The 57,671-nt window shown below is 44.7% G+C and carries 35 protein-coding genes (1 of these 35 running past the window's edge); 10 read left to right on the top strand and 25 right to left on the bottom strand.

Annotation, left to right across the window (positions count from 1 at the left end):
* The 25 genes from BUC01_RS19090 to BUC01_RS18970 all read right to left on the bottom strand — a co-directional run.
* Positions 1 to 1,441: the 5' portion of a glycoside hydrolase family 2 protein gene (locus BUC01_RS19090; protein ID WP_025832157.1), read on the bottom strand. 1,508 nt of this gene lie to the left of the window's left edge; only the first 1,441 of its 2,949 coding nucleotides appear in the window; its start codon is at positions 1,439 to 1,441; the stop codon falls past the left edge of the window.
* A 714-nt stretch (positions 1,442 to 2,155) separates the two neighbouring features.
* On the bottom strand, positions 2,156 to 3,322 hold the full coding sequence (locus tag BUC01_RS19085; protein ID WP_073314532.1) for a PepSY-associated TM helix domain-containing protein: 1,167 nt from the start codon (positions 3,320 to 3,322) through the stop codon (positions 2,156 to 2,158).
* Positions 3,319 to 4,737 (bottom strand): DUF4374 domain-containing protein, encoded by a 1,419-nt coding sequence (locus BUC01_RS19080; RefSeq protein WP_025832161.1) that lies wholly within the window; start codon positions 4,735 to 4,737, stop codon positions 3,319 to 3,321. The genes BUC01_RS19085 and BUC01_RS19080 overlap by 4 nt, the downstream gene beginning before the upstream one ends.
* Positions 4,738 to 4,783: 46 nt before the next feature.
* Positions 4,784 to 7,081, bottom strand: a complete 2,298-nt coding sequence (locus BUC01_RS19075) for a TonB-dependent receptor (protein ID WP_051568785.1) — start codon at positions 7,079 to 7,081, stop codon at positions 4,784 to 4,786.
* Positions 7,082 to 7,389: 308 nt separating this feature from the next.
* Positions 7,390 to 9,339: a RagB/SusD family nutrient uptake outer membrane protein gene (locus BUC01_RS19070; RefSeq protein ID WP_083595476.1), complete on the bottom strand. Its 1,950-nt coding sequence runs from the start codon at positions 9,337 to 9,339 to the stop codon at positions 7,390 to 7,392.
* Between the two features lie 23 nt (positions 9,340 to 9,362).
* Positions 9,363 to 12,452: a SusC/RagA family TonB-linked outer membrane protein gene (locus tag BUC01_RS19065; protein ID WP_244895770.1), complete on the bottom strand. Its 3,090-nt coding sequence runs from the start codon at positions 12,450 to 12,452 to the stop codon at positions 9,363 to 9,365.
* Between the two features lie 330 nt (positions 12,453 to 12,782).
* A complete protein-coding gene (locus BUC01_RS19060) occupies positions 12,783 to 14,180 on the bottom strand; it encodes a sulfatase-like hydrolase/transferase (protein WP_025832164.1) in 1,398 nt (465 codons plus the stop codon).
* A 56-nt stretch (positions 14,181 to 14,236) separates the two neighbouring features.
* Complete coding sequence (locus BUC01_RS19055) at positions 14,237 to 15,658, bottom strand: glycoside hydrolase family 28 protein (RefSeq protein WP_083595475.1); 1,422 nt, start codon at positions 15,656 to 15,658, stop codon at positions 14,237 to 14,239.
* An 86-nt stretch (positions 15,659 to 15,744) separates the two neighbouring features.
* A complete protein-coding gene (locus tag BUC01_RS19050) occupies positions 15,745 to 17,121 on the bottom strand; it encodes a hypothetical protein (protein WP_025832165.1) in 1,377 nt (458 codons plus the stop codon).
* Between the two features lie 136 nt (positions 17,122 to 17,257).
* Positions 17,258 to 19,255, bottom strand: coding sequence for a RagB/SusD family nutrient uptake outer membrane protein (locus tag BUC01_RS19045; protein WP_073314542.1), 1,998 nt, complete (start codon positions 19,253 to 19,255; stop codon positions 17,258 to 17,260).
* 14 nt (positions 19,256 to 19,269) lie between these two features.
* Positions 19,270 to 22,464, bottom strand: coding sequence for a SusC/RagA family TonB-linked outer membrane protein (locus BUC01_RS19040; RefSeq protein WP_394363926.1), 3,195 nt, complete (start codon positions 22,462 to 22,464; stop codon positions 19,270 to 19,272).
* Between the two features lie 499 nt (positions 22,465 to 22,963).
* Positions 22,964 to 24,835: a fibrobacter succinogenes major paralogous domain-containing protein gene (locus BUC01_RS19035; RefSeq protein WP_025832169.1), complete on the bottom strand. Its 1,872-nt coding sequence runs from the start codon at positions 24,833 to 24,835 to the stop codon at positions 22,964 to 22,966.
* A 27-nt stretch (positions 24,836 to 24,862) separates the two neighbouring features.
* The gene (locus BUC01_RS19030) at positions 24,863 to 26,260 is read right to left on the bottom strand and encodes a pectate lyase family protein (RefSeq protein WP_369862682.1); all 1,398 of its coding nucleotides are present in this window, start codon (positions 26,258 to 26,260) and stop codon (positions 24,863 to 24,865) included.
* A gap of 286 nt (positions 26,261 to 26,546) precedes the next feature.
* Positions 26,547 to 28,637 (bottom strand): RagB/SusD family nutrient uptake outer membrane protein, encoded by a 2,091-nt coding sequence (locus BUC01_RS19025; protein WP_244895769.1) that lies wholly within the window; start codon positions 28,635 to 28,637, stop codon positions 26,547 to 26,549.
* Between the two features lie 19 nt (positions 28,638 to 28,656).
* Entirely contained in the window at positions 28,657 to 31,920 is a 3,264-nt protein-coding gene (locus tag BUC01_RS19020; RefSeq protein ID WP_025832171.1) for a SusC/RagA family TonB-linked outer membrane protein, read from the bottom strand.
* Between the two features lie 240 nt (positions 31,921 to 32,160).
* Entirely contained in the window at positions 32,161 to 33,087 is a 927-nt protein-coding gene (locus BUC01_RS19015) for an AraC family transcriptional regulator (RefSeq protein ID WP_025832173.1), read from the bottom strand.
* A gap of 128 nt (positions 33,088 to 33,215) precedes the next feature.
* Positions 33,216 to 34,514: a glycoside hydrolase family 88/105 protein gene (locus tag BUC01_RS19010; protein ID WP_025832175.1), complete on the bottom strand. Its 1,299-nt coding sequence runs from the start codon at positions 34,512 to 34,514 to the stop codon at positions 33,216 to 33,218.
* 70 nt (positions 34,515 to 34,584) lie between these two features.
* Positions 34,585 to 35,394, bottom strand: coding sequence for a rhamnulose-1-phosphate aldolase (gene rhaD / locus BUC01_RS19005; protein ID WP_025832177.1), 810 nt, complete (start codon positions 35,392 to 35,394; stop codon positions 34,585 to 34,587).
* Positions 35,395 to 35,568: 174 nt separating this feature from the next.
* A complete protein-coding gene (rhaT, locus tag BUC01_RS19000) occupies positions 35,569 to 36,600 on the bottom strand; it encodes an L-rhamnose/proton symporter RhaT (RefSeq protein WP_025832179.1) in 1,032 nt (343 codons plus the stop codon).
* A 222-nt stretch (positions 36,601 to 36,822) separates the two neighbouring features.
* Positions 36,823 to 38,073 (bottom strand): L-rhamnose isomerase, encoded by a 1,251-nt coding sequence (locus BUC01_RS18995; protein WP_073314538.1) that lies wholly within the window; start codon positions 38,071 to 38,073, stop codon positions 36,823 to 36,825.
* 64 nt (positions 38,074 to 38,137) lie between these two features.
* Complete coding sequence (locus tag BUC01_RS18990) at positions 38,138 to 39,595, bottom strand: rhamnulokinase (RefSeq protein WP_025832181.1); 1,458 nt, start codon at positions 39,593 to 39,595, stop codon at positions 38,138 to 38,140.
* Positions 39,596 to 39,720: 125 nt separating this feature from the next.
* Positions 39,721 to 41,259, bottom strand: coding sequence for a glycoside hydrolase family 28 protein (locus tag BUC01_RS18985; protein ID WP_025832183.1), 1,539 nt, complete (start codon positions 41,257 to 41,259; stop codon positions 39,721 to 39,723).
* A gap of 31 nt (positions 41,260 to 41,290) precedes the next feature.
* A complete protein-coding gene (locus tag BUC01_RS18980) occupies positions 41,291 to 43,126 on the bottom strand; it encodes a rhamnogalacturonan lyase family protein (RefSeq protein WP_073314524.1) in 1,836 nt (611 codons plus the stop codon).
* A gap of 15 nt (positions 43,127 to 43,141) precedes the next feature.
* Entirely contained in the window at positions 43,142 to 45,940 is a 2,799-nt protein-coding gene (locus tag BUC01_RS18975; protein ID WP_073314522.1) for an alpha-L-rhamnosidase, read from the bottom strand.
* A gap of 170 nt (positions 45,941 to 46,110) precedes the next feature.
* Positions 46,111 to 48,642, bottom strand: coding sequence for a glycoside hydrolase family 88 protein (locus tag BUC01_RS18970; protein WP_073314520.1), 2,532 nt, complete (start codon positions 48,640 to 48,642; stop codon positions 46,111 to 46,113).
* Positions 48,643 to 48,692: 50 nt separating this feature from the next.
* Between BUC01_RS18970 and BUC01_RS18965 the strand changes: the two genes are divergently transcribed.
* From BUC01_RS18965 to BUC01_RS18920, 10 genes are all read left to right on the top strand, one after another.
* Complete coding sequence (locus BUC01_RS18965; protein WP_025832185.1) at positions 48,693 to 48,881, top strand: hypothetical protein; 189 nt, start codon at positions 48,693 to 48,695, stop codon at positions 48,879 to 48,881.
* A gap of 621 nt (positions 48,882 to 49,502) precedes the next feature.
* Entirely contained in the window at positions 49,503 to 49,976 is a 474-nt protein-coding gene (argR, locus tag BUC01_RS18960) for an arginine repressor (protein WP_025832187.1), read from the top strand.
* Positions 49,977 to 50,119: 143 nt separating this feature from the next.
* On the top strand, positions 50,120 to 50,677 hold the full coding sequence (locus BUC01_RS18955) for a GNAT family N-acetyltransferase (protein WP_007660420.1): 558 nt from the start codon (positions 50,120 to 50,122) through the stop codon (positions 50,675 to 50,677).
* 11 nt (positions 50,678 to 50,688) lie between these two features.
* Positions 50,689 to 51,894: an argininosuccinate synthase gene (locus BUC01_RS18950; RefSeq protein WP_025832191.1), complete on the top strand. Its 1,206-nt coding sequence runs from the start codon at positions 50,689 to 50,691 to the stop codon at positions 51,892 to 51,894.
* A gap of 5 nt (positions 51,895 to 51,899) precedes the next feature.
* Positions 51,900 to 52,112, top strand: a complete 213-nt coding sequence (locus BUC01_RS18945; protein ID WP_025832193.1) for a PspC domain-containing protein — start codon at positions 51,900 to 51,902, stop codon at positions 52,110 to 52,112.
* A gap of 10 nt (positions 52,113 to 52,122) precedes the next feature.
* Positions 52,123 to 53,091 (top strand): N-acetyl-gamma-glutamyl-phosphate reductase, encoded by a 969-nt coding sequence (argC, locus tag BUC01_RS18940; RefSeq protein WP_025832195.1) that lies wholly within the window; start codon positions 52,123 to 52,125, stop codon positions 53,089 to 53,091.
* Positions 53,092 to 53,124: 33 nt separating this feature from the next.
* On the top strand, positions 53,125 to 54,246 hold the full coding sequence (locus BUC01_RS18935; protein WP_073314518.1) for an aspartate aminotransferase family protein: 1,122 nt from the start codon (positions 53,125 to 53,127) through the stop codon (positions 54,244 to 54,246).
* Positions 54,247 to 54,408: 162 nt separating this feature from the next.
* A complete protein-coding gene (proC, locus tag BUC01_RS18930; RefSeq protein ID WP_073314516.1) occupies positions 54,409 to 55,182 on the top strand; it encodes a pyrroline-5-carboxylate reductase in 774 nt (257 codons plus the stop codon).
* A 56-nt stretch (positions 55,183 to 55,238) separates the two neighbouring features.
* Positions 55,239 to 55,793, top strand: coding sequence for a helix-turn-helix domain-containing protein (locus tag BUC01_RS18925; RefSeq protein ID WP_025832197.1), 555 nt, complete (start codon positions 55,239 to 55,241; stop codon positions 55,791 to 55,793).
* A 2-nt stretch (positions 55,794 to 55,795) separates the two neighbouring features.
* A complete protein-coding gene (locus BUC01_RS18920; RefSeq protein WP_073314514.1) occupies positions 55,796 to 57,451 on the top strand; it encodes an AMP-binding protein in 1,656 nt (551 codons plus the stop codon).
* Positions 57,452 to 57,671 lie beyond the last annotated feature (220 nt).

Here is a 57,671-nt window from a genome sequence, read left to right as displayed (position 1 = left end):
CCAGTCCGGCACCATGCCCCTGGTCGTACTGGCCGTGCATGAATTCGGCAGGCATAAAGACTTTATAGCCATTGGTGAAGCGGGCTACTCCTGTCAGATAGGCGGGATAGTGGTGCGTGTCCAGTTCATCGAAGTCGGCCCAGGGATGGATGACGTGGCGTTTCTGGGGATCGTATGTACGGAAGAGGCTGTCGATGGCGGTATTCCATCCGCCTTCGTTGCCATTGCTCCAAAGCACGATGCAGGGATGGTTGACGTCACGTTCCAGCATTTCGCGGACAAGCCAGGTGCCCGTCGGAGTGTCGTAAGCATTCTGCCAGCCTGCCAGTTCGTCAATGTAGAGCAGGCCGAGGGAGTCGCAGGCATCCAGAAAGTGTGTATCGGGTGGATAATGGGAGCGGACGGCGTTCATATTCATCTCCTTGATAAGCTTCACGTCCTGTATGCTGAGTTCTTTATTTGTGGTTCGTCCGCCGTCAGGATGGAAAGAGTGGCGGTTGATACCTTTCATCACCAGTTTCGTACCATTCAGGTAAAGACCGTCGCGGGGACGGAAATCAATGGTACGGAAGCCGATACGGGTGTTCATGGAGTGAATGACATTTCCCGCTTTGCCGAGCAGGGAAACCGTGAGCCGGTAGAGCGTAGGCGATTCGGGAGTCCAGGGAGAGATGCCGTCAAAATGGGCGGTCAGCAGTTGGACGGAGTCGGCGGTGACCTTCACCGGTCGGTGTTCGGCGTCCTTTGCAGATACAGGTGACACTTCCATCGAAAGACTTTCTTCTCCGGTGACGCCTTGCAGATGTACCTCGACTTTCAATTCTCCATCCGCACGGGCATCCACCGCCAGGCGCTCAATGTGCACGGCAGGCTTTGCCTCCAGCCATACGGGGCGATAGATTCCACCGAACAGCCACCAGTCCGCCTTGCGTTCGGCAGCGTTCACGGTGCGGTTGTCGGAGTGCTTCTTCACCCGCACTTCTATCTGGTTGGAGCTTCCATATTTCAATAAATCCGTCACATCATAAGAGAAGCGGTAGAAACCGCCCTGGTGTACCGGTCCGGCCGACTGTCCGTTAACGAAAACCTCGGTATCGGTCATGACGCCATCCAGCCAGAGACGTATGTTCCGCCCCTGCCAGTTGCGGGGTATGCGGAAAGAGCGTTTGTATGTGCCTTCTTCCATCGAGGGATTCTTTACGCCCGGCTTCTTGTACCAGCGACCATAGGTATATTCGCCGAAGCCTTGCAGTTCCCATTGGGAGGGGACTTCTATTTTGCTCCAATGTCCGCTGTTACGGCCTTCGGAGACGCGGAATTGCCAGGTCACGGTATTGCCCAACCCGGTTCCGGAAAGATATTGGCGTTCTGTTTCCTGGGCTTGCAACAGGCAGGTTGTCAGCAGGAAGAGGACGGTTGTGAGAAAGTGCTTTCTACTCATAGTATTTGGCTTTATTATTCGATTTTACAAAGAAAGGCATTCCCGGGCAAAACATAAATAAACAGAATGATTTTCTGTCTGTACAAAATGACGGGGGGAAGATTAACCGCTTCTTCCCGCCGAGCTTTTCACAGTACAAGAAGTTATCAATCACGTCCCATAACGAACAAAAAGCCACTAAAAGTCTCCTTTTCCCAACAGAGCCTTCTCTGCAAACTGTTCAAAGAGAATTTAATCGCATAATCTTTAGAATATAAATGCATTGTTTCTGCATAAAGCAGACGATACATACAATACTTATGCAAGGAACTATAGTTCTTTCATACAAGAAGTATAGATGGGACGCGAACAATCTATAGATGGGACACCAAAGATCTATAGATGCAACACAAACCATCTATATATCGGAAACAAACGATCTATAGATGGGGAACAGACCATGTGTTCACAGCATACAGACCATGTGTTTTTCTTTTTTCAGAGTTGTATATATTTGTGGATTACACTTTCAATCAACGACATGCTGATTTTCGTTCGTTTCTTTTCGTCCTGTCCTGCCATCGGCCGGAAATATCGCATTCTCATTATGCATAAAATGCAAAGTGTCAGTCCGACATCATTTTGCCGGACTGACACTTTATCGTTTTTCACATATCCCCCCCTTTACCCTCCGAAAGCGAATTCGTAATCCGCTGATGAGAGCAGAACGGGGATTTAACAGACAGGTTTACGTTTCATCTTCTTACGAATCCACAGGTAATAGCCCGTTAACGGAAGACTTGCACCTATCAATGCTGCAATGAAAGCCAATATCCGCGTCAGCATACCGCCCCAGCTCCCTACGTGTATGGAATAAATCCAACCACGGATTTTACCGGTGTTCTCTAAGTCCTTGTATAGAGTCGTTTCGGTTATCTCACCGCTGCGGGGATTGAACTTGTAGCGGTCGGCACCCCGGGTGTTGCCGAAATGGTTATTGGTAACACTAGCGGAACCGTCGGAAACGGTGATTTGTTTGTAACCCGGATTTGACTGAGCCAGTTGTTCATACACCTGTTCCCACTTCGCATAAGGAGAATACCTATGTCCGCCACGGCCTTCGGGTCGTCCTTCCCTACCCTCCGGTTTGCCGTCCTGCCTTCCGCTTTGCGACGTAGCATTGGCGGCTGTGTTTCCATGTCCCGTGCCGGGTTGTATTTCCACACCGAATACTTTATAGAATCCCGTCCGATACCACTGGAAAGACCACGTCAATCCCGTAAGCGACATTGCCAGGAGGAAAACAAGCGTATACATACCGCCCGCCACATGCAAGTCGTACCAGAAACGGCGCCATCCTTTGCTTGCCGCTATCTTCAAGCTGTTCTTCAATGCCCTGCGTGTACGCGGCCACCAGATGACTACGCCCGATATCAGCACGAATACAAACATCAGTGTACTGGTTCCCACAATGATTTTACCCCAGAAGATACCTCCGTCCGGTTTCATCGAGTCCAGCATCCAGCGGTGCATCCTGAACATGACGTTGAAGAATGGCGCACGCTCATACTTCCCCGTAACTTCGCCCGTGTACTGGTCTACATACATAGACGCACGGCGGGGTTTGGAGAGCGTGACTTGATAGGCCCTTTCGGGATCGGAAGAGATGTTGACGCCCGTTACCGATATACTGTCCGGCAAGGTGGCAGCCACTTTCGTCATCAACTGATCCATGGGCAGAGGTGCGGCTTCAACCTTCTTCACAAAGTAGAGGTCGCGATGACATAACTCCATTACTTCCTTTTCAAAGACCAATGCGGCACCCGAAAAGCAAATCAGGGTGATAAGCACGCCAAAAGGAATGGAAAGCCACAAATGTATATTACGGAATATCTTTCTCATCGGGGACTCAATCTGCCAACACCACTAACTTGAGTAGCTTCTATAGTAAGTCCCTTGGTAGCGACCGCACTTGCCGGATCAATCTTGTAGATAGCAGGATGGCCATCGGTAGTCGTTACCGTCATATACACAACACCATTCTCGGCATAAGGAGCGTTTCCGAAACCGGAAATCAACTCACCGGAAGGCAGACCGGTCACATAAGTCAGCTTCTTGCTGTCCGCCTTGAAGATGGCCAGTTGATTGGCAGCAAAATCTTCTTCAGTCAAAGGACGGTCGTACATCAACATCAGGAAGTAATCGCCCGTAATGTGCCAGCAACGGAGGAATGATTTTCCACCCGACTGTGCTTCGAGGTCACAATAGTAATCGTCAAAGTCCTGTGTTCCGCCGGGGATGCGCACTACGCCGGCAGGCAAAGTGGTTTGCTGGCGTGCATCGTCCATGGTCTTGGCATAACTGGGAGAGAACACATAGACGTCGCCGTTGTCGGCAGCCCAGATGGTCTGGTAGTATTGAGACTTGTTACGCCCGCAGGCATAGCTGATCCGGTCTGTCTTGATGAGTGTCTTCGTGGTGAAACTCTCATTGTCAAAGATGGCTACCCAACATTCATTGGGATATTGTGTCCATTGCAATTCGCCTTTCTTGTAGCTGCTGCTGTTCGAACCGCCGTCTTCGGTCTTAACCAGGTCTTCGTTGCCCGGCAATATCCATTTGCCGCCTTCCGTTGCCGAACCGTACTGGCTCAATCCCATCGGGACGGCTGCACTGTAAATCTTGTTGTTGTGCTCCAGAACACCTGCCAACGTCACGAACTCACCATTCCCCAGGAAGTTCTCAGACAGGTATGCCTTTTCCTGCGTATTATTGGTTGTGTAAGTCTCGGCAGGTACATCCAGGTAAGAGAATAAGAATGTTTTCGGCAGATAACCGTTTTCGTCGGCATATCCGGTATAGCCGTCGCCGGTGGAAGCGGTAATGATGTACTTATCAAAGATACCGTAAGTAGTGAACCGCTTCACGGCATATTCGCCCGAACGTGCTACGATGTCATAGCTCGGACTCATATAGAACGAACGGGTGGTACCGGCATTTCCCTGATTATAAGTCAGGCCATACAGGTATTGGTTCTTATAAAACACCCATTGCGTGGCACCGTCATTCACCAAACCATTATTTATGGTAGAAACGGTTCCATCATCCAGTGTCTTGGAAGAAAGCAGGACGTTCGTTGTATTTCCCGAAGCTGTTACAGAGGAGGCGATAACATATTCGCCCTTTTCTACAGTGCCTCCACCGAGGCTCGGTTCGTCGTCTGTGCAGGACGTCAATGCCAGTCCGATCATTGCTGTGAATGTTAGTCCGGTCATTGCAGTCGCAAAGAGCCCGGTAAGAAAGTAATTCTTCTTCATGTTGTTTTTACCTTTCATATTAAACTGAATTATATTAAGTAGATACTCAATTCCCGAAGTACACACGCACCTTGCCATAGAACGCCCGCCCGGTCCGCTGAAGGCTGAAGTTGTCATACAGCTTCTCGTCCGTGAAGTTGCGGCACTCAAACGACAGGTTGTAGCGGCCGCCGCGGAGGCTGTAAGAAAGAGCCAGATTGTGTGAGAACTGGCTGGGGACTACGTAATCACCCTTATTCGACCCGATATTGGACGAATAGTAAGTAAAGCTATGCAAGTACTGGTTGTCGTAAGATACGGTCAGCGTGTTGCCTTTCTTCCAAAGGTTGCGCCAGTAGAACGTCACATCCGAGTCGGCAAACATATAGGGCAGGTTCGGCATACGTTCCTTATAAGCGAGGTTCGCCGCACTGCTGGAGATGGAAGTCTTCATATTATCACGTACATTCATCTGCGTAAAGTTTCCACCGATGCTCAGCCATCTTCCGAAGCCATAGCGGACAGAGATGTTATAGCCTTTGGTCAGTACCTTGCCATAGTTGATGTAAGTGGCGGCAGATTTGCCTCCGCTCAGGTCTGTAATGTTACGCTGGATATAATCTTTCGTATTGCGGTATATCAGACTGCCTTCCACGTATACGGAATGCCGGCCGAAAGTCTTGTTGTAGCTGAGGTTCAGATTTATGTTATCACTACTTTCGGGTTCGATGCCGATGTCGCCCATTTCCAAGTCTTCGTCACCAAACATTTCCTCGATAGTGGGCAGACGATAGGCTTTCTCATAAGAGAGTTTCACCTGCAGGCCGGGCAATATAAAATAGGTACCGGCCACACCGTAACCCAAAGAACTTACGTCACGGGTGGTACGCACATAGTCACTCTGATTGCTGTTTGTGGCAATCGGTCCCGCCACAAACTGGTGATAGTATTTTCCGAACACGGAGAAGTTCCAGTCTTCGGACGGCATCAGGCGATAGGACAAGCCGGAGATATTCTTGCGGGTTTCTTTATCAATGGCATCCGACTGTGCCTCTTTGGCAAGCAGCGAAGTGTTGGAACGCGTGAAAGCATTCAGTACATGGTTGAAAGTCAGCATTTGTGCCTTATCAATGCGGTAGTTCACGGTCAGCGTACCGTTCCAGTTATCATTATCCGCTCGTGAATGCTGGTAGGACTGTTCGCCGGGTGAGTTCAGGCGGGCTTTGTCTCCATACCAATTGTATTTATAGGAGGCGGTGTCCACATTGGTAGTCTCATTCTTATTATAGTTGGCAGTCAACGCCACATCCAGGCCTTTGGTGAACAAGTCGCGCTTATAGTATTCCATCGAAGGCATCAGTGAATGGCCTTTGCGATGTTTCTGTCCGTACACGATTTCCTGCCGCACGCCCGTCTGTATGTCCTTATACATATTGGAATAGGTGAAGCCGAACATCAGGCGGTCCGTCCACGACTTGTCTACAATCCCCAACTTACCGATGACAGCTTCGTTGTGGTATGTATCATTAAAGTGCTTCACACGCACTTTCTTGTCCCGGTCTATCCTTCCCGTCTCGAAATCTTCCACCGGAGCATATACATGGTAATCATTGTCCGAATAGTTCTGGAAAGCGTTGATTTCATACGTGAAGCCGTTCTTGAAAGTCTGCCCGAAGTTGACGTAAGACTTATGAGTGTTGAACGAACCATAAGAATAGGATGCGTCCAGGAACCAGCGGCGACGTTTCTTGTTGGTAACAATATTGATGACGCCGCCAATGGCATCCGTACCAAAGCCTACAGGTACTACGCCTTTATAGATTTCAATCCGGTCGGCAAAGTTCACCGGTATGTTGTTCAGCCCGAACGAGCTTCCCACACCTTCCTGCGGAACACCGTCGATGAACACCTTCACGTGTTTTCCGCTGAATCCGTCCAACATAAGTTGCATGTCCGAACCCACTCCGCCCGACTCACGAAGTTTCATACCCGGCGCCTTGGTCAAGGCATCGCTCAGGTTCTTCGTAGTGTTCTGCAGTTCTTTCGTATCTACCGCCACTGCATTGAAGGCGGAACGTTTCAGGCGGGTCACGCCCGTAGAGACAATCGTTACTTCATCCAGTTGTTGTGTTTCCGGAGTGATCGTGAGATTCTGCTTCACTCTCTCCCCTGCCACCAGTTTCACTTGCTTCTCTACCGTCTTATACCCCACGGCAGACACTACCAATGTATAATTGCCTGCGGGAGCTTTTATGTGATAGATACCTTCTTGGTTGGTAGTACCTCCGTAGCTGGTTCCTTTCAGGTAGACAGTCGCAAAATCAACGATTTCTTTCTCGGTAGAGAGTATCTTGCCGGAAATCATAGCCCTGCCTTGTGAATAGACTGATAATGAAGAAAATAACAAGACAAGAAGTAAGGTAAGTTTTTCTATATTTGCTTTCAATTTACAAAGAGTTTTATGCAGTTAATAAATCGCTGCAAAGGTCTCTATAAACTGAAAGCAAAACAATCGCTATATGCAGGTAAATATCTTGCCGGAGTATTCGATAGGGGTATACGCTGCAATCGCTATTAATAGGTATATTGTATTGGCAGTCTCCCATTAATATGACAAGAAAGGCGTACATTCTAAAGAATATCCGCCTTTCTTGTTTTAAAAATATTCATTTATCAATATCCAGGATTCTGCTGGGCTTTCTTCTCTTCATTGGTCAATGAATGCCCATTCTTTTGAATTGCATCCAAATAAGTTTGAGGGATCGGACGCAAATAATGTCGTTCGTTAATATTTGAGGCAGCATCCGGATTGTATGCTCTAGCACGTGCAAGCAACGTTTTAGTTCTCGACAGATCTTCCCAACGATAAAATTCCCCGCATAGTTCGCGTGAACGTTCATTCAACAAAAGACACATCATACGGTCATAATCGGAAGAATATCCCAGCTTCTGAATAACCGCCTCATCTTCAGCCGGCAAGTTGCGTATATCTTCAATATCAAGAACTGTAGCAGATGTAGTCTTAGCTATATTATTAGATTCATAATATGAGTTTTCGGCAAAATATGAATTAACGCCATTGTCAACAAAACCTAGGGAACCTTCTTTATAAGCCGCACCGCCATCACAATAAGCTGAACGGTCTTCCCCACTCTTATAGGCTGCACGCTGGCGAAGTTTATTGACGTATGTTAAAGCATCACCATATTTTTCCTGACGTATCAAAACTTCCGCCGCAATCAGGTAAGTTTCACCCAATCGGGCAAGAATACCATCCCGATACCCTACTCTACTATCCCGAGCATCTCTTGAACCGTCAATGAATTTATTGAGTGTGCAATAACGGGTAGTATAATCATACAATGCCACATCATCTTTACCATTCTGACTTTTCGGATAAGCAACAAACACAGTAGGAACCGTTTTCCCCGTTTTTTCATAAACAACCTGTTCCTTCAACTGGACATTTTCAAAACGAGTATCGCCCGGACGATTGATGATATACATGATACCTAAATCTCCATGTACATACTTGCCATCCTTCCCCGGATTGTTGACAGAGTACTTCGTTTTAAAGCTCTTCCAAAAACGAGAATCATTCACCATATCATAAATATTATACATATAATATGTTGTTCTTAAACGTTGATATTCTCTTTCCCCTGCTATATCACGCTGCATATAGGGTAAATCCTTATATACTGAAACATAATAGAGATGACACTGATTTCCGCTAGCCCCTTCTGTAGATTTATCCGAAGAGAACTGGGCTGCCAACAATATCTCATCCAATTGTTCATTTGCACCGTTGGGTTCTGTATAATTCCATAAATCAGCATAATTGGCAGCCAACTGGCGATGAGCAATCACTTCTTGCGCCAACCTCAAAGCCTCAGCCAAATCAGCTGTTTTCGTCGCCCCATTCCAGCTATCATTGATTTCGCTAGCACGAGACAAATAAGCTTTAGCCAAAAAATGCGCAGCAGCATCTTTTGTCATCTTTCCAACAGCGGATGCAGTGGACGGCAGATAGTCATAAGCCGTTTTTAAGTCATCAATAACCTGTAAATAAGTAGCTTCGGCTGTAGCACGGGTAAATTCACGTTCAGGAGAAACGCTGGGTGTCAACTTCAACGGTACCCCACCATATTGGGAAACCAACTTAAAATAATTTAAACCACGCAAGAAATGAGCTTCACCGATGTAAAGGTTCTTATTGCTACCTTTATAACTATCCAGCGTTACTTTACTGAGTAGAAGATTTGCATTATTTATCCCATTGTACATCCCATCCCAAACTTCCTCCATCTTGGTGGAATTACTGACTACTTGAGACTGCAAATTTCCATCATAATTATTCCAAGAAGCATTAGAGCCATCACCTCCTACACGAAATTCATCAGTTCCGGAGTTTGTTGTTGCACAAGCATACTCCTTAGCAAAATGAAACCGCAAATTATAGTAAAGACTTACTTCCAGCCTGTCAATGCCTTCCGGAGTATCAAAGTAATCCGTATTTTGCTGTGTGGTAAGTTTCTCATCCAAGAAACCTGCACAAGAAGTACCTGACATTCCTAATGCTAAGAATGCTAATCCTAATAATACTTTTCTATCTAATTTCATAATTATATTCCTTTCTTAGTAATTTAAAATCCAACATTCAGCCCCACCGTGAAACCACGATTCCAAGTAGATGTATACGACTGCGAAGCATCCAGCTCAAGAAAATCAATCGTAGAGAATATTTGCCCAGGATTCTTGGCCTGCACAAAGACTTTTAAGTTGGAGAGATTCCATTTCTTGATAAGAGATTGCGGGAATGTATATCCCAAAGATATATTACGTACTTTCAGAAATGATCCTTTTTTATAGCCCAGAATACGATAGTAGGGATCACCACCACCAATATTGTAGATGGGTTTCTGATAATCGGCATTCTTATTATTTTCGTTATAGTAGTTTATAGACCTTTGCATATAACGGCCTCCTTGCCATTCTCCGCCCGTGTCAACCATATAATCGAAGCGCCCATACAGCATAACAGAAAGCTCAAAGTTTTTGTAATAAAATGTATTGTTCATACCCAATGTCCACCGCGGACGAGTATGACCGATAACTACACGGTCATCATTCGGATCTATCTTTTTATCCCCATTCTGATCGACCGGTCTAGCCATACCAACCTGGAAAGAATGACCTTTCTTGTTATATTCTTCCATCAATTCTACATCTTCCTCTTTCCACAGCCCGCCTGACTCATATCCATAAATCACTCCCAGTGCTTGACCAATGAACCAATTATTTACGATATCATCTTCTTTACCGTTTGCCAGTTCTTCAACTTTATCTTTCTGCCAGGCAGCATTAAGAGAGGTCCTCCATTCAAAATCACGAGTCTTAATATTCACCGTGTTCAGTGTAATATCAACACCGACATTTGATGTCTCACCAACATTAGCATAAGATTGTGTATAGCCATTCAATGAAGGAATACTCATATTCATTAACAAGTCTGTTGTATGAGAAGTATAAAAATCAAGTACTCCGGAAATTCTGCCCTTCAATAAAGAGTAATCAATTCCTATATTATATTGAGTGGTCTTCTCCCAACCCAAATCTTGATTGGCCAAGGTCACCGTCTTCCCAGTTAACGGCTCGGAGGCAGCAAATCCCGGAACAAGACTGCTACCAAATGGATAATAGAAAGGCACAATTGCCCCTTTTGTCTGATAAGGAGAGATAGCGGAATTACCTGTAGTACCGAAACCTATGCGCAATTTCAACTGATTAATCCAATTAATATTTTCCATAAATGCCTCCTGATCAATACGCCAACCTAAAGCTGCACTGGGAAAAAATGCCCACTTATTGCCATCAGCCAACTGAGACGCACCGTCCCAACGCCCCGAAATGGTCAATAAATATCGATTGTGATAGTCATAATTCAAACGAAACATATAAGAAAGTAACTGCTTTTCAGTCAACGAACTATTCCAATCATCCAATAAAGATATGTTTTCTTTTGACAGCGCATTCCATTTGGCACTATTCAAAGGGATACCCTCCGCTGCCATAGATGATGATTCATAATGATACTTGGTAGCACTTTGAAGCAAGGTTACCCCGAAAGAGTGCTTGCCGATCTCTTTATCATAATATAGCAGGTTGTCCAGCGTCCATGAGAAATCAGACTGATTGCTTAAAGAAGCACGGTTCTTACCTTCACTGCTTAAAGACTCTTCATCGCGGAAAGTACCATTTCTATAGTGTCGAAAATCAGGTCCGAAACTAAAGCGATATTTCAGCCCTTTGAATGGAGAATAGATTTCTCCTAAATCAAGCTGTGCAAACAAACTACCGATGACACGAAACATACGACGTTCATTTTGGCTGTGGTTCCACTCATCCGCCACATTCTTCACCTTATCATCACCACCTGGATATTCAATACGATTGCCTTCTTCATCAAAAGGAACTGCATAAGGAAACATACTTGTGGCACCTGCATACAATGTTCCCGGAAGATTCTTCAACAAGGAACCTGTTGTAGTAGCAGACGAACCGTATTGCTGCTCACTAAATGTACCGTTAACATTCAATCCCATAGTAAACCAGGCAGTCGGTTTCAAGTCCAAACTTATTTTAGTTGTATAGCGAGTATAAGATTGCCCTTTTACTGTACCTTCATTATCCAAATAACCAATGGATGCATATCCTTTTATCTTATCAGTACCTCCGCTAGCACTAAGTGTATGCTCATGCGTTATACCGGTTTGGGATACCATATCACACCAGTCGGTTGTAGCAACTTTGGAACCGTCCCAACTTCCTCCGGCCCAGCCCTTTTCTATATTTTTCCAAGCAGTCGGATCAGTAGCTCCCAAAAATATCTCATAATCATTTTCCTTAGTAGGCTGGTCAGCTCTAGGATATTTAGACGGGTTCAAGTAATAATAAGACCAACGACGCCATTCGATATACTCCGCAGAGTTCATCATCTTCGAATGATCCTGTAATGTTTCTGCAGTAACCGTACCGGAATAATTGAGTGTCATCTTACCTTCTTTACCCTGTTTGGTTGTTACTAAAATTACACCATTGGCACCACGTGAACCATAAATAGCTGTCGCAGATGCATCTTTCAATATATCAATAGATTCTATATCATTAGGATTCAAGGTCTCAATACCACTTGTAGACATCAAAGGAATTCCATCTACTACATACAAAGGAGTATTACTTGCACTCAGTGAACGTACACCTCGTATATTAATAGTACCAATTTCACCTGGTCGTTCATTACTTGTAATATCTACTCCGGCCGCCTTTCCTTGCATAGCTTCAAAAGCATTTGAAACAGGACGTGAAGTTAGTTCTTCTGAACTAACACTAATCATGGCACCCGTAACATCCGATTTCTTTTGAACACCATATCCGACTACTACAACTTCATCCAACATTTCCGTGTCTTCCTGCATCACAACTCTAATGTTCGACTTGCCTTTCAAGTCAATCGTCTGTTCTTTATATCCAATGAAACTGATTTGAAGAGTAGCATCAGCAGCTACTTGATTTAGTGTGAATTTACCATTGATATCGGTAATTACTCCATTTACCGTCCCTTTGACAAGGACGTTAGCACCAATAATTGATTCGCCCTGCACATCAACCACTACTCCTGTAACAGTTTTGTTTTGAGCCCAAATACCTAAAGAACAGCTTATTAACAGAAGCATTAATAAGCACATTTTTGTGTGTATGATTCTCATAGATTATTAATATAATTGATTAATAAATAAATTTAAGTTTAACAGAATGCGCAACTGTTATCGAACACATGATTCTGATCACAAAAATAGAGCATATGATTAATCCATATTATATCTATTTTGACTGAAATGCTTTCGCTTTTGACTGTCCTTAATAAAAAGGCTTATTTTTATCATTAAAGACACATTTCGTACTGACATTCTTAATGATTCATACATATAGCCTGACTGAAAATGTCACAAGAAATGACATTCTGAAGCATACCCTTTCTTGAAAAGTCAAAATTCACTGAATAATCAAAATTCACCAGGCAACGGCCAGTTAGGAGTAGGCACACGCATTCTTCTCATCTCTTTCTCAAAAGCAGCCACCATTTCAGGATATTTATCAGCTAGATTCACAGATTCAGTCATATCCTCTTTTATATTATACAATTCCAAAGGAGCATCTTTGTTAATAGTAACCACTTTCCAATCACCCTTACGTGCTGCACATTGCTTGCCGGGAAATTCCCAATATAGCAAACGATTGTCCGTATTCATCTGTTTACCATAAAACAAAGGCAAGATATTTATACCATTTAATGTTTGAGGTAACTTATCCGTTGCATTAGCCACCGTTGCCAGTGTAGGCATTACATCTGGAAAATAAATAATATTATTCAGTGTCTGAACCGGAACTTTACCAGGTTGATTAACAATAAAAGGTACACGAATTCCTCCCTCATAAAGCTGTCCCTTCATCCCCCTAAGCGAACCTTTACATCCTAATTCTGCCAATGGTGCCTGTTTGGCAGCTCCATTATCCGAAGCAAAAATAACCATTGTATTCTCACGCAGTCCCAATCTGTCAAGCTCCGCCAACAAACGCCCGATAGCCCGGTCCATGTGTGTGATAAGAGCAGCATATCGTTTAGTATTCATATCCCACGTCTCATCCTCATACCAAACTGTTTCATCAATAATATAAGGTTCATGTGGCGCATCATAAGCCAAATACAGGAAAAAGGGATTCTCCTTATTTCTATTTATAAACTTAATTGCATCCTCCGTTGAAAGATCTGTATTATGTTTGATATGTTTATCTCCTTCATTCTCTTTCACATTTTCCAATTTCTCATTATTAAAACGCCAATAAGGGTAATAATATGGATCGTTGGAGTATGTAGTACTAATAAGCCAACCATAAAACTCATCAAATCCTCGATTTAAAGGAGTTGCTTCAGAATTAAAACCATCCAAATGCCATTTATTTACCAAACATGTCCTATAACCTGCACTACTCAACACAGTAGCAATAGTCGTATCATTTGGTAGCAAATGCATTCTCCTTATAGTTTTCGTACCTTTCAATCCCTCAATTCCCCCCGCAGTGCAAAAGTTATCACGAATAGTGGTATTTCCAGTATTCCTTCCAGTCATTAATGCACAACGGGAAGGAGAACTTATTCCCGAACCGGCATAACACTGAGTAAAAGAGGTACCCGTAGCCGCCAATTTATCTATATTAGGAGTTTCAATATACTTGTTTCCATAACAAGCCAAATCGCAATACCCCATATCGTCGGCTAGTATAAAAATGATATTAGTCTTTTCAGTATTCGGCGAGGTTACCTGCTGCCCCCTTACAACTATTTGAGGAAGTATTAACATACCTACAGCACAAAATCCTCCTAAAAAATTCTTCTTGACCATACTATAATATTATTTAAAAGTCCATTTATCATACAATCACAATGAGCAACATACAATTATGGAATAACCACATTCTCATTGCACTCCAAAATCAAATCATTACTTGCTTCAATGCGAACATCATTCAAACGCCAGTCCTTAGCCCAAACTATTTTCCCAGCCTTGTCACCTTTAAGGCAGACGCTGTGAAACACGAAATTTTCAATTCTGCTACCAGCAATCCCAACTACATTTATACAAGATTGCGCATTAGAAGCAGTTACCTTATCAAGAGATATATTCCGAAACACAGGAGTACCTTGTGCTAAGCTCACAGGTTCTAACATTTTGAGCCAATGCGCTGGAAGTTTCTTTATATCATATCCTTCCGGAAGTTTAGATGTGCTATATGCAGGATTCCAATTCAAATCTACAACAATTGGTCGTGCAACCTCTACCATTTCGATATCATACAAATAAATATTTTCAATCACTCCACCACGTTGACAAGTACTCTTAAAACGCAACCCACATTTTGTACCTATACCTTTCATCCTGTATGCCACAATATTGCGAATTCCTCCCGAAGTCTCACTACCACAAGTAAACATTCCTCCTCCCGAACCCGCTATACAATCACGAATTACCACATATTGACAAGGACGATTCACCCGAAGCCCGTCACTATCGCGTCCGGCCTTCAGACAAAAGTTGTCATCATTGCAATTTATATTAGAATTCTGGACCAAAACGTATTCTGACGAATCAATATCAATGCCATCCGTACTCGGCCCATGCCCCTCAATATTATTGCTGATTATAATGCCATCAATAGTAATATGTTTACTATACAAAACATGTAAGCTCCAAAAACCAGGCTGATATAACACAATATCACGTACTGTCACATTCTCACTCTCGGCGATAAGAATTCCCCTAGGCCGTTCGCAATCATAATCCACAATCCAACGCAGACCTTTCATCTCGTAATCTTTACGCATATTCCAATATTTATCCCAGAAAATCTTACCACGTCCATCGATTACTCCATCACCGGAAATAGCAGCATTTTTCTTACCAATGATATTTATCAATGCAGAAGGCCACTCCATCTCTATACCTGCTATACGGGTATCAATCTTCTTATAATCAACTATATCTTGAGAAGCCACCAAAGTGACTCCCTTGGAAATATGAAGATTTACATTATTGCCCACAAACAAGGAACCAGTAAGATAAATACCAGGAGAAAATACGACCATTCCACCTCCGGCTTGTTCAGCTTCATCAATTGCTTTCTGAATAGCCCTGGTATTCATACATATAGCATCACCTTTAGCACCATAATCCGTAACATTATATACAGTTTGTTGTGCAGGATAAGATACAGCACCAACCTGTTTCATCCAAAAAAAATCCGGTATTCCCTTACTTTGAATATTTGTACTCAAACAGGTCATCAACAGAACCAGGACAATCCGGATAAAGTAAATCTTCATAGTGATTTTTCTGATTAATAATTAAACAATAAGTCATTAAAAGGCTTGCTATTGAATGCAAACTCTATAGTAAACAAAAACAGATATTACCGGCACAAACTATTCAGATAAACTTCAATATTAGTATAATCCTCATTCAATGTATAAGCGGATGCATCCGAAGCACTTTTCGGATTTAAGCCGTGCTCACTTTCCCAGTCATCAGGCATGCCGTCTCCATCAGTGTCTTTCAAAGCTTTCCCTGCTTTTAATACAGGCCAACCGCCTACATCTTCCTGTGAGTTGATAATACCGTTTGTACCGAATGTGCCAATTCCCTCTCTAACTTGACGTAAGACCTCACGATCATAGCTATCCTGCGAGAAACTACATCCCACGGATTCCAAAATCCGCTGATAAGCAACAACAGGTGCATCTTCATGGATCGGTTCACTCGGAAAGGGAGAGCCGACCAAACAGGATGCACATTCCTCACCGGAAGTCGGAATAGCTTCGGGAGAAATTCCGGAATCCGGTCCGGCACTCTTTCTGCCGGGGATATAACATTTTCCGGCACAATCTGTTATGGCACTATAGTTATCACGTGTCACAGCATCATCACCTGCCATCACGTTACCTGCCACATAATAACGCCCTGTCCCATCCTCTGCAACATCAAGCAAACGGTGGTGTTGTGAAGCCGGTCCCGGTTTATAATAGTTATTCACCATGTTTATCTCAGCATGATGCCCACCTCCATAAGCGGTCTTGAATCCCCAGTTATACACCACATTATTACGGTAATCCACCCATTTCGTACCATCAACAGAGGAGAAACGAGGATTGCGACTTGCATGATTTGCCAGCAGATTGTGATGGAAAGTAGCCTTATATCCTCCCCAAATACCTCCAAAGCCATGACTCCCCTTGGTATGAACCGAAGTGTTCAGACTATGGGCGACCAAGCACCATTGCACGGTGAGATTCTCGGTTTTATAAATAGAAAGACACTCATCAATACTCCAACTAACAGAGAGATGGTCGAGGATCACATTCTTCTGTCCGTAACGTCCACCACCCACACCGTCACTGTCCAAACGGTATCGATCGCCCACACGTACACGGATATAACGTATGATAACATTGCTGGCATTCACCACTAACGGATAATCCTTTAGACAGATACCGTCACCCGGTGCAGATTGTCCTGCGATGGTAATACTATCATTATTTATACGAAGCGGAGACTTTAACTCAATGGTTCCATCCACGGCAAAGACCACTATGCGGGCACCGGTTTGCTCCACCGCATCGCGGAAACTGCCTTCACCACTGTCATTCAGATTAGTCACGGTAAGTACACGGCCGCCACGTCCGCCAACAGTCCATTTGCCATATCCCTCAGCTCCGGGAAAAGCTATTTGTTGCGCTTGCATACAGGTAACTGCAAAAAGCAGGCAAGTGATAAGAAAAGTATTCTTCATGATTACACTATTTTACTGTTTTGATTTTGTATTCTGAAACGTAGATTGTCATTAAACAAAGATGTGCGTGCTATTGAAGAAAAAGACGGAATTTTCTTTCAGAAGTCCCGCCTTTTCCTACTTTAAAATCATTAGATTAATAACACGGATGTTGCTGTCCGGCAAGCCCCGGGTTCACGTCAATGATACTCGTTGTATTGAAAGGCAGTATTTCCACCATATTCTTTTTCATACCATAAAAGACACCAGTCTTCCCCGTAATCCATGCATTATTAGCAGAAATCCCCTCAACTTCTTCCACACAGAGATTTCCCTTCTGCTTAATCGAATTGATACTGAACATGTTCAGAATCGTATACTCCACTTCTTCCACCTTCTTTGCATCAGCCGGCACATCTTCTTTCTTAAAATAAACCTTTCCATCCGCTTCAAAGAAGTTGACCTTCAAGGCGCCTTTAGAGCCTGAGTTTAATATATGCATAGTGGTCAATTCATTTTCGGAAAGCCCCATATCCACCAAGTCCTGTTCAGTCATCGAAATGTAAGGCAACGCTATCGTCGGATCTTCAAAAGACGGTGTTGAAGCCAGCTTATAAGCACGATATACATCTACATCAGCATATCTGCCTTCACGCTTGGCCAGTTGGACCAGCTTTTCCTTTTCAGTGGTCAGATAATCGACCAATATCCCCCAACGGGCCAAGTCACTCTTGCGAAGCCCTTCATTGGATAACTCCAGTTTGCGTTCCTGTATAATATAATCCCTGAATTCGGCATAATCAGAAGGAATCGTCCCCACTTTGGCAGCATCATTCCTGAACGCGCGCAAGCGTACATCTTCTACAGCCTTCTTGGCTTCGGAAGTGGCACCATTATTCAGTTCATTCAAAGCCTCGGCATACATCAGCAAGATGTCAGAGTAACGCAATATAGGCCAATTGAAATCTCGTTTACTGTCAGAAGAGCCTCTGACCTTTTTCCAGTTAATGCGATACTTACCTACACCCATACCGGCAAAAGTATTCATCTGGTAAGCGTTGTTACCGGTAGATAATCTAAGTCCATAATTACATACCGAAACATCACGCCGTTGGTCGTCTTCTTCAAACTCAAAATAGAATGTCGGCATAGCTATCATTTGGCTCCCCCCCTTACCTAAACCTTCATTATCCGTACCGCTCGTGGGTATACCGTTCGTATAACCGGTGCGGACATCCGGTCCATTAGTACTGTACCAACCATACTCAAGCATGGTCTCAGCATTATATTGCTGATTTCCCAAATCCCTGAAAACCTGGTCATAGTCTTCCAGCAATTTATTCTCTCCCTTAGTGATGACCGCTTCACAAGCATCCGCTGCTATCTGATAAAGTTCCTTTACGCGAGCAGCATCACTACGTTGCGCAATCTTTAGAGAACTCTGAGTATACGGTACTGTATTCAAATCCCAACGCAAGGAATAGCCGGCAGCATAAAGAGCAACACGAGCCAATATACCATATGCCGAATTCTTAGTAAAACGTTCGGGAGTAGCAACCATGCCTTCACTTTTCCAAGGCAACAACTCTATGGCACGCTGCAAATCGTCAATACAATTATCATAAATTATATCACGACTGACGCGCGAAGAAGAAAATGTAGTCAAATCGGCTGTCGGCACATTCGTGTAAGGTACATCGCCATAATAACGGACAATATTCCAATAAGCATAAGCCCTTATTGCCAAAGCTTCACCCAACAGTGCATCTACTTTTTTCTTCTCACTGTCACTGACACTCATTTCCGGAAGATTCTTGACGCACACATTGGCATATTCAATAGCCTTATACATATTAGTATAAGTAGAACTCAACATACTGGAAGTGTTGGTATAGTCATAGTTGGCCACATTGTACTTGGAATTGGACTCTGTTGAAGCCGCCTCATCCGTACCCATCAATAATTGATATCCCAATTCTTGAGTATGCAACCATGAATAACCACCCATCACAGCCATCTCTGCTCTTCCTACTGTTTCGAAAACAGTGGAACTATCCGCTTTTGATTCGGAAGGCATATCCAGCCAGTCTTCACAAGAAGTAAAGGCCAATAACATAGCAGCGGATATACCTAAAACATTTATTATCTTTTTCATATTCATTGTCTAATTTAGAATGTTAAGTTTACACCTACTACCCAACTTTTGGAACGCGGATAGGAAGAATTATCAATACCTGGCGTCAAAGCACTGCTTGATGCAGACACTTCAGGGTCATACCCTGTATAATCAGTAAAAGTATGAATGTTATTCAAGGTACAATACACACGGGCATTACTGATTTTAGCGCGTTGCACTAATTTCTTTGGTAAAGTATATCCCAAAGTGATCGTATTCAAGCGTAAATAAGAGCCATCTTCCAAGTAATAGCTACTGCGTTCACTAATGGCAGTTTTGTTATTCCCTGAAATATTCCACAAAGCATTACCATCATGTTGGTGTGGATTCAATGCGGCCAGGCGTGCCAAGTCGGTACTTTCCTTACCGGTTGAAGGATCAATCAATGTGAAACGGTTCTTCATTTTTTCAAGTGTATTCTGATTAGCCAGATATGGGCCAATAAAGCGCTGAGTACTCATGCTGAACACATCATTACCTACTACGAAATTCATGAAAATAGTCAAATCAAATCCTTTATAAGTAAAGGTATTGTTCCAACCTCCAGTGAAATTAGGAGCTGCATTTCCTATCACAGTACGGTCATTAGTACCCCATACCGGATTTCCATCTGCATCTACCTCACCAGCCGTCGGTCTATATTTAGCATCACCCGGCTTTACATTTTCACGATTAGAACCTTTCAAATAAGGAACACCTGCATTCAACGTATAGCCACCATCAGCATTCTGTGTAAAATCATCTGTCGTATAGATACCATCATAAATCAAACCAAAGAATTGTCCCAACGGTTTTCCTTTTTCAATTTTAAAACCCATACGAGATTCATACTCTGTTATGAAATTATCAGTTTCACCATCACCATAAATATCCAATACCTTTGAACGGTTGAAAGCAATATTGAAGTCCATTGTCCAAGTGAAATCCTTTGTACGAATATTAGTCGTATTCAAAACTAATTCTACACCACGATTACGGATAGAACCAATGTTCTGGAATTGATGGGTATAGCCAGTAGAAGTAGGTATTTGATTCTTAATTAACAGATTGGAAGATTCATTGTTATACCAGTCTACTGACAGATTAACGCGGCTATTAAGAATTGATATATCCAAACCGACATTGGTGGTATTAGTTTTTTCCCACTTCAATTTCGGATTTCCAAGTGTTGTACCAGGCACAAGTGTTATGTAATCACTACCATTATAGCCATAATGACCTGATCCATAATCTGTAGCATACATATTATTATCAACGTTATTATTACCAGAAGTACCATAACCTACACGCAATTTCAAGTTCTGGAAGAAATCAAAATCCTTCATAAAACCTTCTTCTGAAATTCGCCATGCTGCAGAAGCAGAAGGGAAGTAGCCCCATTGTTGGCCACGGGCAAACTTAGAAGAACCGTCGGCACGTAATGTTCCCGTAAACAAATAACGATCACTATAATTGTAGGAAAGACGACCAAAGAGAGAGACAAGGCCAACTCTACTTTTCCCTGATTTCCATGTCTGCGGAGTACCCATACTGACATCATTCAAGCCAAAGTTGCCATCTGAGAATTTTCGGTATTCATTATCCAGATTCATAGATTCTTGATACCAGGTTTCCTGACCAAGCAGAACATTAAAACGATGGGCTTCTTTCACATTAAATGCATAATTCAATGTATTCGTAATCTGCCAAGAAAACTTTTCACTGTTATTGCGATAACCATATCCATAAGGACTTTGATTGGACGAAGCTGTCTTCGTATTACCATTATCCCAATAATCTTTACGCACTTGCTGCCACATGTAACTTCCGGATGTACGGAAAGTCAAATCTTTCAATATATCTATTTCCAACCCGGCATTCACTGTTGCCATACGAGTATATTTCTCATTGGTTATAGATTGATTATTGATGATTGGATTATTAGCATCATAATTATCCCCACCATACATTTCAGAAAAGAGGTCAGCCAAATCAGAACCTAACAATTGTTCATTGGTCCACTTCACACCACCTGTCACCGGTTGTAAAATAGTCTGTTTCAATGTACCGCCCAATGAACCTCCACCATCAATTTTAGTCATCTGTAAGCTGGAAGAAAAATCAAAACGCACACCTTTCCATAATTCATGATTAATCTTAGCACGGATACTGTTCTTCTGATATCCATGTTTATCCATTATACCATCCTCACCCGTGTAGTTATAGCTCAACATATACTTAGTCTTCTCACTTCCACCACTGATATTCACATTGTGATTCTGTGTAATACCCGTATTACCGAACACCTCATCCTGCCAATCAATGCCGGCACGATTACCATACTCATTAGCAATACGACCGTATGCACCGGTATAGAAATCACCAGAATTAATATCTCCACCAAAAATATTCGAGAAGTTATCTTCATTGCCACGAAGCAATTGGAATTCATATTGATACTTTACATAATCTTCAACTCCCATTAAATCCAACTTCTTTCCTAAACGGTCAAAACTAACAAAACCATTATAAGAGACTTCGGTCTTACCTGCCTTACCGGATTTCGTAGTAATCAATATAACACCATTGGAACCACGAGCACCATAAATGGCCGTTGCAGAAGCATCCTTCATTACATCAATAGTTTCGATATCATTGATATCTACATTCTGCAAACCATTTTCCATTTGGAAACCATCAACAATATAAAGCGGCTCTGTTCCTTGTGTGATAGATGTACCACCACGTACCGTAATATTAATATCAGCACCCGGAGCACCACTCTGCTGTACGATATTCACACCAGCCGCTTTACCCGCCAATGCTTGTGCCGCAGTAGTCACAGGAGCAATAGCCAAATCTTTACTACCCACTGAAACAGAAGAACCTGTCAATTCTTTACGCTTTACTTTCGCATACCCAATAGCAACGACTTCCTCCAACATTACTGAGGATTCTTTGAGAGTAACTGCAAAATGAGTTTTACTGCCAATGACAACAGTTTGGTCTTCATAACCAATAAACGAAATTACCAATTCTTTAGCCGAAGCCGGTACAGAGAGTTTAAAATTACCATCCATATCAGTAATAGTACCAATGGACTTGTCACCTTTCACCGTTACAGAAGCTCCGATCACCACATCAATCGCATCGCGAACCGTACCGGAAAGCGTCTTGTTCTGGGCAAAAATGCCTAAAGGACAACTCATTAACAAAAGCATTAATAAGCACATTTTTTTGTGTAAGATTCTCATAGATTATTAATATAATTGATTAATAAATAAATTTAAGATTAACAGAATACGTTACCGTTATCGTGCACATTATTCCGGTTGCAAATATAAAATTTGTAGTCAATTTACATTATATATATTTTGACCGAAACACTTCCTCTTTTGACTTTTCTTAATCAAAAGACTTATTTTTCAGACAAAAAGACAATGTTCGTACCAGTATTCTTAATGATTCATACATATTACGAAACTAAAAAATGAAACAGGTTGTTGCTACCGAAATAACTGCATCACCAATTTCCCTTCCTATTTGTTCCGGCAGTGCAACATAACCTTCTTCCTATATAAATGTCAGACAAGAAAACAGACTATTTATCACAAAAAGAAGAATTCTTCCAATATCTGAGGATTTAAAGAAATGCTTCTTTGATCCTCAGATACCATAATTATTCAATATTAATTTATCTATGAAAAACTAATTGATTCGCACGCAACGCACAGAGAAAGCATTGGCACGGCTATTCTTTCCCGCTGTATCTACTTTATCTTTACCAACATTCATATAGCTTGCATCCGCCCCATTGGATGCAAAAGCCGTGCTTTGCCAATAATAACCAGACTTTTCCGCATCCTGAAGCTTTCCTGTTTTACGATTACGCAGACCTCCAAGCGGATACCACAACCCCTGACCATTATAATTCAAGGAGTATCCTAACTTTTCTGTATCCCAATTAGAGGTGGAAAGGAAAACACTCGCTTCAATACCGGACGCAGAAGAAGAGTTATTTAACCATGTATCGCGCGGTGCAACCATGTAACCTTCAGGACAAGGATCATATACAGACTTTTGAATAGTAGCAGCCGATGGATAATTATATCCTTCAGGATTCCCCCAAAGAGCATTATCACCCCAATAAAGCCAGTCATAAGAATAATAGTAAGGCGGAGTAGCAACATTGCTCTTTGAACGTGAGTATTTGATATACGTAGCCGGATTCTTGACTGAATAAGCCACTGTACCCTTTTCTTCACCACCACTTTCAATCTTCAGGCTGACAGTTCCGACTTGATTATACATTATAGCTTCAGTATTCTTCCCTACTTCATTGGTTGTTACAAACGGGTCTTTACGCCCCCACTGATAGAGTAATCCAATCGCGCCAACATCACCCGGAGTGGCAGAAACGGCACCTAGATTACGATCCATAACCGTATAATTATTACCTTTACTGTTCATTCCGAAAGGCTGGTCTGTAACATCAGTTACCCAAATATGATATGACCAAAGAATAGCGGCATCTTCCGCGTCGGGATCTTCCGTATCATAAATTGCGATAACCGCATTTCCTGGTTGCCCATTCAGAGTAGCGGTAAAAGATTTACGGTCGGAAGATAATGATACGTTGCTTATAAAATCAGTAGAAACATCATTCCAAAGTAATTTGGCAGAACGGGCTAATCTGCTATCATCATAAGCATGATTCTCATAAGTGTAATTCAAGCTGGTAGTATAGTAAGGAGTGCAATCAACTGTTACGGAAGTTGTACCGGGAGCTACAATGATGGAGTTAGCCTTGCCATAATAATTGGTCACTGAAACCCACTCTATGTTCTCCAAAGCAACGGAAAGTATCTTACCGCGTTCAATGCTCTTCCCGTTCAAATCTACAGAACAAGTACCAATTCCTTTAGGAGAAACAAAAGTTATATTCAACGCGCTACCCAATGCCATTGGCGGAAGAGCAAGATATAACTCCTGTCCTTCGGATATGTTTATATCACCTTTCAGCACAAGTGTCTTCGAAGTATTCTCCCGGAAAGTAACCTGACCCGTCGTCGCATCCAAACTTATATCTCCTGTGAGTATATCATTCTCAGACTCAAAAGTGACAGAGGTAAGAGAAGCAAAATCTTCATTAGCCGGAACAAACAATTTCAACCCGCCACAGGCTACATTCATTTGCATATTATTCAGACCGTCATTATCCGTCAGACAATAGAGCGGACAGGCAGACTGGTCAACCACCCCTTGCGTATAAGTTTGAACTGTCGGTAAAGAATAATCCAGATTATTATCCGAAAGTTGGGCATTAGCAGGATAATAAATCAAATATTGATTGGCAACAGGAACATCGTACATACTAATGCATGCATTCGACAATACAGGATATTCCTCTCCATTAATTCCTATCTTTGCTCCGGTTTGGATCTCCACATTCAATTCATCATCCGTATTGAAAGCCAAAGTAAACGAATTAGGTTGTTCATAAATTAATTGTTCGGTATCGTCACAACTAACCATAATTACCACTAATGCAGCAACGAGATATTTTATCAGTGTTTTCATACTGTTTCTTCTCCTTATGTTTAAGAGTTAATTATTAAGTTTAGCATCAAGTGTAAAGATATAGTTTTCGATATTAGTGTAACCGTTGTTTGCTATCTTTGCAGCATCAGAGGGATCATTCTTATCCAAACCATATTTGTCTTCAAATTCATCGGGTATGCCGTCATTGTCGCTATCCAAAGGTTTCTCTCCGTTTTGAATAGTGCCTACACCTCCCAATGAAAACTGCTGTACATCTTGTTCATTCTGAATAATCGTTCCCTTTTTACCCAGTGAAGTCAACTCATCAATCAGATATTGGTCTACTTCGTCACGAACCGGAAGGCTGGCACCTACATGTTTCACAATCCAATGATAGGCCTCCGTTGCAGACGTTTGCTGGCTGATAACAGGATGTTTGTCAGAAGGTGCACTCAGGAAGGTCGGTTCTCCTTTACAATACTCAGTCCAGTTGTTTTGTGTCAATTCAAAGCCATTGAGCGAACCATCTTTATCATTATCATAATAATTTCCTTTATAATAAGTTCTAAAGTCGGCATTGCCTCCCAGAAACGGCGGAGTAGGAGTCATCGGAACTTTTTCCACCTTAATAGAGTTATCTTCTTGTCTTACATTCTGCCAGTTGGCTACAGGACCTACAATAAAGTAGTTATCCTCAATAGTTGTTTCCGACTGACCGGACGAATCACCACCCATATTATAAGCGGCACCACTTCCCCAGTTATAAACCACATTGTTCACAAACTGATTCAAACCTTTCACTTTCGGATTACGTGTTTTATTATCAGTATAAAGATTGCGGAAAAGGGTGATACCTGATTCGGTATCAGTCTGAATCAGCCCTCCACAGGAATGATTTTGCAGTCCCTGGCCGAGAATTGAATTCTGAATAGTGATATTGCGTGGAAGTGTCCCTTTACTATCCCAATTGATAGAGAAGTTTTCGTCACGCCCCCAGGTAACAGATAGATGGTCAAAAATCATATTCTCACCATTTGCTATTCCGGCAGCATCTTTTCCATCAGGACCTTCTATTCCCATACGGATGCGCAAATGACGACAAATAAGATTGCTAGCCCCGGTAAACGATACACGATTGCCATAAAGCACAATACCATCTCCGGGAGCAGTCTGAGCTGCAACAGTCAGATTTTTAGAGAATACAAGCGCCTCTTTCAGATGGATTACGCCCGCTACATCAAACACGATAATACGGTCGGGCTTACTCACGGCAGAACGTAATGAGCCTTCTTCATCATTATCTTCCAAAGTCGTCACATGATATATTTCTCCGCCACGACCACCAGTAGCATTAGCCCCATAACCTTCCGCACCGGGAAAAGCCAGAACTTTACCATAGTCAGGAAAAGGGCCGTCGGTACCTTTCTTCAAAACAATCTCAATATCATTATCGCTGCAACTCATTCCAAACGTTGCAATAAAGAGTAGAACTCCGGCATTCTTAAAGAAGTTTAATAGAGTAGTTTTCATTTTAGGTTGATTTATACAGGTAAACATTTGTTGTTCGCTAAAAGCAATAAGAATCTATGCCTCTGTCCGGACGGACAAAAGCCTATCTTTTAATAATAGACATGTTAGGAATAAATAATTGAATTGAAAAGATAGCCTTAAACCCACATAAAAAATCTATAAATATTTGTTTTATGCAAATTTAAGGCTATGTATTATCTGCTTTCAGAATAAAGCAAGATTATTTGGCGTAAGCCGGATGCTGAGTCAAATTCGGGTTATCTACCATCGGATGTCCGGGATCCTTTGCTGCAAAAGGCAACAACTCGCAACAGTTCTTTTGGAAACCATAGTACAAGCCATCACTTCCATCAGAAGCTTCAATCCAGTTAGGGAATTTACCACCGTTTTCGGCATAACCTGTAGGATTCTTGTAAATGATGGCACCAATTTGCAAAGCATTAAATCCACCGGTAAAACCGACAGCTTTACGTGCATTGCCATTGAATGTACTTGTATAAGCTTCAAACATATTAGTCGGATACCATTTGTCACCATCCTCTACTACAATTCCATGAGCCCTCACTATTTCGGCTAATTTCGCTTGATATTCACTATATTTTCCTTGTTCTGTCGGAATCTCTTTTATAACTGCAATTTCAGCCTCATCTGTCAAGTCAATATAATCCAAAGCAAGGAATTTATCACCATACTGCTGTCCATCTACCTGGAACTTATACAAACGGTAAACCGGCATATTGGCATACTTGCCTTCGCGCTTAGAAAGTTCTTTCATATCCTTCTTAGCTTCTTCCAGTTGTTCGGACAAGCGATTCATACGAATCATATCCGTACGAAGCATAAATTCGCCAGCAAACTCCCATTTACGTTCTTGGAGTAAAGCATCTTCAAAAGCTTGTTGATCAGATGGCATGGAAAGCTCACCTACCCCGGCACGGTCACGCACTTGCTTCAAAGCATCTTTAGCAGCCTGTGTAGGACCGTTATTCAGATAGTTTTGAGTTTCAGCATACATCAATAACACATCAGCATAACGCATTACAGGAATGTTCAAATTACGCTTTGCAGCCTCTTGTGGCTCCACACACCAGGGAATACGGAATTTTCCGTGCATAATGCAGGAGTAAGTAGTACCTACATCAACAAATGTATCACCTGCTGCACCTTTATTCAAGAAATAGATACTATAAGATGTACAAGTAACGTCACGACGCGTATCATTTTCATCAAACGACAAATAATACGTTGGCAACATAAACTGCATAGCTTTACGTGAACCATAAGTACCACCACGAGATCCAGGTTGTGCTAAAACCCCAAAATTAGAGTTTGTATTCGGACCATATTGTGCCAAATCCCAAATCATTTCAGCATCTGTGGCAGTGAAATTACGCTGACAGAAGTTATACCATAGATATTGGAATCCACTCATACCACTTTGAGCTTGAATTAAAGAATTTTCATTCTTATCGATAATAGCTTTACAAGCATCGTTAGCAATCTGATAAAGTTCACGAACGCGTGCTTCATCATCACGGCGTGCCAATTTCAAACTGGCAGGGTCATTCGTCTGCAGATTCCAACGTAATGAGTAGCCACCTGCATAAAGAGCTGTACGAGCCAGCAGAGCATAAACACCTTGCTTAGACAAACGTTCTGCCGTAGCATATCCACTTTCCTTGAACCAAGGTACCCAATCTTTAGCTTGCTGCAAATCTGCAATTATCTGATCATATATTTCATCACGGGATGAACGCTTAGGATAAAATGTATTTTCATCATTCGGGTCCAGTTCTTCCATCGGAGTCCATACTGCCGGAACATCACCATAAATACGTATTAAGTTCAAATAACAAAAAGCACGAATAGAAAGAGCTTCACCCAATAGAGCATTACGTTTAGTGGTTTCACTCATCTTCTTCAACTTAGAAATGGCAAGGTTAGTAGACTCAATGATACGATATCCCTCTTTGAAGATTGTAGTCACTGTAGCAGGTACCATTGGATCATAACTATAATTACAAATTCTATATTTTGAATTATTAGTAGAACCGTCTTCACTGGAATGCATCACCGTCTCACCCATACCTAAATGGTAATACATTTCCTGATGAATCAAACCACGATAACAACCCAGAATAAATAATTCCGCCATATCCTCATCTTGAAACACCGTTTCGGAGTCAGGGTCTGTGTAAGAGGGCATATCAAGCCAATCCTGACACGAAGTCACACTCAAAAGAAAGCAAGAGACAGCTGTTGCGAACAACGTCTTCTTCAACCCAGACAATATAATTGATACTTTTTTCATGATTAATAAACGTTTTAGATTAGAATGTTAAGTTAAGACCGATTACATAACTTCTGGAACGAGGATACATAGAACTGTCATATCCAGGCGTACAAGCCACATAATCACTACTACCAGCAGAAACTTCAGGATCATAACCAGAATAGCCGGTAATCGTAGCCAGATTATTAGCCGTGAAGTAAATACGCGCATTAGAAATCATAGCTTTCTGTAACCATCTCTTGGGGAATGTGTAACCAACTGTTACCTGTGCAATACGCAAGTAGGAGCCATCCTCTACATAATAAGAAGAAGGATAAGTGATATAACTTGAATTCGTACTTCCCAAATTCCACAAACGAGAAGATTCATCGGGGTTCAATTCTTTGATGCGTGCTAATGTTGTAGCTTTCTGTCCCGTTGCAGGGTCTATTAAACGGTAGTAGTTACTTCCAAACTCAGCAGGTACATTTTGGAATTGTCCATAAGGACTCATACTATGCTTAGTTGCGTTATAAATATCGTTTCCGATAGAAAATTTCATAAATACACTCAAATCAAAACCACGGAAAGTAAAAGTATTATTAAAACCACCGATACAATCCGGAGTACCATTACCAATCTTTACCTTATGAGCTTCAGAGAATTGTGCTGTACCATCTTCACCAGTTTGATTTGCTGCAAATTTAATATCACCAGGTTGCACAGGTTTAGCTTCCCCCTTTGAATTTACAGGAACAACAACGCCTTCACGCAAAGAGAAATTACCTTTATCGTCCTGCACAAAATCATCAGTAGTATAAACTCCATCATATATATAACCATACATATCACCTAACTTCTGCCCAACTACAGCATAATAAGTTACTGTACCGGAACGATTACCGCCAACAGCAAAAGTTTTTTCATTCTGTCCTGTTTCCAACGAAATCACTTTGGAGCGATTGAATGCCAAGTTCAGGTCTGAAGTCCAACTAAAATCCTTAGTTCTTATATTCACCGTGTTGAGAGTCAATTCAAAACCACGGTTACGCATTTTTCCCACATTTTGATATTGTGCAGTATAACCGGTTGAAGAAGGGATAACACATTTCATCAACATATCACTCACTTCATTGTTATACCACTCTGCTGTCAGATTCACGCGACTATTAAATAAAGCAACATCCAAACCAACATTAGTGGAACGCAATGTCTCCCATTTCAAATTCTTATTTCCTAAAGTAGTATTCAGTACATAAGCCAATGTACCGGTATTATTATTCATCGGATAATCAGACTCCTTAATTGAAGTTGTGTATAAGTAATCACCAATATTACAATTACCCGTCGTTCCGTATCCCACACGCAATTTCAAACTATTAACATAATTCATTAGACTACTTTCTTTAAAGAAGCTTTCTTCAGAAACACGCCATGCAGCTGATGCAGATGGGAAGATACCCCATCTGTTACCGTCAGCAAATTTAGAAGAGCCATCGGCACGGACAGTAGCAGTAAACAGATATCGTTCGTCAAAATTATAGTTAGCACGTGCAAAAGCAGAAACAATACCACTATGCTTATGAGAAACACTCTTCTCATAAACCGTAGCATTAGCTATATTATCTAGTCCGAAGTTAGGATACGGGAATTGTCTAAGCTTCATTGAATTTCCTTCCGATTCGCTATAAGAAGCTTCATGCCCTAACAAAACATTCAATTTATGTTTTTTAGCAAAAGTCTGATGATAGTTAAGAGTATTAGTGATTTGCCATTTATAAGACTCATCATTACCAATACTACCATTAATACCTGTATTTTTCGGATCCATCAAATAAGAAGTAGAATTATGGTCAGCAAATGAATCTGATTTAGAACTAGACCATGTATAACTTCCAGCTGTACGCCAAGTAAAATATTTAAAAAGGTCAAATTCTATCCCGGCATTAACCGAATACATACGTGAACGTTTTTTAGAAGTAGAAGCCTCATTCTGAACTAATGGGTTAGCCGTATCATAATTACTGTTCAGAGAAGAATAATTCGGATAAGTCTGAGTGTTCAACAACTCATCTTGTGTAAACATAGTACCTCCATTGATTGGCTGAAGCAAAACGTTCTTCATACCAGAATAAGCGCCACCACCCATCGTTTTCTTATTAGAAAACATAGCATTTACATCCAAGCGAACCCCCTTATAGAGTTCGGTATTGATCTTTGTACGGAATGAACTTCTATTAGAGCTATGATTAGCCAGCAAGCCATCTTGCCCACTATAATTGTAAGTCAACATCACTTGTGTCTTATCGGTACCCGTAGTAACATTGACATTATGATTTTGTGTTAAAGCAGAACCTCCAAATACTTCGTCCTGCCAATCAAGTGTGGAAGCACCGGCATAGCGATCATGAATGCGGCTGTAAGCACCTGTATAAAAATCGGAGACATCCGTAGCTAGATTATTATCAAAAACACTACTCCAGTTACCCGGCACTCCCTGTAAATTAGCAAATTCATACTGATATTTCACATACTCTTCAGCATCAGACATCATATCCAGCTTTTTACTGAGTACATCGAATGAAAAATAAGTATTATAATTTACTTGAGTCTTACCTTTCTTGCCCGATTTAGTTGTAATCAAAATGATACCGTTAGAACCACGTGCACCATAAATTGCCGTAGATGAAGCATCCTTCAACACATCAATACTTTCTATATCATTCACATCAATATTGCTGAGCGCATCACTCATTTCAAATCCGTCCACAATATAGAGTGGTGCAGTACTTTGAGTAATAGACATACCTCCGCGAATAGTGATATTAGCTCCTGCACCCGGAGCACCACTGGCAGTAACAATGTTTACACCGGCAGCCTTACCTTGCAAAGCCTGTGCAGCAGTCATAGCCGGAACGGCTGCCAAATCGCTGCTTGACACCGAAGAAGTTGCCCCCGTCAAATCTTTACGTTTCACCTTCGCATAACCAATGGCAACAACTTCTTCCAACATCACAGAAGACTCTTTTAATGTAACATCAAAATGAGTTTTGTTACCAATTACTACCGTTTGATTATCATAACCAATGAATGAAACTACCAACTCCTTTGCAGAAGGCGGTACAGAAAGTTTAAAGTTACCATCCATATCGGTAATCGTACCGATTGAATTATTACCTTTCACTGTTACAGAAGCACCAATCACCACGTCTATCGCATCGCGGACCGTACCGGTGATTGTTTTGTTCTGAGCAAAAATACTTAGAGAACTACCTATTAATAGGAGCATTAACAAGCAGAGGTTTTTGTGTAAGATTCTCATAGATTATTAATATAATTGATTAATAAATAAATTCAAGCCTAACAAGGCAAGCACCCGTTATCGAGCACAGAACTTGTGTTGGCAAATATAGAGAATCTAGCAGGGAGCAAAATTGAGAGTTTTGACCGAAAGACTTCCTTTTTTGATTTTCTTCATGAACCAGAAAGCATCTAGCCCGTAGAAACCCCTAAATCACAATCAATTAATAACCATTTTGACCTTAGACTAATCGTTTTGATTTTACAATAAGTCCTCTTCTTCCACGTCTGTTTCACGGCCAAAAGACCTATATTCTAGTGGAGTAAAGCCTGTACGTTTTTTAAAAAGAGAAAAGAAATGTTCTGTTGATTTATAGTCGAGCATAAAGGAGATTTCCTTGACTGATTGAGAGGTGCCAACCAATAATTGCTTTGCCTTACGCAGCTTTAATTCCTGAAAATATTTGGCAGGTGCATATCCTGTATAATCCTTGAATACTTTGCGAAACCACGAATAACTGATATTCAATTTCATAGCAAGTTCTTCCGGATCGATATCCTTAAATACATTCTCATTCATAATGATTTTCGCCTGCTCAATCTTCTGATCTACATCCCCTATTTCAAAAATCTTATTCTTAGAAATAGAAAGAATCATTCCTATCATGTGCAGAACAATACCGGAAAGATATTGCTGGGAAGAAATTTTATCCGCCTCCGCTATCTCCAAAGCACGTGAGAAAAGGGTAACCAATTCCTCATTCAGCCCAACTTCCAGAACCTGATTGTCTTTAGAAAGAAAACCGCCGCGCATCATATCATCAATGACCGGACCTTCAAAACCGATGTAATATTCATTCCAACCTGTCTGCTGATAAGGGTGATAGGTATGCCATTGCCCCGGGAAGAGCACCATGAGCCGTCCTTTGCAGACTTGTTTCTCGGGAGTAGTATCAGAAGTAAACAGTCCGCGTCCTTTTGTGATGTAGACTAACTGATACTCACGCAAAACACGCCCTTTCTTTGCGTTGAAAAAATAGCCGGAAGGATGATCTTTTAAGGGATAAGGAGAATCCGGCTGAATAGCCTGAAAACCTACAGTATTTACCCACAGACCAAATTTCTGGTCCATATCATTCACAATCAGATACTTGAATTCAACTCCTAAATCATTATAGTTCTTAGTCATAATATGTGTTTTGCATGATAGGTTCGGGCAAAAATAGGAATTATTTATGAATAAAAAAACGTCCGTTCCGGGTTAATTGTAAAATACCCCTGGAACGGACCTATAAATATTATTAAAGAAAGGAAATGCTATTTCTTCACAACAATCTTATCATATTGCTGCTCTGCCTTGATTTCCGTATACTTCGGGGCATCTATCATTTCGACGAGCGCGCGGAGTACAGGACCTTCACCCATAGGATCGTTCTCTTGGGTAGGACGGTTATAATAGTATGCTATGGAAGGCATGATACCCGTTCCCACACAAATAGAGGTTACATCTCCGTTATCGGAAATCTTTTTCATCATACCTTTCAGACCTTGCTCGGCCACATAGATGAAGTCGGGATGCAGCCAGCCTTCCTTTACACCACGGGCAATACCGAACACAAACATTGCCGTACCAGTGATTTCCTCATAAGAGTCCTCCTTATCAAGAAGCTGATGCCAAAGTCCGTTCTTACCCTGATAACGGGCTACACCGCTGGCTTGCTGACGGAAGTTCTCGATAACCGCCTCACGCATCGGATGATCCTTCGGCATCATACTCAGCAAATCAGCCTGCGCCATAAACACCCAACCATTGGCACGGCTCCAATGAGCCACTCCGTGCTCCTTATTATCCGTATGATAGCAATGATAATAAATCCGTTTTTCAGGACACCAGAGATAACGGGTATAATTCAGCACCTGATTGACGGCATCATTGAAATACTTTTCGTCACCGGTCATCTTACCCATACGGGCAAGAAAAGAGATAGCCATGAAAGCATCATCCGCCCAAATAGTATTGACGTGGGGCCAGATACGCGCAATAGTGCCGTCAACCAAGCGAGGCTCGCCATAATTCAGATGCTCGGCAGTCTCATTGATGTAACCCAGAAAAGCATCATTGGGGTGCTTCATCTGCAATTCTATCAGACTGGCTCCCATCGGACCGTTATCATCCAAACGCTTGCCACGGAAAATCATGTGCCAACTCAATTTACGGACAGCATTCCAGCCATTTTGCTTGAAAGCTTCGTCATACTGTTTGCGGAAGAAGTCAAGATTGCCTTCGTTGAACACAAAATTCATATTCTTCAAGACGTATTTATCATACTTCTTGTCTCCAAGCTTCTCGCCCAACTCCATAAGGGCGATATTTGTTACTCCATTGGTATAATGCCAGTTATTGTACTTGCACGCCACCTTCACGTCCATATCAAGAGGTAACTTCTTGACGGATTTATATGTTTCGCCAGTCTTCGTATTCTTGAACTCGTACGTAGTGCTGGCCAAAATGCGGTCTGCAATCTTTACGGCAGCTTCTCTTGCCGTCATTTTAGTTTGGGCGGTAAGGGTTGCCGCTGCCAACAGCAGGGCGAGGGAAAAGAATGTTCGTTTCATGATTATAGTTTTAAGTAGTTAATAGCAAGCGGATAGTAGCAGGCGGAAACTACTACTATCCACTTAAGAGTTATTTAGGAAGATTAAATGCGCGAGTCATTTCCTGCATTTGCTCCTGACTCATACCATCAGGTTCAAAGCCCATGTTTTTGGCAGCAATATAAATCAAGGCAGATTTATTCAATACATCAACCTGGTCGAAAGCTGACATAACATCCACATCTACAGCAAAAACACCATGTTTTTCCCACATAGCCACATCATAATCTTCAAGTTGTTCAATAGTTGCCTCTGCCAGTTTCACAGAGCTTGGCAGTTCGTAAGGGATGATACCTAAACCACGCGGACAGAAAGCCTTTGTTTCAGGAATCATACTCCAAAGCAAATTGGTGGCTACATCTTTTTCGAGGAACTTCTTGCAATGAGTCATGGCAATCAGTTCGATAGGATGCGTATGCAGAGAAGCCTTGTAAGGAGAACCCTTCTCAATCAGACGATTGTGCACACTGAGGTGGGCAGGCAGTTCGGAAGTAGGCATTACCGGATGATCGGCGATGATGACATAAGTGGCGCAGTCGTCCAGAATCCGGATGACAGAGCCGTGTTCCATCGGCCAACGGGCCAAATCACGCATACGCTTATTGGTACCTTTGCAGTAGAAATAACAACCCTTCAGATAAGGAAGAGTAGCACCTATTTGTTTTACTTCGCTGATGGCAGGCAATGCCTTTATTTCATTGTCTACAAACTCAGTGATATTCAGGGTAATGTTACCGCCATTACGTTCGGCCCACCCTTTTTGCCAGAGATATCCGGCTACTTCTGCCGCTTGATTGACTGCATAGGTCAATGCCGGGCGATTTTCGAGAATTGATTTCATCTTTGTATTAATTTAGAATATATGTTGGTTACTAAAGGATAATTTAGCGACGTGCATTTCCTAAGCCTGTAAGGCTTTTATCTTACAGCCTACCAGGCACTATCACGTCAATTAGTATGCCGAAAGGAAACCTTGCTCCAACGCTTCGCTTCGCTAAATTATCATTTAACCATCTCACGCTTGCGCCATAGCCACTACGATAATGGAAGATATCAGCACGACCAGCCCAAGGACAAGCACTGCGATAGTGGTGTTGCTGACCCCTTTCCATTCTTTCAGCAAGATGCCCCATACATTACTGAATGTGACATTCAGCGACATCAGGATGCTCCATGAGAAAGCGAGCAGCACAGGACTGTCTGTCAGGAAGCTTTTTCCCATTTCGAGGCCGAAGAACTGGCTGTACCACAGCACACCGGCAAGGGCACAGAACAAGAGGTTATTCGTCAGCACCGAACCTTTCACGGACAGATACTCCTTGCCGGTCTTGTTTTTGATATTCTGCTGAATGCAGTAAGCCGCATTTGTACAGAAACCGCCGAGGGTCACCAGGAAAATCACGGGAAGTCCGGCATACAGAGCCTCCACCCCACCATCAAGCGCAGCCTGTTTAATCGGCGTTCCCGCATCCAGTCCGAGAGCGAAACAAGCACTCATCACACCCGCCAGCAAGGCCACCAGCAAACCTTTCGTCAGTGCAAAGTCCTTAACTGCCGCACGTTTTTCCTCTTCCGTCATATTTTTGGAACGAAGACTGCCGGCATATCCGATAATAGCGATACCCGCCAGCGTGATGCATACTCCGATGAGCAACATCAGCCCTTCGCCATGCAGCAGGTCCTTTCCGGCAAAGAGAGCCGGGAAGAGCGTACCGAAACCGGCACACGTACCGAGAGCTATACTCTGTCCGAGCGCCACGCCCAAATAGCGCATGCTCAAACCAAACGTCAGTCCACCCACGCCCCACAGAACGCCATAGACCATAGCAGGCAGGGCACCACCCGCACCCCAAAGTTCCAACAGGGAGCTTCCCGCCGGAATGGCAAGCAGTGCGCCCAGCAACGGAAAGACGAGCCATGCAAAGATTCCTTGCACCAGCCAGAAACTTTCCCACGACCAGCCGTCCACTTTTTTTATCGGCACGTACGAGCTGCTCTGCCCGAAACTACCGATGGCAATAATCAAAAGTCCTATCAGTGTATTCATAAATTCTATCTTCTTGATTCATTCGCAACAAGCTAAGTATAAAGCAATTACACACATCCCAAAGATACCGTAAAGACAAGCGCATGTCATAGGTGACGACAAGCGCATGTCATGGGTGGTGAGATACGTATCTCATGGGAGGTGACATACGTATCTCATGACCCATGACATACGTATCTCATTATCGTCCTCATCCTTTGTCGTTGCAAATGTACACTAATTTCAGCGTTTAGACGTAACGTCTGCTTCGTATTTCTGTATCTCGGCGATAAATTCTTCGCCCACAGGTACACCATTCTTCAAACAGAACATATCCCAAACTGCATTCCACGGCAGGGATTTGCCTTCTTCGAGCAGGGCAAGGCGTTCGAACAACTGGTCGTTCGCCTCGTATCGGCGCAATGTATCCAGCGGCTCCAGCAGAGCTTGAAGCACACACTTCTGAGTGGCACGGCTACCGATAACGTAAGCACCGATACGGTTGATGCTGGCATCGAAGTAGTCCAAACCGATATGTACGCGGTCGAGGGCATTGCAACGTACGATTTCCTTGCAGAGGTCCATCGTTTCATCGTTCATAATCGTCACGTGGTCAGAGTCCCAGCGCACCGGGCGGCTCACGTGCAACATGATTTCGGGGATGAACAGCAGCAGTGAAGACAGCTTGTCGGCAACGCTTTCCGTCGGGTGGAAGTGGCCGGTATCCAGCGTAACAATCTTGTTGCGGCTTACGCCATAACCGATATAGAAATCGTTGGAACCCACCGTGTAGCTTTCCAGACCGATACCGAATACTTTGGATTCAACGCAATCCTTCATATTCTTGTATTCCACTTCGAAGATGCGGTCGAGAGAATCTTTCAGCAGGTCGCGGTAGAGCATACGGTTGACAGTGATGTCTTTGCTGCCATCATGCACCCACAAGTTCATGATACAAGGATCACCCTGGCGACGTCCCATCTCCTCGGCAATGGCACGGCAACGCTTGGTGTGTTCCACCCAGAAATCACGGATACCCTTATCCGGGTTTGAGAGAGAAAGGTTGCCACTCTTCGGATGAGAGAAAGAGGTGGAGTTGAAGTCCAGTTTCATGTTGTTTTCGGCTGCCCACTGCATCCAGCTTTCAAAATGAGCCGGTTCTACCTGGTCGCGGTCAACGAACTTGCCACCGAAATCACCATAGATTTCATGCAGGTTCAGACGGTGGGTTCCGGGGATATAACTGGCTGCCTTCAGCACGTCTTGTCTCAATTCTTCCATATTGCGAGCTTTGCCGGGGTAGTTTCCCGTAGCCTGGATTCCGCCGGTCAGCGCGCCCTGTGCTTCAAATCCGGCCACATCGTCGGCCTGCCAGCAGTGCAGGGAGAGGGAAATCTTTTGCAAAGCGTCCATAGCTTTTTCTACATCCACGCCGATGGCGGCGTAACGTTCTTTTGCCACTTCATAGGCTCTCAGAATTAAATCTTCTTTCATGATGGTATTAGTTTTATTAATAATTATAAATTGAAAATTATAGTTTGCGGGGTAAGACAAGGGGTTATGCCAACTGCAGGAATTTCCGGTAGGCGGCATTCCACACTTCCACGTCTTCGGGCGTGAAGGTTTTCAGCGGAATGGAGCGGTTGACGAGCTGGCGCATGGACACGACATCACTCGCCGTGCCGGCTGCCAGGGCTTGCAGCATCACATTGCCGATGGCTGTAGCTTCCGATGGTCCTGCGACTACGGGTATGCCCAGCGCATTGGCGGTCCACTGGTTCAGCAAATCATTGCGGCTTCCACCGCCAATGACGTGCAACACTTCCACCGGACGGGGAGAAAGAACGCGCAGATTCTCCAACACCTGGCGATAACGCAACGCCAGGCTCTCAAAAATGCAGCGCACCACTTGTCCGCGGGTTTCCGGTTTCGGCTGGCTATGGTCGGCACAATAGGTACGGATGGCTTGCTCCATATCCACCGGATTGGCAAACAACGCGTCATCCGGATTTATCAGGCTGCGGAACGGCTCGCATGCCTGTGCCTCGGCAATCAGTTCGGGATAAGATACGTCCTCCCAGTTGCAACGGCAACGTTCCAGCAACCACATTCCACAAATATTCTTCAGCAGGCGGATGGTTCCGTCCACACCTCCTTCATTCGTAAAGTTCAGCGCTTCGGTTTCCTCGTTGATGACCGGCGCATCCGTCTCCACTCCCATCAGCGACCAGGTGCCGCTGCTCAGATAAGCAAAGTTACGGTCCAGAGCAGGCACGGCGGCAACGGCCGATGCGGTATCATGTCCGGCAACGGCAATCACGGGAATAGCGCCCAGTCCGGTAATCGTTTGTATTTCTTTTGTCAACACTCCCACCGTCTCACCCGGATATACGAAACGGCCGAAATTGTCTTCCGTCAGTCCGAGCGCTTCAAGCAAAGCCGGCTCCAGGCGACGCGTTTCGGCATTCAACAGTTGGGCAGTGCTGGCGATAGTGTATTCCGTCACCATCTCGCCCGTCAGCAGGTAGCTGAGAGCATCGGGCATAAAGAGCAGCTTATCAGCGGCAGCCAAGGCACTGTCATTATTGCGGCGCAGGGTATCTAATTGGAAAAGCGAATTGAAATTCATAATCTGAATGCCCGTCCATCCGTAAACTTGCTTACGGGGAACGTGGGCGAAAAAAGCCTCTGGGGCACCCACAGTATGGGGGTCGCGATAAGAGTAAGGCTGGCGGAGCAAGGCGCCGTCTTTGCCGACGCATACGAAATCCACTCCCCACGTGTCAATTCCGATGGAAGTTATCTGTACATCCTCCATGCGGGCAGCCAGTTTCAGTCCCTCTAAAATGTGGCGGTACAATTCGTAAATATCCCAGTAGTAATGTCCCCCGAGTTCAATCAGATGGTTAGGAAAGCGGTTCACATCCTGCAATTCCAATCCCTGCGGAGTGAATGTCCCCAAGATGGTACGACCACTGGTGGCTCCCAAGTCGACCGCAAAAAAGCAATGTTTCATGATATTAAATATAATTTTGACGATACAAAAATAGGGGATTACTCCCCTATGCTCTGTATCAGTTTTGACTGAAAAGATATTGTTTCTGACAGATATACCGCACTCTGTGCGGCATTAATAAGTACTCAATTGTCAATTGTCAATTCCGTCACACCTTCACAATAACGAGTCACCACTTTCTCCCCTTCCGCATTACGGATATTTACATTCTCCATAGTGATATTATTACTGTAAGCAAATTCCGCTCCCAGCTTCGAGGTGATGTCCACGTTCTTCAACACAATGCCGTCGATAGGCATTTCAGGAATACCATTGAAGAATAAAGCGCGACGAGCACCGGCACAAACCAGATTCTCAACATGGATATTGCGGAAACAAGGCGTTGTTTCGTCCACCGGCATCGGTTCTACCTTGGCAGGCACTACTTCACCGCTTTCCAACACTTCCACCGCCGACTTGCCTCCATAATAAAGGTTGAACGTGATCGGTTCTGTCGGAATATCCATCATGGAGATATTGCGTATCCAGATATTCTCCACTACCCCGCCACGTCCACGTTTGCTCTTGAAACGCAAACCTACATCCGTGCCGAGGAACTGGCAATTGCTGACAGACACATTGCGTACACCGCCACTCATCTCACTGCCTACCACGAAACCTCCGTGCCCTTTGAACACCGTACAACCGTCTACCACCACATTCTCGCAAACACGTCCGCGGCGGCGTCCATCCTCATCCTTGCCACTCTTCAGACAAATGCCGTCATCACCCACATCAAACGTGGAATTCACAATCAGAGCATTCTTGCAAGACTCCAGATCCAGACCATCACCATTCTGCGCATAGCTCGGATTTCGTACCTGCACCTCTTCTATCAGCACATTCTCGCACATCAACGGATGCAGGTTCCATGCCGGTGAATTCTGAAAAATCACTCCCTGCAACCATACATTCTTACACTCTATCAAGCTCACCATCACCGGACGAAGGAAATGACGCACACTCTGCCACTCCTCCTCAGTCTTCAAGTTCTGGGGCACATTCATATTGCTGATGGTATCGCCTTTCAGCGTTTGCGGATAAGGGAACCAATAGGTAGGGCGTTTATAAACTCCACCCCGGGCGATAGTCTGCCTCCATACGCCTTCCGTAACTTTCTCCCGCTTCAGAGGACGCCAGTAATGTCCGTTGCCATCAATAGCACCTTCACCCGTTATCGCTACATTTTCCAGATTACGGCCGGAAACGGGCGACTGGCAACGACGGGTATCCAAACCCTCAAAAACAGTCTCTACCAGCGGATATAAATCTACATCAGGCGAAAAGAGGATGACAGCACCTTTTTCCAGATGCAGGTCTATATTACTCTTCAGCACAATCGGTCCGGTAAACCAGACACCGGCAGGAACAATCAAGTGTCCACCCCCCTTTTCCGCCAAAACATCGATGGCTTTGGCAAAGGCGGCCGTACAAAGTTCCTCACCATTACCCACCGCACCAAAGTCGGTAAGATTCACCCGACGGTCGGGGAATTTCGGTGCTTCTACCCTTGGCATATCAAAAGGCAGGTCTTTATATACTGCTTCATACTTATACGTTGAAGATTGGCAAGCACTGAGCAACCACAGGCAAACGGCTGCAATCACATACAATTGTTTCGTCATTCTTTGTCTTTTTTTCATTTATAATCAGATATTATTTCCATTCACCCAAGTAGAAAGAAGGTACAGGCGCCTGCGGATAGCCCATGCTGCGATGTGCCACATAGCTGCGGTAAAGCGGGTCCTGCATCAATGTCACGCGACGGTCGCGGGCCGGAATATTGGTATGATAGATGCGTAACTCTCCCGGCAAGGCAGTAATCAGTTCCTCGCGCCAGTCACCTTCCATATCAGCTATCAGCAGTATATCGCCTTCGATGCCTCCGGTCAGGACTTCTCCCTTCCACTTCCAGATATTCTGTTTGCGCCCGCCGGACGAGGAAGAAGCTCCCCAACGGTTATCATCCCCTTTGAAAGTCTCACGCAACAAATCCGCATCCCACCAGATCCAATTACGACAGCCGGGTACTTCTTCATTCGTGGCATTTATCTTTTTGCCATCGGCCGTGAGCAGATACTTGTCAGTACTTCCTCCTTTGCGGTCTTCACTTGCAAAACATTCCAACCCGGGATGGGAAGGGTCAAAATCCGCTACCATACCGTCGCCGACGTGATACGTTGTCTGTCCGATTTTCCAAACCAGCTTACCGGTAGCGGCATCCACCACGGAAACCCCACGACCGTCCTCTTTCTTCGGTTCGCTCACCATGAACACCTGCATTCCCTCCATATCAGGACGAAGTTTGCAAAGATAAGCCTTATCACTATGCCCCAGGCCGGAGGACCAAAGCAGCGTACCGTTATCATCGAGCATGCACGAGCCTAACATGATTTCATCCCGTCCGTCGCCATCCACATCGGCCGTCACCATGCTATGAGCACCCATACTGCGGACAATGGGGTTTTCTTCATCCCCATCCCAACGCCAGGCGCGTTGCAATTTTCCGTCTTTCAGCATCCAGGCATCCACCACCATCAGTTTGTAAGTACCGCGGGCAGCCAATATATAAGGAGTCTTTCCGTCCAGATAGGCAACCCCCATCTGATTACGGTTCTGGCGAATCAGATTTCCATAACGGTCATTCCGTTCGGGCCAGTCCACACGGTCAATTTCCTTACCGGTCATGCCATCCAGCACGGAGAGGTATTCGCTACCGCCGCAAACACGGCCTTTTTCATTCTTTATATAGTCATCAGCGGCAGCCTTTATGGCAACCTCGGCTTTTCCGTCTCCGTTGAAATCGTACACGATGAAAGGTGAATACCAGATACCCGGCTCGATACCCGGTCCCATATCATAAGTCCAAAGGTAAGTTCCGTCACTCAAGTAGGCGGATATTTTATATGTTTTTCCGGTAGTATCACCAGGCATACCGGGGTCTACATTGGTCTCGGGAGTACGGATGATGTAGTCATAAATGCCGTCACCATTCAGATCCGCCAAAGCAATCTTCCCGGCTTTAACGTTATCTTTCAGAGGGATAGAAGTATAAGGCTTTAACCCGGAAAGGACAACTTCCTGCTTCTCCGACACGACAGGCTTTTTCCCTTTCACCAGTGCTTCCACCCAATAAGACGCCTTTTCCGCCGGAGTGACGTCTGTGAAATCGCAGGTCTGTGTGATTGGTTTCTTAGTCAGACGCCGCACTTTTCCGTCCGTTTCCCGATAAACGTGAAAGGCGGTGGTCGGAGCATCCGATGCCAATAGTCGCCAACTAAGGTAGGCTCCTTTACCCTCGCGGGCAGGAACTACTGTCAGCCCGCGATTCAGTTTTTCGGTCACACGCTCCCCGGCAAAGCCTTCCACCAGGGGTTTAGGCTCATGCTTCGGATCAAGTATCTCGTAGTAGTAATGTCTCTCGCGAGGGTCCTGGGCATTCAAAGCACTTGCCAACCCGAGCAGACAGAGGATAATAAAATTAGATTTCATGGATTATTGTTTTATTCATTGTAAAGCCTGCATGGGAATCAGACGCACAGGCCCCAGCAAACCGCTCGGAACCGGCTCCCATTTTCCGTAATTATCCTTCTTATAATGGATATTCACAATATTGGCATCTTTATAGATACGCCAGGGAACGTTGCGACGGTCCATATCAGCAATGCGGTTGGCCGGCAGATTGGTCACTTCCACTTCAAGGGTATTCACTCCCGCATGAAGATATTTGCCTGCCAGACAGCGGTAAGGAACAGCAAACAGCGTAGCCACTTCCTGACCGTTGATGCGGACACGGGCACTCTCACGGACATCACCGAGGTCCAGCATCCACTCTCCGGCATCAGCAGGATTCTTCACGGTGAATGTAGTGGTATAGCAGGCGGTTCCCATTGTATGCCTTGTACCTTCGGCGACAAGTTCCGTCCACGAACCCAGAGACACACTATCCGGAGTGGCGCCCACTGCCGGGGTGGCTTCAACAAAACGGAAGCCCCACTGTCTATCAGAGAGGAGATTCTTCATTTCGCTCCAATACCCGTATTCCGGCACATCAACCTCCTGGCTATCGAACGTCTTCAATATCACAGACTCACCGGATACCAGTTGCAGGAACACCTCCGTCCTGCCATTATTCTGACGCAAGCGCGCTTTGCCCGACGTCCCATTCATCGGATTATAAAGCATCGCCGAGCGTGCCTGTACGGCCAATGGAACCCATCCCTCGGTATCTTCCGCTTTCAGCGCGGAAATGAAATAATGATGTCCCTCAGGATGCGAACGGCGGATAATGCTCAGCCCGAAAGTTGTTTTCATTTCTTCGGGAACAGCGGCAGTTGCAGCCAGTGTGCGGACATAGTCTGTTCCGAAAATCACATTTCCTTTTCCTTCACGTTCCTTTATTTGCGCAAGAACGTTATTGAACTCCGCACGACGTCCGGACAAAGAGTTTAGTCCCGGCACATCTTCCGGATATTGCTCCAGAAAAACAATCATAGCACCTTCATCCGCCAGTTGAAGCAGTTTCTCCAACACATCAGCAGGCATCAGGCGGGCACCGGGAACCACCAGTGCTTTATAAGAGACGCCACCCGACGTCAATATCTTGCCATCCTGGCACATAGCGTTGCGAATGAAGTTGTCAGAGATATAATCCATATCATAGCCCGCATCATAAATGCGGTGTACCGCTTCAATAAAACGCGGGGCACGTCTTGCCATCTTATGAATGTCGAACAACAACAAGCGTCCACCCTGTTCGTCCCACATATCATACACAGGCAGATATACCAGAAAATCATTGTCCGGTTGTCCCATTTGCAGGAAACTCTGGCAACGGGTGATGTAGTCAAAGAACGCAGGAGCATCCCTCCAGATATTGTTCGTGGGGCTCATATCAATGGAAGCATAGAACTTCCATCCCGGCCATGCCGCCTGGACGGGAGAATAGGTAGTACCGTGGAAATAGGTATGGTTCACGCCCGAAACAAACATCAAGTCGATATCAGGCTTGCATTGCGAAAGCGAAGTGCGGAAGTGCTCCGTCAGCCACGTAAATGTTTCCGAGGTCGTGAAAGGTTTTCCGGCGATGTGCGCTGCCGAAGAGGCATACTTCAACATGGAAAGATCCGAATCATTGGGGCGTGTCAGAGAGTCCTTGCGCAAGCCGCTGATACCGAAGTCGGATAATCCGAAGCCCTCACATTCCGGCACATCCACCGTTGCATAAAGGTCTATCAGATTGCCGGGCGAGCCATGCGCCTGGTTGCGGGTACGCGAACCATGTTTATGAGCCCAATCCGTCCATTGACGGGTGAAGTTCTCCTGAAGCAGTTCGGCAAGAGTCTCGCGGTAATCGGAAACGATACGGCGGGTAGTTTCCGTACGTTCCTGCGAAAGGAACTCGGGAAGGTGTTCCTCCAATTTGTAGCCACGGCGGCAGGCAAATTGTTCAAACAAGTCGTCCGTCCAGTCGGCACCATAAACCTCGTAAGAGTCATTAAAGAAATTGTGGGGATATGCCGTCGGCGTTCCGGCAGAACCATCGGTTGTCTGTCCGGCAAAGGCACGTTCAAAACGTCCCAGATAGTTGGAGACGGCTTTCGCGGAGAAGTGGTTCATCACATATCCTTCTCCACCGGGGGCAGAGCGTTTCACTTTCTGGAATGTCTTCCCTACGAAAGCGGCAATCAGCCGCCATTCTCCTTTCGGAGCTTTCCAGTTCAGTTTTCCGTCTATGAGTTTTGAAGTCAGGTTGTAGCAGCGTACCGCCTTTTGTTCTTTCGGGGTAGAAGAGTCGGTCAGCACTCTGAAAGCCATCAAACGGGCAAGCCTGGCATACGGGCGTTGTTTTTCGTCCGTCACTTCTACTTTTTCTTTCAGGCGTTCACCGCCTTTCAATGTATATTCTTCAATCAGCAACTTACAGGCTGCATCCTCAATGGACACTTCCGGACCACCGAAAGGCCAGCCCGTACCCGTGTTCATATCAATCTTCATACCCAAGCGTGCAGCTTCGCTTTCCGTATGGCGCAACATCTGCATCCACTGTGGGGAAAGAAACTGAATATCATTCGCATCATTTCCTTGCACACCGTAAATAGGAGTAATCTCCATTGTCCCCATTCCGGCTTTGAAATACGCTTCCAGGTTATGAGTCAGGTTAGCGGCATCCACCGCACTCCCCATCCACCACCAACGGGCTGCCGGTTTAGCCTCGACAGTCACTTCGGGCCACGAAACACTTTGTGCGGAGAGGGTTCCGGCACAAAAGGAAGCAATGAGTATTACCAACAAGTTCTTTTTCATGACAATTTCTACAAACAGATATTCATAATTAGTTCACATAATAACAGGATGATAAATGATAATTTAATGAAGAATGATGAATGAAGAATGAAGAATTACCTTGCGGCATGCTTGCATAGCGCAGCCAAATTCTTCATTCTTCATTCATCATTCTTCATTTCGCTAAATTATCATTTGCCCAATTCCAGGCATCCCATAATAAACGGTCCTGTCGCCTTTGCGTCGTTATCCCGCATCTTTTCACCTATATAATATTCAAAGCTGCCGTCGCGATATGGATGTCCACCCAAACCACCTACCTGGCAACAACGTGTCAGCGTCAACGTGCCGTCCTGGCGTTCCACCATCAACTTGCTCTTCAATCCGTTGAAAGCCTTCTCGGCTACGGCACGATATTTCTCATCAATATATCCCTTATTCACTGCTTTGGCATACGCATTCATAAATTGCGTAGTCACGGAAGCTTCCGGGAAGTTTCCTTTCCGCTTCGGCTGGTCGAGCACCTGATACCACAAGCCATTCTTGTCCTGATATTCCGGTAGCACCTCTGCCAGTCCCTGTATCCAACCTATTATCCGGGCGCGCCCTTCGTGGTTTTCCGGAATGAAATCCAGTACATCCACCATTGCCATAAACCACCAGCCGATGCTGCGTCCCCAGAAGTTGGGAGAATGTCCCGTTTCCGGATCGGCCCAACGCTGACTCTTGCTTTCGTCCCAGGCATGATGATAAAGCCCGGTCTTAGCGTCATACGTATGTTTCTGGCAAAGCGTAAACTGCTTTACCGCCTCATCAATCCATTCAGGCTTATTGAATTCCGCACCATACTGAGCCATGAAAGGTGAAGCCATATACAGACCGTCCAGCCAAATCTGATGCTGGTAAATCAATTTATGCCAATAAGCGCCTTCCAGCGTGCGGGGATGATTCCGGAGCTGCTTGATAAGCGCATCCATCGCCGTCTTATATTTCTTCTTGCCCGTCTCACGATACAAATCGAACAAGACTTTACCGGAATTGATATAATCGAGATTATAGGTTTCCACATGATACAAGTGGATTTCTCCCTGTTCGTTAATCAGCGAATCCGCCCATTGCTCCACATAGTCGAAATAACGGCGTTCACCCGTTTTCTTCCACATTTTCAGCATCGCGCAACAACCCACACCCTGGGCATAACCGAAGAAAAGACGCTTGCCATGATCCAACTGATAAGCCTTCGGGAACCGCACCATCTCCGAATCGGCGAACCAACGCGCATACGAGTCCGGCTCCCAAGTATCCGTACGGAAAGGAGTGGCAGGGAAACCCGCCTTATTATAAAGATTCACCCGGAAGAAATTACAATATGCATAACGCACAGCCACAGGACTGGAAACCTGCGGCGCCGAAACTTCCAGCGTACCGCCTTTTATCACAGCCGTAGCGGGATAAAAGCGACGGTCGGCACCGGCAACGATGACTCCTTTCACCGGTTCATTATCCAGTGTCATCAGTCCGTCCTCAGCATAGTCGAAACTCAACACTGCTTTATTGCCTTCCACTTTCATCGTCTTGAATAACGGGCCGGAATAAGCAACATCCTTATCATATTGTTTAGCCAGCGCCCATGCTGCCAGACGTTCACCCGTCACCGTCTTATTGCGCGGATGGATATCGAGCGAGTCGCCCACATCCGTGATTACCGCCATGCCTACATTCTTCAACCCGCTCTGCCACGTCTTGAGTTGTGCTTCGCGAATCGTTGCAGGCTGCCCGTAATGCGGAGCTATCTGCACAAAATAGAACGGCATGTCCGGTTGCTTCCACTCCTTGCGCCAGCTGTTTATCATATTGGTGAATACCTGCTGATATTTATCGGCACGAATGGAGTTCGACTCTCCCTGATACCAGATATTACCTTTTATGGTATAGCCCAGGATGGGATGTATCATACCGTTCCACAACGTAGCCGGCACTTTACAATAGTTTTTCTGCTGCTTCACGCCTTCCAGTGCGAAGTCTTTCAGCACATCGGCGTAAAGCGGATTCTTCTTCATCACATCCAGTTTCGTCCACGATTCCGCATGCGTGCCGCCCCAGGTGGACTGGATTAGCCCCACAGGCATCTTCAATTCCTTATGCAACTTCCGACCGAAGACGAAGCCTACAGCCGAGAAATCATACAGATTCTTCGGATTGCAAACCAGCCATTGTCCTTCACAATCGTCCACCTCGCCATCATGTGCCAGCTGGTGCTCTACATGGAACAAGCGGATTTCAGGATAATCGGCGTCCTTCATTTCCTCCGCCTCATTCAGCATACCGGTTTTCCACTTTACATCGGGATGGCGCGATACGGGAAATTCCATATTGCTCTGCCCGGTGCAAAGCCATACTTCGCCTATCAATACATTATTAATATGAATCGTATTCTCACCGCTCACCGTAATAGACTGGTTCGTGGTCGCATCCGGTGTTTTCAGCTTCACCGTCCATTTGCCGTTGGCAGCCGCCTTTGTCGTAACCGCCTTGTCCGCCCAGGACGCCTTTATCGTCACCCGTTCTCCGGGTGCAGCCTTACCCCACACATTTACCTGTGTGCGCTGCTGCAATACCATGTTATCTGAGAAAATAGCAGGAAGTGTCACTTTTGCTTCTGCCGTGAGAGAAGCAACCAAACTTAAAAGAAGGAAAATTGAAAACCAAAAGAGCTTTTTCATGTGCCTTTAATAGTTTATAGATTCACATAGATTAATTATAAAAACAGAATATGTCAGAATCTGACGGCACAAAAATAGGGGTTTCCTTCGAAATCCCTTCTCTATATTTTGATAGTTTTCTTATTGCTTTTGTCGTTTCAAGAAAGTTACAGCCGATTAAATGTTATGCTTCCGAAGATTATTTTTATTCTTCAAAATTCTTTAAATTAGTTCTGGATGCGGCAACTCTTACTAAATGATGATTTAGCGGCTTTACCGCTAAAAATTGACAATTGACAATTGACAATTACCATTCGGAACGATTGTTTAAGCACAATATAGCGCAGCCTAATTGTTAATTGTCAATTGTCAATTTTTAGCGGGCGGATGCCCGCTAAATTATCATTTAACCGCCCGTTATCATGTGAACTAATTATGAACATTTACTTTGGCATTATACATTGCCAATATATAATATATACGAGATATACAATGAGATACTTAACTAAGTTTCTCCGTCAGGATGCCATTCCAACTTCTTTCATTGCCCAATAAGATTTTCTTCATTGCCTACTTTTTTTGCGTTCCACTATAGTTATCCGCAAGGAACACTATAGTTACCCTTGCGGACCACTATAGTGGAACGCAAGAGTAACTATAGTGGAACGCAAAAACATTGCCTAACAAAATACATCTTGATAGGCATGCAGCGAAATAAAGAATGCCTATAGGTTATGAATATATTTTAGACAAGATTTCTCATTTTATGCATAAACCACACCCTTCATAGTATAAAAAGTACAAAAAACCTCTTGTTTTTGCATATTATTTCCAAAACATTCCCTATTTTTGCGCCATTCTAAGAATAATTATACAAAAAGATGAAGAAAAAAGCCAATCGGTTAGACGCAATCAAGATGATTATCTCAAGCAAAGACGTCAGTTCACAGGAAGAACTGCTGCACGCTTTAGGTAAGGAAGGCTTTGAGTTGACACAAGCCACTCTCTCCCGCGACTTGAAACAACTGAAAGTTGCCAAAGCAGCGAACATGAACGGGAAATACGTATATGTATTGCCCAACAACATCATGTACAAACGCTCCAACGACCAAAGTGCCAGCGAAATGCTGATGAACAGCGGCTTCGTCTCCCTACAATTTTCAGGCAATATCGCAGTTATCCGTACGCGACCGGGCTACGCCAGCAGTATGGCCTACGACATTGACAACCGCGAATGTCCCGCTATCCTGGGTACCATCGCCGGAGACGACACCATCATGCTGGTAGTGCACGAAGCCGCTTCGCACAGCGAAGTACGCGACTTCCTGTCACAAATCATCCCTAATTTACACTAAAATAAATCTAAATAAATTGATAATGTTCACATCCGTCATTCTGAACGCAGTGAAGAATCTACTCCCCTACAAACATAAAGAGAGAAGATTCTTCACTACGTTCAGAATAACGGATAGTAACGACTAAGTTAACATAATACGAAATGGATACCAAAAAAGTGGATGTGATGGTGGCTGACGCCTCTCACGAAATTTATGTGGATAAGATTTTGGATACCATCAGAGAAGCGGCCAAAGTACGCGGAACGGGCATCGCAGAACGCACACACGAATATGTGGCGACAAAAATGAAAGAAGGAAAAGCTATCATCGCCTTATGCGGAGACGTGTTTGCAGGTTTCAGCTACATCGAAAGCTGGGGAAACAAACAATACGTCGCTACTTCCGGTTTGATTGTACATCCCGACTTCCGCGGCATAGGATTGGCGAAGCGAATCAAAATGGCCTCTTTCCGTCTGGCACGCCTGCGATGGCCCAATGCCAAAGTATTCAGTCTCACCAGTGGAGCTGCCGTCATGAAAATGAATACTGAACTGGGATATGTGCCCGTCACCTTCAATGAACTGACTGACGATGAGTCTTTCTGGAAAGGTTGCGAAGGATGTATCAACCACGATATATTAGTGGCAAAGAACCGTAAGTTCTGCATCTGCACGGCAATGCTCTACGACCCGGAGTTACATGAAGATGATAAAATTTAAAATACAAGGATATGGAAAAGAAGAAAAAAGTAGTAGTCGCATTCAGCGGCGGTCTTGATACCTCATTTACGGTAATGTACCTTGCCAAAGAAAAAGGATACGAAGTATATGCAGCTTGTGCCAATACCGGCGGTTTCAGTCCCGAACAACTGAAAACGAACGAAGAAAACGCCTACAAACTGGGTGCAAAAGAATATGTTACTATCGACGTAACACAGGAATATTACGAGAAGAGCCTGAAATACATGGTATTCGGCAACGTACTGCGTAATGGTATCTACCCCATTTCCGTAAGTTCCGAACGTATTTTCCAGGCACTTGCCATCGCCCGTTACGCCAATGAAATCGGTGCGGATGCCATTGCCCACGGTTCTACCGGTGCAGGCAACGACCAGATTCGTTTCGACATGACGTTCCTTGTATTGGCTCCCGGCGTAGAAATCATCACGTTGACACGCGACATGGCATTGAGCCGCCAGGAAGAGATAGACTATCTGAACAAGCACGGTTTCTCTGCAGACTTCACCAAACTGAAATATTCCTATAACGTAGGTCTGTGGGGTACTTCCATCTGTGGCGGTGAAATTCTGGACTCTGCACAAGGTCTGCCCGAAACGGCTTACCTGAAACACTGCGAGAAAGAAGGCAGCGAGCAACTGCGTCTCACTTTCGAGAAAGGCGAACTGAAAGCCGTTAACGATGAGACATTCGACGATCCTATCAAAGCTATACAGAAAGTGGAAGAAATCGGTGCCGCTTACGGTATCGGTCGCGATATGCACGTAGGTGATACGATTATCGGCATCAAAGGACGTGTAGGTTTCGAGGCTGCTGCCCCGATGTTGATTATCGGTGCACATAAATTCCTGGAAAAATATACGCTGAGCAAATGGCAGCAGTACTGGAAAGACCAGGTTGCCAACTGGTACGGTATGTTCCTGCACGAAAGTCAGTACCTGGAACCGGTGATGCGTGACATCGAAGCCATGCTGGAATCCTCGCAACGCAATGTGAACGGTACGGCTATCCTGGAACTCCGCCCGCTGGGTTTCTCAACCGTAGGTGTGGAAAGTAAAGACGATTTGGTAAAGACTAAGTTCGGCGAATACGGCGAAATGCAGAAAGGCTGGACGGCAGAAGATGCAAAAGGCTTTATCAAAGTGACTTCTACCCCGCTGAGAGTGTACTATAACAATCATAAGGACGAAGAGATTTAAATCTTATGGACAATAATAATAGGAAACTGACCCGCTCACGCAGCGACCGAATGCTTGCCGGCGTTTGCGGAGGACTGGCAAATTACTTCGGGCTCGACCCGTCTCTCGTACGCATCGGTTATGCACTGCTGACATTTTTCACCGTATTTGCCGGTATCCCTGTATACCTTATTATGTGGTTGATTGTCCCTGAAGAGAAAAACTTATATAACAGATAAAGAACACACAATGATTAAAGTAGGAATCATCGGCGGAGCAGGATATACGGCAGGTGAATTGATACGCTTGCTGATTAACCATCCGGAAGCGGAAATCGTATTCATCAACAGCTCAAGTAACGCCGGAAACAAAATTACCGACGTACACGAAGGATTGTACGGCGAAACGGACCTTGTCTTCACCGACGAGTTACCTTTGAATGAAATTGATGTATTATTCTTCTGCACCGCCCACGGTGATACGAAGAAGTTTATGGAAAGCCATAACCTCCCCGAGGAACTGAAAGTTATCGACCTTTCGATGGATTATCGTATTGCTTCTCCGGAGCATGAATTCATCTACGGCTTGCCGGAACTGAACCGCCGCGCCACTTGCAAAGCGAAATATGTAGCCAATCCCGGCTGCTTTGCCACTTGCATCCAACTGGGATTGTTGCCTCTCGCCAAGCACCTGATGCTGAACGACGACATCATGGTAAACGCCATCACCGGCAGCACCGGTGCAGGCGTAAAACCGGGCGCGACGAGCCACTTCAGTTGGCGCAACAACAATATGAGTGTTTATAAAGCTTTCGACCATCAACATGTACCCGAAATCAAGCAATCGCTCAAACAGTTACAGAACAGTTTCGACTCGGAAATAGACTTCATTCCTTACCGTGGAGATTTTCCCCGTGGCATCTTCACTACCATTGTAGTAAAGACTAAAGTTGCACTGGACGAAATCACCCGTATGTACGAAGAATATTATGCCAAAGATTCCTTTGTACATATCGTAGAGAAGAACATCGACCTGAAGCAAGTGGTGAACACCAACAAGTGTCTGCTACATCTGGAAAAACATGGTGATAAGTTGCTCATCATCTCCTGCATCGACAACTTGCTGAAAGGTGCCAGTGGACAGGCTGTACATAACATGAACTTGATGTTTAATCTGGAAGAAACTGTCGGGTTACGATTGAAGCCCAGCGCTTTCTAAGTAATTCGTATTTTGTAATTTAGAATTAAAGACATGAACTTATTCGACGTATATCCTCTTTTTGACATCAATATTGTCAAGGGAAAAGGCTGCCACGTATGGGACGAAAACGGTACGGAGTACCTCGACCTCTACGGCGGTCATGCAGTTATTTCCATCGGACATGCACACCCGCATTATGTGGAGATGATAAGCAAACAAGTTGCTACGTTGGGATTTTATTCCAACTCGGTCATCAACAAGTTGCAGCAAGAAGTTGCCGAGCGTTTGGGAAAAGCATGTGGTTATGATGACTACTCCTTATTCCTTATCAACAGTGGTGCCGAAGCAAACGAAAACGCTTTGAAACTGGCATCATTCTACAACGGACGTACGCGTGTTGTTTCTTTCAGCAAAGCATTTCACGGGCGTACTTCACTGGCAGTGGAAGTAACCAACAACCCGAAAATCATTGCCCCTATCAACGATTGCGGACACGTAACGTATCTGCCTTTGAACGATATAGAAGCCATGAAAGCCGAACTGGCTAAAGGGGATGTTTGTGCAGTAATCATCGAAGGTATTCAAGGTGTGGGTGGTATTCAATTGCCCACGGATGAATTTATGCATGCCCTGCGTGAAGCCTGTACGGCACATAACACGGTGCTGGTTCTTGACGAAATCCAAAGCGGTTACGGACGTAGCGGCAAGTTCTTCGCCCACCAGCATAACGGCATAAAAGCCGACATCATCACCGTAGCCAAAGGCATCGGCAACGGTTTCCCAATGGCAGGCGTACTTATCAGCCCGATGTTCACCCCCGTTTACGGACAGCTTGGCACTACTTTCGGTGGCAACCACCTGGCATGTAGCGCAGCGCTCGCCGTACTGGATGTGATAGAACAAGAGAACCTGATAGAGAATACCGCCCGGGTAGGTGACTACCTGATGACGGAACTGAAAAAGTTCCCGCAAATCAAGGAAGTTCGCGGACGCGGTCTGATGATTGGCCTTGAATTTGAAGAGCCGATCAAGGAATTACGTTTGAAATTATTGAAAGAACAGCATGTATTTACCGGTGTGAGCGGAACCAATGTCATCCGTCTGTTACCGCCTCTCTGCCTCAGCATGGAGGAAGCCGACATGTTCCTCGAGCGCTTCAAGAAAGTACTTTGATATTTGAGATAATCAGCCATAAAGCAGCTTCCGGACCTTTCTAAGTTTCGAGAAGCTGCTTTTTGTTTAATATACAGCGATAGTTTTTACTTTTATTAGAGCATAAAAGTAGAAAAAATATCTACCTTTGCCCATCGTCAACCCTTTTAATAACAGAATGATATGAAAACAGCAATCATCGGAGCCGGAAACATGGGCGGCTCCATCGCCCGCGGACTGGCAAAGGGAAGCATCATTCCCGCCAGCGATATCATCGTTTCTAACCCCTCGCAAGGCAAACTGGACAAGCTGAAAGCCGAGTTCCCCGCCTTGCAGACCACTCACGACAATCAGGAAGCTGTCACCGGCGCCGAATTCATCATACTCGCCGTGAAGCCCTGGCTCATCAAGCCCGTGCTGCGCGAGCTGAAGCTGAAAAGCAAACAAATACTTATCTCCGTTGCCGCCGGCATCTCCTTCGAAGAACTGGCACAGAACGTGGCCGACAAGGAAATGACCATGTTCCGCATCATCCCCAACACCGCCGTCAGCGAAATGGAGAGCATGACGCTCATCGCCAGCCGCAACGCCACCAAAGAGCAGGAACAACTGATGCTGGACATCTTCAACCAGATGGGCCTTGCCTTGCTCATCCCCGAAGAAAAATTCGCCGCCGCCACTTCCATGACTTCCTGCGGCATCGCCTATGTACTGAAATACATCCAGGCAGCCATGCAAGCCGGCATCGAAATGGGCATCTACCCCCAGGACGGCATGCGCATGGTGGCGCAAACCGTGAAAGGAGCAGCCGAACTGATACTGAACAACGACACGCACCCCAGCGTAGAAATTGATAAAGTATGCACCCCCGGCGGCATCACCATCCGGGGCATCAACGAGCTGGAACATGGAGGCTACACCTCAGCCATCATCAACGCCCTGAAGAAAAGCGTGTGATGCAGACTATCATATTGATTAAGGACTCATAATTAATTCATTAAAATAACAACCACATGGACGAACAAATTAAACAAATTGCCGAACGCCTCCGCGGACTCCGTGATGTACTGGAACTGACAGCCGAAGACCTTGCGCGCGAATGCGATATCTCTCCTTACGACTACCGCATTGCCGAAACAGGAGATTTTGATATCTCCGTAAGCATGCTGCAAAAGATTGCGCGCAGATACGGCGTGTCACTGGACGCACTGATGTTTGGCGAAGAACCCAAAATGAGCAGCTACTTCCTGACCCGTGCCGGAAAAGGCGTCAGCATCGAACGCACCAAAGCCTACAAATACCAGGCCCTCGCCTCCGGTTTCATGAACCGCAGCGTAGACCCGTTCATCGTAACCGTCGAACCCAAACCGGACGATGAACCGATACACTACAACAGCCACGCCGGACAAGAATTCAGCCTCGTACTGGAAGGGCGCATGATGGTCAACATCGACGGCAAAGAACTTATACTAAACGAAGGGGACAGCCTTTACTTCAACTCCAAGTTGCCACATGGCATGAAAGCGCTGGATGGAAAGATGGTACGATTCCTGGCAATAATAATGTAATCATGGTAGAAAGATTTTTATCGCAAACCTCTTTCACTTCACAAGAGGACTTTATCAAAAACCTGAAAATAAACGTACCGGAGAACTTCAACTTCGGATACGATGTAGTAGACGCCTGGGCTGAGGAACAGCCCGACAAACGCGCTTTGTTATGGACCAATGACAAAGGAGAATTCCGACAATACACATTCGCCGATATGAAGTACTATACCGATAAGACGGCTTCTTATTTTCAAAGCCTCGGCATCGGACATGGCGACATGGTGATGTTGGTATTGAAACGCCGTTTTGAGTTCTGGTTCAGCATCATAGCGTTGCACAAACTCGGCGCAGTCGTCATTCCCGCTACACACTTGCTGACAAAGAAAGACATCGTATATCGTTGCAATGCTGCGGACATCAAAATGATTGTCTGTGCAGGCGAATCGGTCATCACCGACCACATCACCGCCGCAATGCCGGATTCTCCCAGCGTAAAGAAGCTCGTCAGCGTAGGTCCCGAAGTGCCCGAAGGTTTCGACGACTTTCATAAAGGTATCGAGAACGCCGCTCCTTTCGTAAGGCCGGAGCACCCGAATACAAACGAAGACATCTCACTGATGTACTTTACGAGCGGAACCACCGGTCAGCCGAAGATGGTTGCCCACGACTTCACTTATCCGTTGGGACACATCGTCACCGGCAGCTTCTGGCACAACCTGACCGAAGACAGCCTGCACCTCACCATTGCCGACACCGGTTGGGGAAAAGCTGTGTGGGGAAAGCTTTACGGACAATGGATTGCCGGAGCGAACATCTTCGTATATGACCACGAGAAGTTCACTCCCGCCGCTATTCTGGAGAAGATACAGGATTATCATGTGACTTCTCTCTGTGCCCCTCCCACCATTTTCCGTTTCCTCATCCACGAAGATCTGACGAAGTACGACCTCTCGTCACTGAAATACTGCACCATCGCCGGAGAAGCTCTGAACCCCGCCGTGTTTGAAACCTTCAAGAAACTGACAAGCATCAAACTGATGGAAGGCTTCGGACAAACAGAAACCACCCTGACCATCGCCACCATGCCTTGGATGGAACCGAAACCGGGTAGCATGGGATTGCCCAATCCGCAATATGACGTAGACCTGATAGACAACGACGGTCGCTCGGTGGAAGCCGGTGAACAGGGCCAAATCGTGATCCGTACGGACAAAGGCAAGCCGCTGGGATTGTTCAAAGAATACTATCGTGATGCCGCCCGCACACACGAAGCCTGGAATAATGGTATCTATTACACCGGAGACGTTGCCTGGAAAGACGAAGACGGTTACCTTTGGTTCGTAGGCCGTGCCGACGACGTTATCAAGAGTTCCGGCTATCGCATCGGCCCGTTCGAAGTGGAAAGTGCATTGATGACTCACCCTGCCGTAATAGAATGTGCCATCACCGGCGTGCCCGATGAAATCCGGGGCCAGGTAGTGAAAGCTACCATCGTGCTGGCTAAAGAATATAAAGGCAAAGAAGGTGAAGAACTCATCAAAGAGTTGCAGAACCACGTGAAGAAAGTGACTGCTCCTTATAAGTATCCGCGCGTCATCGAATTCGTGGACGAACTGCCGAAAACCATCAGTGGAAAAATCCGCCGCGTGGAAATCCGGGAGAACGATACGAAATAAAGGAGAAATAACGCAGAATAAGCTACTTCTAAATCGTTTGCACTTTTTGTGTTGCTTTTTGACCGATTTGAGCTATTGCATCTCGCGCAAAGCGCTTACATTTGCGACCGGAAAGTACAACTAATTAGGGATATTCCTAAAATAATAAAATTTAAGGCAACTAATTCATTGCGAGTTAGTTGCCTTTTTTGTATCTTTAAGCATTCCCCCCAAAAAACGG

The organism is Bacteroides stercorirosoris (assembly GCF_900142015.1).
Taxonomy (GTDB): domain Bacteria; phylum Bacteroidota; class Bacteroidia; order Bacteroidales; family Bacteroidaceae; genus Bacteroides; species Bacteroides stercorirosoris.
The sequence above is the reverse complement of the archived record's forward strand: the minus strand, read 5'-3'. Positions and strand labels throughout refer to the sequence as shown.

Excerpts from the sequence above, each read along its gene's own strand:
- BUC01_RS18995 (WP_073314538.1), bottom strand. The coding sequence starts at position 38,073 with ATGAAAGAAGATTTAATTCTGAGAGCCTATGAAGTGGCAAAAGAACGT.
- BUC01_RS19080 (WP_025832161.1), bottom strand. The coding sequence starts at position 4,737 with ATGAAGAAGAATTACTTTCTTACCGGGCTCTTTGCGACTGCAATGACC.
- rhaT (WP_025832179.1), bottom strand. The coding sequence starts at position 36,600 with ATGAATACACTGATAGGACTTTTGATTATTGCCATCGGTAGTTTCGGG.
- rhaD (WP_025832177.1), bottom strand. The coding sequence starts at position 35,394 with ATGAAATCAATTCTCGAAAATCGCCCGGCATTGACCTATGCAGTCAAT.
- BUC01_RS19055 (WP_083595475.1), bottom strand. The coding sequence starts at position 15,658 with ATGAAGATTTACTTTATCCGGATTGTCCTGGTTCTGTTGATGACCTGT.
- BUC01_RS18970 (WP_073314520.1), bottom strand. The coding sequence starts at position 48,642 with ATGAAAAAGCTCTTTTGGTTTTCAATTTTCCTTCTTTTAAGTTTGGTT.
- BUC01_RS18955 (WP_007660420.1), top strand. The coding sequence starts at position 50,120 with ATGGATACCAAAAAAGTGGATGTGATGGTGGCTGACGCCTCTCACGAA.
- BUC01_RS18950 (WP_025832191.1), top strand. The coding sequence starts at position 50,689 with ATGGAAAAGAAGAAAAAAGTAGTAGTCGCATTCAGCGGCGGTCTTGAT.
- BUC01_RS19065 (WP_244895770.1), bottom strand. The coding sequence starts at position 12,452 with ATGCTTCTGTTAATAAGCTGTTCTTTAGGTATTTGGGCTCAAAACAAA.
- BUC01_RS18975 (WP_073314522.1), bottom strand. The coding sequence starts at position 45,940 with ATGAAAAAGAACTTGTTGGTAATACTCATTGCTTCCTTTTGTGCCGGA.
- proC (WP_073314516.1), top strand. The coding sequence starts at position 54,409 with ATGAAAACAGCAATCATCGGAGCCGGAAACATGGGCGGCTCCATCGCC.
- BUC01_RS19030 (WP_369862682.1), bottom strand. The coding sequence starts at position 26,260 with ATGAGTTGCAGCGATAATGATATTGAGATTGTTTTGAAGAAAGGTACC.
- BUC01_RS19085 (WP_073314532.1), bottom strand. The coding sequence starts at position 3,322 with ATGAGAAAGATATTCCGTAATATACATTTGTGGCTTTCCATTCCTTTT.
- BUC01_RS18985 (WP_025832183.1), bottom strand. The coding sequence starts at position 41,259 with ATGACGAAACAATTGTATGTGATTGCAGCCGTTTGCCTGTGGTTGCTC.
- BUC01_RS19020 (WP_025832171.1), bottom strand. The coding sequence starts at position 31,920 with ATGAGAATCTTACACAAAAACCTCTGCTTGTTAATGCTCCTATTAATA.
- BUC01_RS18980 (WP_073314524.1), bottom strand. The coding sequence starts at position 43,126 with ATGAAATCTAATTTTATTATCCTCTGTCTGCTCGGGTTGGCAAGTGCT.
- BUC01_RS18935 (WP_073314518.1), top strand. The coding sequence starts at position 53,125 with ATGAACTTATTCGACGTATATCCTCTTTTTGACATCAATATTGTCAAG.
- argC (WP_025832195.1), top strand. The coding sequence starts at position 52,123 with ATGATTAAAGTAGGAATCATCGGCGGAGCAGGATATACGGCAGGTGAA.
- argR (WP_025832187.1), top strand. The coding sequence starts at position 49,503 with ATGAAGAAAAAAGCCAATCGGTTAGACGCAATCAAGATGATTATCTCA.
- BUC01_RS19025 (WP_244895769.1), bottom strand. The coding sequence starts at position 28,637 with ATGAAAAAAGTATCAATTATATTGTCTGGGTTGAAGAAGACGTTGTTC.
- BUC01_RS18965 (WP_025832185.1), top strand. The coding sequence starts at position 48,693 with ATGTCAGAATCTGACGGCACAAAAATAGGGGTTTCCTTCGAAATCCCT.
- BUC01_RS19050 (WP_025832165.1), bottom strand. The coding sequence starts at position 17,121 with ATGAAGAATACTTTTCTTATCACTTGCCTGCTTTTTGCAGTTACCTGT.
- BUC01_RS18920 (WP_073314514.1), top strand. The coding sequence starts at position 55,796 with ATGGTAGAAAGATTTTTATCGCAAACCTCTTTCACTTCACAAGAGGAC.
- BUC01_RS19070 (WP_083595476.1), bottom strand. The coding sequence starts at position 9,339 with ATGAAATTAGATAGAAAAGTATTATTAGGATTAGCATTCTTAGCATTA.
- BUC01_RS18990 (WP_025832181.1), bottom strand. The coding sequence starts at position 39,595 with ATGAAACATTGCTTTTTTGCGGTCGACTTGGGAGCCACCAGTGGTCGT.
- BUC01_RS19060 (WP_025832164.1), bottom strand. The coding sequence starts at position 14,180 with ATGGTCAAGAAGAATTTTTTAGGAGGATTTTGTGCTGTAGGTATGTTA.
- BUC01_RS18925 (WP_025832197.1), top strand. The coding sequence starts at position 55,239 with ATGGACGAACAAATTAAACAAATTGCCGAACGCCTCCGCGGACTCCGT.
- BUC01_RS19040 (WP_394363926.1), bottom strand. The coding sequence starts at position 22,464 with ATGAGTTGTCCTTTAGGCATTTTTGCCCAGAACAAGACGCTTTCCGGT.
- BUC01_RS19075 (WP_051568785.1), bottom strand. The coding sequence starts at position 7,081 with ATGATTTCCGGCAAGATACTCTCTACCGAGAAAGAAATCGTTGATTTT.
- BUC01_RS19010 (WP_025832175.1), bottom strand. The coding sequence starts at position 34,514 with ATGAAACGAACATTCTTTTCCCTCGCCCTGCTGTTGGCAGCGGCAACC.
- BUC01_RS18945 (WP_025832193.1), top strand. The coding sequence starts at position 51,900 with ATGGACAATAATAATAGGAAACTGACCCGCTCACGCAGCGACCGAATG.
- BUC01_RS19035 (WP_025832169.1), bottom strand. The coding sequence starts at position 24,835 with ATGAAAACACTGATAAAATATCTCGTTGCTGCATTAGTGGTAATTATG.
- BUC01_RS19015 (WP_025832173.1), bottom strand. The coding sequence starts at position 33,087 with ATGACTAAGAACTATAATGATTTAGGAGTTGAATTCAAGTATCTGATT.
- BUC01_RS19045 (WP_073314542.1), bottom strand. The coding sequence starts at position 19,255 with ATGAAAAAGATAATAAATGTTTTAGGTATATCCGCTGCTATGTTATTG.